A 53,536-nucleotide genomic window follows, 5' to 3' on the forward strand; every position below is an offset into this window, starting at 1 on the left:
AGCTGGCATACACGTCCCACACGCCGAGACCGCGGTCGAGCAGCCACCTGCTACGCTTTTGATAGCTATCTTCGCCCACTGGCAGCGGGTTTCCGGGCCACAGCGCCTGCAAAATTCTCCAGAAATGATTCTGCGGGTGCGCATAATACTGCTGCTGCGCAATCGACCGGGCCCCAGGAAAGCTGCCGAGTATCAACAAGGCAGTGTTCTCGGAAACGATCGGCGCAAGCCCCGTGAGCACGGCCTTGACGTCGTCTGGGCGCGAAGCCGGCTTATTCATCACGAACGCTGCACGGCCTGCCGAAGCACCGGCACCCGCGAGGAGAAGAAATGAATTCGGAAGCGATCTGGATTTTCCTGACGACGCAAGGCGTGGATTTTGGCCTGAAAGTGATCGGCGCCCTGATTGCCTGGGGCGTCGGCCGCTGGTTGATCGGCCTGGCGCAGCGCCTGGTCGCCAAGGCCCTCGAGCGCGGCAAGCGCATGGACCCGACCCTGAGCCACTACCTGGTCTCGATCCTCGGCGTGCTGCTCAATATCGTCCTGATCCTTTCGATCCTCGACATGTTCGGGGTCCGCACGACCTCGTTCGCGGTGCTGCTGGCCGGCGCCGGCCTGGCGATCGGCACGGCATGGGGCGGCCTGCTGACGCACTTCGCCGCCGGGATCTTCCTGCAGGTACTGCGACCGTACCGGGTCGGCGACTACGTCACGGTGGGCGGCGGCATCAACGGCACCGTCAAGGAACTGGGCCTGTTCGGCACCACGCTGGTCACGCCCGACAATGTGGTCACCACGGTGGGCAACAACAAGGTGCTCTCGGATCCGATCCAGAACTTCAGCCAGTTGCCGTTCCGCCGGGTCGACGCCACGGCCAAGATCGCCAACGGGGTCGACGTGAACCAGGCGATCGCATTGCTCAAGGCCGCGGTCAGCCAGATCCCGAATGTCTCGACCGAGCAGCCGCCCGACGTCGAGATCCTGCAATTCACGCCCGAAGGACCGCTGCTCGCCGTGCGGCCCTACACCCACACCGACCACTACTGGCAGGTGTACTTCGACACTCACAAGGCGGTCGTCAAGACTTTCGGCGCCGCCGGCTACCCGACGCCCGAAACGCCTCTGGTGCATCGGAACATCCAGCCACCGGCCACTGCATGAAAAAACCCGCCGCGGCGGGTTTTCATTGGGGCTGCGAGAGCGCCGGTGCGCGCGCTCAGGGCTTCTTGGCGGCTTCGCCCTTGGCGGCTTCGTTCTGGACCGTGCCCGGGATCTTCTCGCCGATCTTGTCGCCCACCTTGCGGGTCCCAGAAGCGGCATCGGAAGCCACGTCGTCGATCGCCTTGCCGGTCGCCTTGGCCCCCTTCTCGGTCGCATTCACGGCCTTCTTGGTGCCGCTCTTGGTGGCATCCCAGGCCTTCTCGGTGCCTTCCTTGGTCTTGTCCCAGGCCTTCTCGCCTGCGTTTTCCGCCTTCTGGGTGGTGCTCGGGGCCGTGGTTTGCGCAATCGCCGACGCGCCGACGCAGGCGAGGGCCAGCGCCAGGGCGGCCGGCAGGGTGCGAACGATGGATGAGTTCATGGAAAAGCTCCTTGTTGAGTTGGCGTGACTGGCTTGCCACTGGAATGCAACGACTGCACGAACCCGAAGGATGACACCAAAGACCCGTGCCGCGCCCCTGCGGGCCCAAGTCGGGGCATTCGCCTACGCCGCGCCCGGGCGTTCGGCCGACAGGCCCATCAGCGAAACGAGACGCGGCAGCGCGGCAGCCGCGTTGCGGGTGGTCGCTTCGGCCAGCGCCGATGCCTCGATGCCGCGCAGGCCTGCCACCACTTCGGCGATGCGCGGCAGCTCGCCGGGCTCGTTGCGCCCCTGCGACTCGCCCGCGACCCGCTGCGCCTGCGTCCGGTAGAGCCAGTGCGGCGGGATGTCGGGTGCGTCGGTCTCCATCACGATCGCCTCCAGCGGCAGCGTGGCGGCAAGCCGACGCAACTGCAAGGCGCGCTCGAAGGTCACGGCCCCGCCGAAGCCGAGCTTCAGGCCGAGTTGGACACAGGCCAGCGCCTGCTGCTCGCTGCCATTGAACGCATGCGCGATCCCCTGCCAGCGCTGGCCGGGCGCCACCCGGCGCAGGTGCTTCAGCACCTTGTCCACCGATCGGCGGACATGGATGATGACCGGCAGCCCGTGCTTGCGCGCCAACTGCAACTGAGTGTGAAAAAAGCGCTCCTGCTTGTCGGCGTCCAGGCCCGGGTCGAAGTAGTCGAGGCCGATCTCGCCGACCGCCACCAGGCGCGGGTCGTCGCGTCGGCGGACGAGTTCCTCGTCGAGCAGCGCGAGGTCCTCGTCGCGCGCAGCGCCGGTGCACAGCGGATGGATGCCGAGCGCGTAGGCATCGCCCTGCCGATGCGCAAGCTCGCGCACCGTCCCGAAGTTGAAGGCGGCGACCGCGGGGATGACGCAGAGCGCGACGCCGGCACGCTGCGCACGGGCCCGGACCTGGGGCATTTCCGATCCGAATTCGGGCGCATCGAGGTGGCAATGGGTGTCGACGAAGATGGCCATCGCGCGATGATGCCCGAAGGGATGCAAGGCGGCGGAAAGCGTGCTACCGTGATTCCTACAGCGACTCTCTTTTGCACGGAGGTGCCCGATGCGCAGGCCTGCTTTCTACAGCCGCTCGCCCCGAGGGCCGCAGGATGCGGCCGAGCCCGGCACGCCCACCGACGCCACCGAGGTCCAGGCCACCGCCCGGCCTCCTGCGGCAGCCTGGCAGCCCGGCCGCCGCAGCTTCGGGCTGCTGCTGGCACTGGTCGTCGGCATGGGCGCCACCGGCGCCTACATGTGGCCGCGACAAGGAACGCAGGCGCTCACTCAGAAGGACATCGACGCGGCGGTCCTGCGCACCCTGCAGACGCAAGCCCTGCCCTCGGCCGCCGCCCGCGCCGCCGAGATCATCCGCCCCTCGGTGGTGCGCGTGGTGGGTTACGGCACCGAAAAGAACACGCTCGAGGCCAAGACCGAGAAGCGCGGCCGCAACATGGCCAAGGGCAAGCCGCCCGAGGCCACCGACGAAGTGGCCGGCAAGCAAGTGGAACGCGGCGTCGGCACCGGCGTCGTGATCGTCGACAAGGGCGTGATCCTGACCAATCTGCACGTGGTCGCAGGCGCCGAGACCATCAAGGTCACCTTCGCCGACGGCCTCGAGGCGCCGGCCATCATCACCGCCCTGCAGCCCGAGAACGACCTGGCCGTGCTGCAGGCACAGAAGCTGCCCGACGACCTGATCCCGGCCACCATGCGTTCGACCGCCGACCTGATGCCCGGCGACGAAGTGGTGGCGGTCGGCTTCCCCTTCGGCATCGGTCCCTCGGTGTCGGCGGGCGTGGTGTCCGGCCTCAACCGCTCTTTCCGCTCGCCCGAGGGCAAGCAGGAGCTCGGCAACCTGATCCAGTTCGATGCGGCCGCCAATCCCGGCAACTCGGGCGGCCCGCTGATCAACATGAGCGGCGAGGTGCTCGGCATCGTGACCGCCATCCTCAATCCGACCCAGCAGCGCACCTTCATCGGCATCGGCTTCGCCGTGCCGATCGAGAACGCCGCCTCCGCCGCCGGCTCGCCGCCCTTCTGACCCACCGACGAAAGCAATCCCCATGAGCACAGAGTTCGAATCGCCCTCCCCGGTCACGGCCGAGCTGATGGAGCAGATCCTCTATCAGGTGAAGCGCGTGGTGGTCGGCCAGGACCGATTTCTCGAACGGGTCATGGTGGCGATGCTGGCCGGGGGCCACCTGCTGGTCGAAGGGGTGCCGGGGCTGGCCAAGACGCTCACCGTCAAGACGCTGGCCGACACCGTGCGCGGCCGGTTCAAGCGGATCCAGTTCACGCCCGACCTGGTGCCGGCCGACCTGGTCGGGACCCGCATCTACAACCAGAAGACCGGCGACTTCAGCACCTCGCTCGGCCCGGTCTTCGCCAACCTGCTGCTGGCCGACGAAATCAACCGGGCGCCGGCCAAGGTGCAGAGTGCGCTGCTCGAGGTGATGCAGGAGCGCCAGGTGACCATCGCCGGCGAGACGCACAAGGTGCCGCGCCCCTTCCTCGTGATGGCGACGCAGAACCCGATCGAGACCGAAGGCACCTATCCCCTGCCCGAGGCCCAGGTCGACCGCTTCATGATGAAGGTGCTGGTCGACTACCCGAGCGACGAGGACGAGTTCGTCATCGTCGAGCGCGTGATCGGCCCGCCGGTCGAGGCCATGCCGGTTGCCACCACCGACCAGCTCGCCGTCCTGCAGGCCGAGGCCCAGCGCGTCTATGTCGACCCCTCGCTGATCCAGTACGCGGTCAAGCTGGTGTCGGCCACGCGCACGCCCGAGAAGCACGGCCTGAAGGACATGCGGCGCTTCATCACCTTCGGCGCCAGCCCGCGCGCCAGCATCAACCTGACCCAGGGCGCACGCGCGCTGGCCCTGCTGCGCGGACGCAGCTATGCGCTGCCCGAGGACATGATCGCACTGGTGCCAGACGTGCTGCGCCACCGGGTCACGCTGTCCTACGAGGGCCTGTCCGAGGGCCTCACGCCCGACAGCCTGGTCGACCGCATCATGCGGGCCGTGCCCGCGCCTGCCAAGCCGCTCGAGCATGAAAAGCTGGTGGCCTAAGCGCGCGAAAGCCGCGAACGACGAGCAGCTCGCGGCCGCCGACGCCGCGGCCAGCGGCGTCGAGCGCGCGCTGCGCCGGCTCGAGTGGACCGTGATCCGCCGGCTCGACGGCCTGCTGCAGGGGGACTACCGCACCCTGATGCGCGGCACCGGCCTCGACCTGGCCGACCTGCGCGAATACCAGCACCATGACGACGTGCGCCACATCGACTGGAACGTCACGGCACGGCTGCAGACGCCGCACGTGCGCGTCTTCACCGAAGACCGCGAGATGGCTGCCTGGTTCGTGCTCGACCTGAGCCGCTCGGTCGACTTCGGCTCCGGCATCAAGGCCAAGCGCGAGATCTCGGCCGGCTTCGTCGGCGTCATCGCCCGCCTGCTGACGCGACACGGCAATCGCGTCGGCGCCATGGTCTACGGCAACGACATCGAAGCCGTGATCCCGCCGCGCACCGGCCGGCGCCACGTGCTGCACCTGCTGCACGCGATGGAGCGCCGCTCGGCCGAGCGCACGCCCGACCAGAAGGGCATGACCCGGCTGGCCGACCTGCTCCAATCCGCCGCGGTGCTGATGCCGCGCCGCTCGACCGTGTTCGTGGTCTCCGACTTCGTTTCCGAGCCTGGCTGGGAACGACYGATGTCGCACCTGGTGCAGCGCCACGACGTCGTGGCGGTGCGCCTGTTCGATCCGCTCGAGCTCGAGCTGCCCGACCTCGGCCTGGTGCCGCTGCGCGATGCCGAGACCGGCGAGCAGCTCTGGGTCGACACTCACGACGCCGGCTTCCGCAAGCGCTTCGCGCGCATCGCCGCCGATCGGGAGGCCCACCTGCGCGAGTCACTGGCGAAGATCGGCGTCGATGCCCTCGAGCTCTCGACCGCCGACGACCTGGTCGAAGCCATCGTGCGCTTCGCCGACATGCGCAAGCGCCGCGTGCGTCGTGGACAATCGAACTCCAGTACGGTGGCCGCATGAACTTCCTCTGGCCTCAATTCCTCTGGCTGCTGCTGGCGGTGCCGCTGCTGGTGCTGCTGTACCTCTGGCTCATCCGGCGCAAGAAAAAGCTGGCGCTGCGCTATGCCAGCCTGTCGATCGTGCGCGAGGCCATGAGCGCAGGTCAGAGCGTGCGGCGCCACATCCCGCCGCTGCTGTTCCTGCTGGCGCTGACCGCGATGCTGATCGCTGCCGCGCGGCCGATGGCGGTGGTGGTGCTGCCGTCGAACCAGCAGACCATCATCCTCGCGATGGACGTCTCGGGCAGCATGCGCGCAGCCGACGTGCAGCCGAACCGGCTGGTCGCCGCGCAGGAGGCAGCCAAGAGCTTTCTGAAGGAGCTGCCACGCACCGTCAAGGTCGGCATCGTCGCCTTCGCGGGGAGCGCGCAGGTGGCGCAGCTGCCGACCACCAACCGCGAAGACCTGGTCACGGCGATCGACTCCTTCCAGCTGCAGCGGGCGACCGCCACGGGCAACGCGATCGTGGTCTCGCTGGCGACGCTGTTCCCGGACGCCGGCATCGACATCTCCGATTTCGCCCCCAAGAGCCGCCAGACCGGCGTCGCCATCGAGCGCGCCGGCAAGCCGCCGCCGAAGGAGTTCACGCCGGTCGCGCCCGGCTCCTACACCTCGGCCGCGATCATCATGCTGACCGACGGCCAGCGTACCACCGGCGTCGATCCGCTCGATGCGGCCAAGGTGGCGGCCGACCACGGTGTCCGTGTCTACACGGTCGGCATCGGCACGGTGGACGGCGAAACCATCGGCTTCGAGGGCTGGTCGATGCGGGTGCGGCTCGACGAGGAAACACTCAAGGCGATCGCCAACAAGACCCAGGCCGAGTACTTCTATGCGGGCACCGCGAACGACCTCAAGAAGGTCTACAACACGCTGAGTTCGCGGCTCACGGTCGAGAAGAAGGAGACCGAGATCTCGGCCCTCTTCGCGATGGGCGCCGCGGCGCTCGCGCTGCTGTCGGCCGGCCTTTCGCTGCTCTGGTTCAACCGCATTCTCTGAATCCGCCCGTGCGGGGCGTTGTCGTGCAGCTGAGCCGCGCGATGGCGACGTCCTGGGCCGCCGACGGTCTGCGCCTCAGCCCATCTGCAGCAGGATGTCGCGGACGCGGTCCAGCGACGGGTCGATGTCCTCGGTGGCAATCACGCCAAAGCCGAGCATCAACCCCTGCCGTGGCTCGGTGAAGCCGTAGAACGGGTCGAGCGGATAGAGGCCGACATCGACGCGCCGTGCCAGGCGCAGCAGCATGTCCATGTCGACCGGGTGCCTGCACAGGGCCGCCAGATGGATGCCGGCGGTGGCCGGCACCAGCTCGAACCAGGGCGCGAGGTCGCCTGCGAAGCGCCGCATGATGCGTTCGCGCCGCTCGGCATAGACCGCGTGGCAGCGCCGGATGTGCTTGTGCAGGTCGCCATCGGCGATGAACTTGGCGAGCGCGCACTGGGCCGGCGTCGCGGTGTGCCAGTCGCTCAGGTGCTTGGCCACGCCGACCGCCTCGAGGATCGCCTGCGGCGCGATCAGGTAGCCCAGCCGAAGCTCGGGCGACAGCGTCTTCGAGAAACTGCCGACGAAGGCCACGCAACCCTTCGTGTCCATGTTCTGCAGCGAGTCGGCGGGCCGGCCCTCGTAGCGGAACTCGCAGTCGTAGTCGTCCTCGATGACGATGGCGCCGATCGCGTGGGCGCGCGCCAGCAGCGCCTCGCGGCGGCGCGGACTCATCGGCATGCCGAGCGGGAACTGGTGCGCCGGCGTCACGTAGACCAGGCGCGTGCCTTCCGGGATCCGGTCGGCCTGCATGCCCTCGCCATCGACCGGGATGCCGACCACTTCGGCGCCCTGGGCTGCGAACAGCTGCCGGGCCGGTGGATAGCCCGGCTCCTCGACCGCCACGGTGCAGCCCGGGTCGACCAGCACGCGGGCCACCAGGTCGAGTGCCTGCTGGGCGCCCTGGGTGACGACGATGTCGTCGACACCGCAGCGCACGCCGCGCGAGAAGGCGGCGTGGCGCGCGATCGCGTCGCGCAGCACCGGCAGGCCCTCCGCCGGGCCATAAAGGCCTCGCGAGCGCGCACCTTCACGCAGCGCATGGAGCACACAGCGGCGCCAGTCGGCGTGCGGAAACAGGCTGCGCGCCGGGGCGCCGCCGATGTACTCGTAGCGCGAGTGGCCGGCCGGGGCCGGGTGGCGCAGCGGCGTGTCCATGCGGCGCCAGCGCTCGACGGTGGCCAGGCCCGCCAGGGCCGGGCTCGCGGCCGGGACGCCGGTCGGCCGCAGGTCCTCCGCCACGTAGGTGCCGCTGCCGACGCGGCCGACCAGCAGCTTGTCGAAGCTCAGTCGGGCATAGGCCTCGGCCACCGTCTTGCGCGACAGTCCGAGCTGTTCCGCGAGCAGGCGCGACGGCGGCAGCTTCTCGCCCGCAGCGAGCCGGCCGGCGCGGATCGCATCCCTCAGTTGCCGGACCAGCTGTCCGGTCAGGTCCTTGTCACCGTCGATGACGACGTGCAGTTCCATGCGATTGGTCTCCTGCAAATGGCTCGGATTGGACGCCACGGAAGTGGGCGGCGCTTTTTAGCATGGAGCCATCGCCAACCCACGGAGCACCACCATGGAACAAAGACTCGATTTCTACAAGGCCTCCCCCGACGCCATGAAGGCACTGATCGCACTCGAGGTGGCGGTCGGCAAGCTGGGCCTCGAGCCGACCCTGCTCGACCTCGTCAAGCTGCGCGCCTCGCAGATCAACGGCTGCGCCTTCTGCGTCGACCTGCATGCCAGCGACCTGCGCAAGAAGGGCGAGACCGAGCGCCGGCTCTATGCAGTGCCGGTTTGGCGCGAAACGCCCTTCTTCACGCCGCGCGAACGCGCGGCGCTGGCCTGGACCGAGGCCATCACGCAGGTGGCCGAGAGCCGGGCGCCGGACGCCGACTACGAGGCCCTGAGCGCCGAGTTCAGCGAAAGCGAGCGGGTGAACCTGACGCTCGCGATCGGCGTGATCAACAGCTGGAACCGGTTGTCGATCGGGTTCCGGAAGACCCTCTCGGTCTGAGCCAGCAACTGACGCAGGAGGCCACCTTGATGGCCGCGCTCGACCACTTCCACATCGTGACGCTGGTCGCCGCAGGGTGCCCTGGCGGTGGTGATGGTCGAGCGGCTGCCGCGGCCTTCATGGAACTCGCTCGCGCACGCGGACTCGAAGAGCCGATGACCCCCTCGCCCCTCCCCCGCGGCCTGCCCCGGCGCACGATCGCTGCGGCAGCGATTGCGCTGCCGGCATTCTGGGTGGGCGCGCGCGCGCAGCCCGCCGCCCCTCGGCGCCCGACACCGTCGCAGACCGAAGGGCCGTTCTACCCCGTGGCCCTGCCGGCCGACTCCGACGGCGACCTGCTGCGCAACGGCACACTGAGCTACGCCGCCACCCAGCCGGCCTGGGTCGACGGCACGGTCACCGACCTCGACGGCCGGCCGCTGCGCGGCGCGCAGGTCGAAATCTGGCAATGCGACGAGGCCGGCCACTACCACCACCCGGGCGACGGCGACCGCGCCGACCGCGCCTTCCAGGGCTTCGGCAGGGTGACGGTGGATGCCGATGGCCGCTACCGCTTTCGCACCATCCGGCCGGTGCCCTACACCGGCCGCACGCCGCACATCCACGTCAAGGTCAAGCTGGACCGCCGCGAACTGCTGACCACCCAGCTCTATGTGGAAGGTGCGCCGGGCAACGCGCGCGACGGCCTCTGGCGCAGCCTGCCGCAGGAGGCACGGGCCGCGCTCACCGTGCCCTTCGAGCGCGCCTCGGACGGCTGGAAGGCCAGCTTCCCGATCGTGGTCAGGGCCTGAGGCCCCCACGCTCCCTCACTTCGTGTGGTCGCTGCCTCCCGAGGGGGCCGCAGGCCGGCTTGGGGCGGCCCGGCACCGGCCTGAGCGTCAATCCGCCAGCCGCCCGGCGGTGAGCCTCAGCACGCGATCGCAGCGCGCCGCCAGGCTTTCGTCGTGCGTCACCATCACGAAGGCCGTGCCCTGATCGCGCGCCAACTGCAGCATCAGCGCGAAGACGCCGTCGGCGGTCGCGCGATCGAGGTTGCCGGTGGGCTCGTCGGCCAGCACGCAATCGGGCTGGGTCACCAAAGCGCGCGCGATCGCCACGCGCTGGCGCTCGCCGCCCGACAGTTCCGCCGGCCGGTGCTGCACCCGTTCGCCGAGGCCCACGGCACTCAACATTGCGACCGCCGCCGCGCCGGCCTGGGCCGGCGGCGTGCGCCGGATCTTGAGCGGCATCGCAACGTTGTCGAGCGCGCTGAACTCCGGCAGCAAATGATGAAACTGGTAGACGAAGCCGAGGTGCCGATTGCGCAGCCGGCCCTGCTCGGCGGCGTCGACATGGGCGATGTTCTCGCCGTGCAGCTCGACGCTGCCCGCGGTCGGCGCATCGAGGCCGCCCATCAGGTGCAGCAGCGTGCTCTTGCCGGAGCCCGAGGCGCCGACGATGGCCAGCGTCTCGCCGGCATGCACGTCGAGGTCGACGCCGTGCAGCACCGTGAGGTCGATGCGGCCTTCATGGAAGCGCTTGGTCAGGCCTCTTACCTTCAACACCACCTCACTCATAGCGCAGCGCCTCCGCCGGGTTGACGCGGCTGGCGCGCCAGCTCGGGTAGAGCGTGGCCACGAAGGCCAGCACCAGCGAGATGAGGGTGATCGGCAGGATGTCGCCGCGCTGCGGATCACTCGGCATCTTGCTGATCAGGTAGATGTCCTTGGGCAGGAAGCTGGCATGGAACAGCCGCTCGAGCGCCGGCACGATGACGTCGATGTTGTAAGCGATGCCCAGTCCCAGCAGCAGGCCACCCAGGGTGCCGATGACGCCGACCATGGCCCCCTGCACCACGAAGATGCCCATGATGCTTTTCGGACTCGAGCCGAGCGTGCGCAGGATCGCGATGTCGGCACGCTTGTCGGTCACGGTCATCACCAGGGTCGAGACCAGGTTGAAGGCCGCCACCGCCACGATCAGCGTGAGGATGATGAACATCATGCGTTTCTCGACCTGCACCGCCGCGAACCAGGTCTTGTTGGCGCGGGTCCAGTCGCGGATCAGGAACTGGCCCGGCAGCGTGGCCGCCAGCTGGTCGGCCACCTCGCGCGCCTGGTGCAGGTCCTTGAGCTTGAGCCGCACGCCGGTCGGGCCCTCGAGGCGGAACACGCGGGCGGCGTCCTCGGCATGGATCATCGCCAGCGCCGAATCGTATTCGTAGTGGCCCGAATCGAAGGTGCCGACCACCGTGAAGGGCTTGAAGCGCGGCATCACGCCGGCCGGCGTGACCTGGCCGCCGGGGGCCACCAGCGTCACCTGGTCGCCGACCCGCACGAACATCGAGCGTGCCAGCTCGATGCCCAGCACGATGCCGAACTCGCCCGGCACCAGCTTGTCGAGCGCGCCCTGCTGGGCGGTGGTCGAGATGTCGGTGACCTGCGGCTCGAGCTTCGGGTCGATGCCGCGGATCAGCGCGCCCTTCATGTCCTCGCCGCGCGCCAGCAGCGCCTGCGCCGCGACGAAGGGCGCGACGCCGATCACCTCGGGGTTCTTGCGGGCGTCCTCCATGATGGCGTCGATGTCGGCCAGCGCCTGGCCATCGCGCGAAAAGATCTCGATGTGCGAGATCACGCCGAGCATGCGGTCGGTGACTTCCTTCTGGAAGCCGTTCATCACGCTCAGCACGATGATCAGCGCCGCCACGCCGAGCGCGATGCCGAACATCGAGACGCCGGAGATGAAGGAGATGAAGCCGTTGCGCCGCGTGGCCCGGCCGGCTCGGGTGTAACGCCAGCCGAGTTGCAGTTCGTAGGGGAGTCGCATTCAGGCCTCCCGCCGGGCCGCCCCAAGGGAGGCCGGCACCCCCTCGGGGGGCAGCGATGACACGAAGTGCGGAGCGTGGGGGCAGTTCATCTGTTTGATTGTGGCATCCCGGACAATAGGCCCCATGTCCGTACCGCCCCACGCCCGCCACCTGCTCATTCCCTTCGCCGGCCGCAGCTCCCCGGCCTGCCGCGAGGCACTGGCCGGGCTGCGGCTGCCGAAGCTCGAAGCCCTGCTGGCGCGGCTCACGCGGGTGCACGAGGATTCGCAGGACGACAGCAGCCGTTCGCCGCCGCACGAGCGTGCGCTGGCCGAGGCCCTGGGCATCGCGGCCGCCGACGGCTGCATTCCCTGGGCCGCACTGGAAGCCAGGCAGGCCGGCCTGGGCCCGACCGACGGCGGCCAGGCCTGGGGCATCGCCACGCTGTGCCATTGGCAGGTCGGCATCGACGACGTGATGCTGGGCGACCCGGCCGCGATCGAGATCGATCCGGCCGAATCCGAAGCGCTGATGGCCGCGGCGCGCCCCTTCTTCGAGGAGGACGGCATCGCGCTGCATGCCTCGGCGACGCCGGGCCGCTGGCTGGCCCAGGGCCCGATCTTCGACGGCCTGGCGACGGCGTCGATCGACCGTGCGGTCGGCTTCCCGATCTCGCAATGGTCGCCGCTGTCCGACGCTGGACGCCCGCTGCGCCGCCTGCAGAACGAGATGCAGATGCTGCTCTATACCGAGCGCGTGAACGACGCCCGCACCGCGCGCGGCGTGCCGCCGATCAATTCCTTCTGGCTCAGCGGCACCGGCAACCTGCCCGCCGCATTCGCCCCGAAGGCCAGCGCCCCCACTGTGGCCGATGCGCTGCGCCTCCCCGCCCTGCGCGATGACGGCGCCGCCTGGGCCTCGGCCTGGCAAGCGCTCGATGCCGGCCCGGTGGCCGATTTGCTGGCGGCCAGCGCTCGCGGCGAAGCCGTCACGCTGACGCTCTGCGGCGACCGCAGCGCCCAGCGCTTCGCGCTGCAGCCGCGCGGCTTCGCGGACTGGGCCAAGGGGCTGTTCGGCCGCCCTTCGGCAGCCTCCTTCCTCGAGGCGCTGTGACGATGAAGATCCAGGCCAGGGACATCCCGCCGCGCAGCGCCTGGGCGCTCGAGCAAGCCGGCGTGCATCCGCTGCTGGCGCGGCTCTACGCCGCGCGCGGCGTGCGCGCCAAAGAAGAACTCGACGACGGCCTGGCGCTGCTGCTGCCGCCGAACACGCTGCGCGGCACCCGCGAGTCCGCCGTGCTGCTGGCCGATGCCATTCGCGACGACAAGCGCCTGTGCATCGTCGCCGACTACGACTGCGACGGTGCCACCGCCTGTGCCGTGGCGGTGCGCGGCCTGCGACTGCTGGGCGCGCGCCATGTCGCCTACCTGGTACCCGACCGCGTGGTCGATGGCTACGGCCTGACGCCGCCGATCGCCGAGCGCGTGGCGGCGAGCGGTGCCGACCTGCTGATCACGGTCGACAACGGCGTCGCGAGCGTCGACGGCGTGGCCGCCGCCAAGGCGCGCGGCCTGGCGGTGCTGGTGACCGACCACCACCTGCCGGGCCCGGTGCTGCCCGCTGCCGACGTGCTGGTGAATCCGAACCAGCCCGGCTGCGAATTCGACAGCAAGAGCATCGCCGGCGTCGGCGTGATGTTCTACGTGCTGCTGGCGTTGCGCAGCGAGCTGCGCGCGCGCGGCGTGTTCGACCTCGGCAATCAGCCCAAGCTCGATGCACTGCTGCCGCTGGTCGCGCTCGGCACCGTCGCCGACGTGGTCCGGCTCGATGCCAACAACCGGCGCCTGGTGGCGCAGGGCCTGCGCCGCATCCGCGCCGGCGTCATGCAAGCCGGCATCGCCGCGCTGTTCAAGGCCGCGGGCCGCAATGCGGCCGCGGCCACCACCTTCGATTTCGGCTTCGCGCTCGGGCCCCGCATCAACGCCGCCGGCCGCCTGGCCGACATGACACTCGGCATCGAGTGCCTGCTGACCGACGACGCCGGCCGCGCCGACGAACTCGCGCGCATGCTCGACGGCATCAACCGCGAGCGGCGCGACATCGAGGGCGGCATGCGCGACAAGGCGCTGGCGCTGGCCGAGACGCTGTTCGACGACAGCCAGGCACCGCCGGCGGCGATCAGCGTCTTCGGCGCCGACTTCCACGAAGGCGTGGTCGGCATCGTGGCCTCGCGGATCAAGGACCGCTTCCACCGGCCGACCTTCGTCTTCGCGGCCAGCGGCGCCGACGGCAAGGCGCACGAACTGAAGGGCTCCGGCCGCTCGATCCCCGGCTTCCACTTGCGCGATGCACTCGACCTGGTGGCCAAGCGCCATCCCGACGTGCTGCTGCGCTTCGGCGGCCATGCCATGGCGGCCGGCTGCACCGTGGCGCGCGAGCAGTTCCCGATCTTCGAGCAGGCGCTGGCGCAGGTCGCGCAGGAGTGGCTCGACGCCGCCACGCTGACGCGCCGGCTCGACACCGACGGGCCGCTGGCGCCCGAATACCTGCGCGTCGACATGGTCGACACGCTGCACCGCGAGGTCTGGGGCCAGGGCTTCGCGCCGCCGACCTTCAGCGAGGAGGTCGAGGTGGTCTCGCAGCGCCTGGTCGGCGAGAAGCACCTGGCGCTCAAGCTCAAGCACCGCGGCAAGCCGGTGGACGGCATCTGGTTCGGCCACACCGAGCCGCTGCCGACCCGCGTGGTGCTGGCCTGGCGGCTCGATGCCGACGAATGGCAGGGCGTGCGGCGTGTCAGGTTCCTGGTCGAAGGCGCCGAGATCTAGGGCGTGTTCCCACTATTTCCAGGGTCGCGAAGGCATGCCAAGGCGGGCCAATCAAGGCGCGTGACGCCGCATGTGCGTTGRCACATGCAAGGAGTGCAACGCGGAGTGGCACGCCTTGGCATGCCTTCCCTTCGGGTTGCCCGACCAAGGGGCCGTCTGCGGCGTTGCCCGCGCTTGCAAGGCGTCAGCCTTGCTGCGCGCGGGCGCCTTGCATCCAGCCCCTTGGCCGGGCAACGCGATCCCTGGAAATAGTGGGAACACGCCCTGGATTGTTTCCAGGCCGTTAACGCCGCGGTTCCTTTTGCGGCGGTTGTGCGAAGGGCTTTGGCACCAAACTTCCTCTCACCGACAAACCCTCGTGAAGGAACCGAAATGAATGCCTCGAAAGTCATCGCCGCCGCTGCACTGTCCCTGCTCGCCGCTGCCGGCGCCCACGCCGAAACCTATGACGGCGTGCACTCGCTGACCTCATCCGCCAGCCGCACCGAAGTCGCCGGCCAGGCCGTGGTCGCCGCGCGTGCAGGCAACGCCTATGGCGAAGGCGCCAGCGCCGGCGCGCAGCCTTTCACCTCCACCGCCAGCCGCTCGGCCGTGCATGCCGAAGCGGTCGCCAAGGCGCACGACCCGTTTGCCAGCCTCGACCGCCGCGCGTTCTACCGCGACCAGGTGCCGAGCGCCTACAGCAAGCCGAAGGTCTCGTTCACGCGCCAGGCTGCGCTGTAAGGCGGATCAGCGCGAGAAGACCTGGTTGAGCCCGATCGCGTAGCCCCGGACACCGTCCGGGCCGCTGCGCGCGGCGCTCAGGTCGACGCTGATCGTCGGCGTCAGATTGAAGCGCACGCCGGCGCGCGAAGTCCAGACATCGAAGGCGCGAAAGCGCTCGAAGACCAGCCACAGCTTGTCGTTGAAGGCCCATGCACCCTGCAGTCCGCCACGCCCGGTTCGCTCGCCGCTGCCGGGCGTCCAGTCGTAGCCGAGATTGAAGTTGACATACAGGCTGTCGAGCGGATGCCAGGTCACGGGCACCACGAACTGGCCGCCGGCACGACCGCCGTGCGTGGCATCCCACACCGCGCTGAAGAACAATGCCGCGCTCAGTCGCGAATCCTCCTGCTCTCCCATGAAGGTCCACTTGAGCTGCGGCCCCGCGCCGTAGGCCTTGTCGCCGGGCACCGACGCACGGTCGATGTTGAAACCGAGCTCGACCGGTCCGACCCGGCAGGCGGGCCCGAAGTGGTAGTCGGTGACAGGCTCGGTGCCGAAGCGCCCGCCCCAGACCTCGTACTGGCACTGGCCCGGGTCGAGCGTGCCGGCGTCGTCGATGTCGAAATGGCCGGCGGCTTGGACCTGCATCGCGAGGACGCAAAGGAGCAGGGGAAGAATACGTCGGGCCATGGCCGCGCATTCTAGGAGCCGCCCGTGACAAGGGCCTGTTCACGCTATTTCCGGGGTCGCGAAGGCATGCCAGGATGGGCCAATCAAGACGCGCGACGCGGCATGTGCGTTGGCACATGCGAGGAGCGCAACGCCGAGTGGCTCATCCTGGCATGCCTTCCCTTCGGGTTGCCGAGCCAAGGGGCCGTCTGCGGCGTTGCCCGCGCTTGCAAGGCGAAAGCCTTGCTGCGCACGTGCGCCTTGCATCCAGCCCCTTGGCTCGACAACGCGACCCCGGAAATAGCGTGAACAGGCCCTACATCTCGAATTGCGGCTGCAGCTCGCGAATGCGTTTCATTGCCACGCCGGCGGCGGCCGTGCGGGTCTCGACGCCCAGCTTGACATAGACCCGTTCCAGGTGCTTCTTGGCGGTCGCGGGGCTGCTGCCGAGGATCTCGCCGATGTCCTTGTTGGTCTTGCCCTTGACCACCCAGTACAGCACCTCGGCTTCGCGCGCCGTCAGCTTGAGGCTCAGGCTCATGGCCTCGATCACGGCGGTGTCCGACACCTCGCGCATGATGATCAGCCAGTCGTCGCCCTCGTCGTCGTGGCCGGTCTGCTGGTGCAGGCGCAGGCTGAGGCTGGTCGCACCCTGCGCAACCGACAGCGCCGGCGGCTCGATCTGCCGCTGCTGCGCATCGGGCAGGTGCCGCCGCAGCCATTCGAGCACCGCGGGCGGCGTCACCGGCGCACTGGTGCCGCAATAACGCAGCAGCATGTCGCGCGCCAGCGCGGTCTGCCAGATCAGCTTGCCCTCGGGCATCCGCACCGTGATGCTGGCGTAGCCGAAGGCATCGAGCGCATTGCGCGCCTGGCCGGCCTGCTGCGCTTCCTGCCGGGCGCGCCGCGCCCCCTGCAGATGAACGTTCATGCGCGCCAGCACCTCCTTGGGCTTGATCGGCTTGGTCACGTAGTCGACGCCGCCGGCCTCCAGCGCGGCGACCAGGTGCTCGGTCTCGGTCAGCCCGGTCATGAAGACGATCGGGATGTGGGCGGTCGCGGCATCGGCCTTGAGCCGGCGCGCCACCTCGAAGCCGTCGATGCCCGGCATCATCGCGTCGAGCAGCACGATGTCGGGCCGCGCCTGGGCCGCGCGCTGCAGCGCCTGCTCGCCGCTGGTGGCGACCAGCACGGTGTAGCCCGACTCGTCGAGCGCATCGTGCAGCACCGCGAGGTTGTCGGGCACGTCGTCGACGATCAGGACGAGGTCGCTGTTGCCGCCGCTGCCGCGCAGCGTTTGGACCAGCATCGATGGCTTGTTCGCGCCGCTCATGGGGCGCCCACCGCCGCGCCGAGGGCCCGGCTCATCGCCTCGAACTGGAACTGTCGCGCCAGGGCGCGCTGGGCGGCGGTCCAGGCGGCGCACTCGGGCTGGGCCGCGTCGATATCGTCGAGCTGATTCATGATGCCCCGAAAATAACCCAGGCCGACCGCTTCCTCGAGCGCACGCAGTCGTGCGGTCGAGGGCAGCACCACCGCGGCCTGCTCGGCGGCGGGCGGTGCGGCCGGGCTCTCGGTCCAGCGGATGCCGAGGCGGCGCTCGAGCCAGTCGAGCAGTTCGCTGTGACGCACCGGCTTGACGAAGAAATCATCGGGCGTGATGCCGACGTCGTTGTCCAGGCGCTTGTCGAAGGCGTTGGCCGAGACGATCGCCACCGCGGCGTCGGCCAGCCCGAGCGCGCGCGACCGGCGGATGGTCTCCCAGCCGTCGATGCCCGGCATCGCGAGGTCGACGAACATCGCATCGGGGTGCCAGCCGGCCGCGACCAGGTCCAGCGCATCGTGGCCGCTGGCGGCGGTGCGCAGCTCGAAGCCCAGCGGCGCGAGCACCTGTACCAAGAGCTCTCGATCGGCCTCCTCGTTGTCGACCACCAGCAAGCGACGGCGCCGGCCTTCGTAGCCGCGCCTCGGCCGTGCCGCCGGTGCCGGCAAGCGGCGTCCGATACCGGCGGGCAGCTCGTGCACGTGCGGCAGGAACAGCCTCACGCTGAACACCGAGCCGACGCCGGGCGTGCTCTGCACGCGCATCTCGCCGCCCATCAGGTCGATCAGCATCTTGGCGATCGTCAGCCCGAGGCCGGCTCCGGGCGCTGCCGGCCCGGCCGTGGCGCCGCGCGCGAAAGGCTCGAAGATGCGGCCGAGTTCTTCCGCCGACATGCCCGGCCCGGTGTCCTCGATCTCGATCGCAGCGAACTCGCGCGCATAGCGCAGCCGCAGCGTGACCTGGCCGGCGGCAGTGAACTTGATCGCGTTGCCGAGCAGGTTGATGAGGATCTGCCGCACGCGCTTCTCATCGGCCCGGACCAGCTCGGGCAGCGTGCCGCTGGGCTCGAAGCGGAAGGCCAGGCCCTTCTCGGCGGCCTCGAGCTCGAACATGTCGGCCAGCTCGCTCATCAGGTCCGCGAACGCCATCGGCCGGGCACTGAGCGTGAGCTTGCCGGCCTCGATGTGGGCGATGTCCAGCGTGCCCTCGATCAGCGACAGCAGGTGCTCGCCGCCGCGCCTGATCACCGCCACCGCCTGCCGGCGATGCGGCGGCACGGCGGCGTCCTCGCCCATCAACTGCGCATAGCCCAGGATGCTGTTGAGCGGCGTGCGCAGCTCGTGGCTGATGGCGCTGATGTAGCGGCTCTTGGCCTGGTTGGCCTGGTCGGCCGCGCGCTTGGCTTCCTCGGCGATGCTGCGCGCCTGGTCGGCGCTCTGCTTGGCCGCCTGCAGTGCCCGGTCGGTCTTGCGGTGCAGCTCGATCTCGCGCACCAGCAGGTGGGTCTGGCGGTTCGACTCCTCTTGCGCCACCTTGCGGCTCTGGTGCGCCAGCACCAGCCACCAGGCGACGATGCCGGCGATCACGAGCAGCGCCATGTAGGCCTTGAGGAAGCCCGAGCGCAGCGACGCCGGCTGCATGCCGGGCATCGCGAGCTCGCCCATCGCCGCGTCGCCGAGCGCGCGCAGCTCCTGCTGGTAGAGCACGCCGAAGACGCCGGCCAGCAAGGGTACGACGATCAGCATCAGCAGCAGGAAATGGCCGAGCCCGGTGTCGAGGTAGGGCCAGACGCGGCGCGGCAGCAGCCAGCGCAGCGCACCCGACCATTGCGCCGACAGGCTCGCCTGCGGCTTGCAGAGATCGCCGCAGCGCGCGTCCAGCGTGCAGCAGAGCGAGCAGATCGCGCCCTGGTAGGCCGGGCAATGCGCCATGTCCGGGCCTTCGTATTCGCGCTCGCAGATCACGCAGAACTGGGTGGAGGGTCCGCCGCCGGGCCGCCCCAAGGCGGACTGCGCCCCCCCCTCGGGGGGCAGCGACGACACGCAGTGCGGAGCGTGGGGGCTCAGAGTCCGGCGATAGCTGCCGGCGCCGGACTCGACCCGCGCCCAGCGAATCGCCGAGCGGCGCGTCGACGGCGCGAAGGGCGCGGCGCCATCCTCGTCCGAGACCCGCGCGATGTAGTACTTGCTGCGCGTGGCCCAGGCGATCAGCGGCGCCGTGACAAAGGCGGTGCCGAGCGCGATCAGCGCCGAGAAGGCCTGCGCCAGCGGTCCGAACACGCCCAGGTGCGCGGTGATCGACAGCCCCGAGGCCAGCGCCATCGCGCCGACGCCGACCGGGTTGATGTCCCACAGGTGCGCGCGCTTGAACTCGATGCCCGGCGGCGACAGCCCCAGCGGCTTGTTGATGACCAGGTCGGCCACCACCGCCATCATCCAGGCGATCGCGATGTTGGCGTAGAGGCCGAGCACGTCGCCCAGCGCCTCGAACACGTTCATCTCCATCAGCATGAAGGCGATCAGCGCATTGAAGACCACCCACACCACGCGGCCCGGGTGGCTGTGCGTGACGCGCGAGAAGAAGTTGCTCCAGGCCAGCGACCCGGCATAGGCGTTGGTGACGTTGATCTTGAGCTGCGAGATGACGACGAAGATCGCGGTCGCCGCCACGGCCCAGCCGAAGTTCGGGAACACGTACTCGTAGGCCGCCAGGTACATCTGGTTCGGGTCGACCGCGCGCTCCGGCGGCACCATGTGGCTGATCGCGAGGTAGGCCAGCAAGGCGCCGCCGAGCATCTTGAGCACGCCGAGCACCACCCAGCCGGGTCCGCCCGCCAGCACGCCGGCCCACCAGCGGCCGCGGTTGGCGACCGTGCGCGCCGGCATGAAGCGCAGGTAGTCGGCCTGCTCGCCCATCTGCGTGATCAGGGCGATGCCGACCGTCAGCGCAGCACCGAAGAGGTGCAGATCGAAACCATCCGCCTTCGATCTGACACCGATGTAGTGCGTCACGCCAGAGAACGCACCAGGATCGCGCGCCAGCACGTAACCGAAGGGCACCACCAGCATCAGCAGCCAGATCGGCTGGGTCCACACTTGCAGCCGGCTGATGGCCGAGATGCCGTGCGTGACCAGCGGGATCACCACCAGCGCGCAGACCAGGTAGCCCCAGACCGGCGGGACGCCCAGCGCCAGTTCGAGCGCATAGGCCATCACCGCGGCCTCGAGGGCGAAGAAGATGAAGGTGAAGGAGGCGTAGATCAGCGAGGTCAGGGTCGAGCCGATGTAGCCGAAGCCGGCGCCGCGCGTGAGCAGGTCCATGTCGACGCCATAGCGCGCCGCATAGACGCTGATCGGCAGGCCGGCCAGGAAGATGATCAGCCCGGTGACCAGGATCGCCCAGAAGGCATTGACGAAGCCGTACTGCACCAGCAGCGTGGCGCCGACCGCCTCCAGGATCAGGAAGGAGGCGGCGCCGCCGAAGGCGGTGCTCGCCACCCGCCACTCGGACATCCGGCGGAAGCGCTGCGGCGTGTAGCGCAGCGCGTAGTCCTCCAGCGTCTCGCGGGCGACCCAGCTGTTGTAGTCGCGCCGGACCTTGACGATGCGCTGCGGCGCTTCGTCGCTCGGAGCGGGGGGAACGGCGGTGGTGTCCACACCAGATCGGTGCAGGTTCCGTGCCCACCTGTGCTCACCCCAGGTTGGCTCACTTCGTGTAGCCGCCCACCCCCTCGCCGGGGGCAACACCAGCGGCCCGGCAAAGCCGGTTCCGCGGTGTTCCACCAACGGGCCTCGCTGCGCGGGCCGGCCGCTAAACGCGCGAGGCACGACTGTTGCAAAGGTTCACGACTGCCCAATAATGGCCTGCCTCAAGACGCCACCCCCGCACCCATGGAACTCACACCGCGCGAAAAAGACAAGCTGCTGATCTTCACCGCAGCCCTGCTGGCCGAACGACGCCGGGCCCGCGGGCTCAAGCTCAACTACCCCGAGGCCGTGGCCCTGATCTCGGCCGCCGTGATGGAAGGGGCGCGCGACGGCAAGAGCGTCGCCGCCCTGATGAGCGAGGGCCGCGCCGTGCTGACCCGGGCCGACGTCATGGACGGCATCGCCGAGATGATTCCGGACATCCAGGTCGAAGCGACGTTTCCGGACGGCACCAAGCTGGTGACCGTGCACCAGCCGATCGTCTGACGGCACCCTCTTCGCACAACAACAAGGACCTCATTCCATGCGCTTCACCCGTACCGCACCCGTCCTCGCGCTGCTGCTCGCCGCGCTGCCGCTGGCTGCCAGCGCCCACACCGGCGTCGACGGCGGCCTGCACCATGGCCTGGTCTCCGGCTTCCTGCACCCACTGACCGGTGCCGACCATCTGGCGGCGATGGTCGCGGTCGGCCTCTGGAGTGCGCTCACCGCGCGCCGGGCCTGGCCCGACCTGCTGTGGGCGCCACTGGGATTCGCCTCGATGCTGCTGGTCGGCGCGCTGGTCGGACTTGCGGGCGTGCAACTGCCCGCGGTCGAACCGATGATCGCGGCCTCGCTGCTGGTGCTGGGCCTGCTGGTCGTCACGCAAAGGCGCCTGCCGCCGCTCGCGGCCGCGGCACTGGTCGGTGTCTTCGCGGTTTTCCACGGCGTCGCGCACGGCCAGGAACTGCACGGCGAATCGGGTGCCGCGTCGACGCTGGCCGGCATGCTCGCCGCCACCGTGCTGTTGCACGCGGCCGGCATCGCGGCCGGCTGGTCGCTACGACACGGGCACAGCTGGCTGCCGCGCATCGCGGGCGCCGCGGTGGCGTTTTTCGGCGCTGCGCTGCTCGGCGGCGCGCTGGCCTGAGGCGACCTCGATGATTCCCGGCGAACTCATCACCGACGAGGGCGATCACGTCCTCAACCCCGGCCGACGCGCCATCACGCTGGTGGTCCAGAACACCGCCGACCGGCCGATCCAGGTCGGCTCGCACTACCACTTCGCCGAGACCAACGGCGCGCTCGGCTTCGACCGCGAGGCCGCGCGCGGCATGCGGCTGAACATCGCCTCGGGCACGGCGGTGCGCTTCGAACCGGGCCAGCAGCGCACGGTCGAGCTGGTCGATTTTTCGGGTGACCGCGTGATCTACGGCTTTCGCGGCCTCGTTCAAGGAAAGCTCTAGATGGCAACGATCGGGCGACGCGCCTACGCAGAAATATTCGGTCCCACCGTCGGCGACCGCGTGCGGCTGGCCGACACCGACCTGGTGATCGAGGTCGAGGAGGACTACACGCTGCACGCCGGCGGCTACGGCGAGGAAGTCAAGTTCGGCGGCGGCAAGACCATCCGCGACGGCATGGCGCAAGGCCAGCGCACCCGCGCCGAGGGCACGGTCGACACCGTGATGACCAACGCGCTGATCCTCGACCACTGGGGCATCGTGAAGGCCGACATCGGCTTGAAGGACGGCCGCATCGTCGCCATCGGCAAGGCCGGCAATCCCGATGTCCAGCCGGGTGTCGACATCGTGATCGGCGCCGGCACCGAGGTGATCAGCTGCGAGGGCAACATCGTCACGGCGGGCGGCATCGACAGCCACATCCACTTCATCTGCCCGCAGCAGATCGAGGAGGCGCTTGCGTCCGGCGTGACCACCATGCTGGGCGGCGGCACCGGCCCCGCGACCGGCACCTTCGCGACCACCGCGACGCCCGGCCCCTGGCACATCGAGCGCATGCTGCAGGCCGCCGACGCCTTCCCGATGAACCTCGGCTTCCTCGGCAAGGGCAACGCCAGCCTGCCGGCGGCGTTGCACGAGCAGATCGACGCCGGCGTGATCGGCCTCAAGCTGCACGAGGACTGGGGCACCACGCCGGCCGCGATCAGCAACTGCCTGGACGTGGCCGACGCCACCGACACGCAGGTGGCGATCCACAGCGACACCCTCAACGAGTCGGGCTTCGTCGAGAACACCATCGCGGCCGTGAAGGGCCGCGCCATCTGCGCCTTCCACACCGAGGGCGCGGGCGGCGGCCATGCGCCGGACATCCTGCGGGTGGTGGGCGAGGCCAACTTCCTGCCCTCGTCGACCAACCCGACGATGCCCTACACCGTGAACACGCTCGACGAGCACGTCGACATGCTGATGGTGTGCCACCACCTGGACGCCGGCATCCCCGAGGACCTGGCCTTCGCCGAGAGCCGCATCCGCAAGGAGACCATCGCGGCCGAGGACATCCTGCACGACCTCGGCGCGATCAGCATGTTCAGCTCCGACAGCCAGGCCATGGGCCGGGTCGGCGAGATCGTGATCCGCTGCTGGCAGACCGCGCACAAGATGAAGGGCCAGCGCGGCAAGCTGCCCGAGGACAACGCGCGCAACGACAACTTCCGCGCCAAGCGCTATGTCGCCAAGTACACGATCAACCCCGCGCTCGCGCACGGCATCGCGCACGAGGTCGGCAGCATCGAGGTCGGCAAGTGGGCCGACCTGGTGGTCTGGAAGCCGGCCTTCTTCGGCGTCAAGCCCTTCACGATCATCAAGGGCGGCACGATCGCGATGGCCGCGATGGGCGACCCCAACGCCTCGATCCCGACGCCGCAGCCGGTGCACTACCGGCCGATGTTCGGCGCCTATGGCGGCTCGCTCGCGAAGAGCTCGCTGACCTTCGTCTCGCAGGCCGGACTGTCGGCGGGCATCGGCGAGCGCTACGGCCTGGCCAAGACGCTGAGTGCGGTGAAGAACATCCGCGGCGTGCGCAAGCAGCACATGGTGCACAACGCCTACACGCCAACGATGGAGATCGACCACCAGACCTACGCGGTGCGTGCGGACGGGCAGCTGCTGGTGTGCGATCCGGCGGTGTCGCTGCCGATGACGCAGCGGTACTTTCTGTTCTAGTTCGATGCGCGGATCGACAATCCGCATTCATCGAACAACTTGCTTTTCCATGCTCACCGCCAACAAACTCATGCCCCAGGGCGGCGGCCTCGCGGCCGTTCTGCTCAAGCGCGCCGCCACCGTCGAACTCGACTGGGACGTGCGCCAGAAGAGCCGATTCGACACCACCGACTCGCAAGGCCGCCAGATCGGCGTGTTCCTGCCGCGCGGCACCGCCGTGCGCGGCGGCGACGTGCTGGTGGCCGAGGACGGCTCGCTGATCAAGGTCATCGCCGCGCCGCAGCCGGTGCTGGTCATCACGCACTGCAGCGAGCACGGCACGCCCTTCGACCTGACGCGCGCCGCCTACCACCTCGGCAACCGGCATGTGCCGATCGAACTCAAGCCCGACCACCTGAAGATCGAGCCCGACCACGTGCTGGCGGGCATGCTGCGCGCGATGCACCTGATCGTGCGCGAGGCCGAGGAAGCCTTCGAGCCCGAGGGCGGCGCCTACGGCGCGCACGGCGGCGGCCATGGTCACGGGTCTCATGCGCATGGCGCCGCCCCGGTCGGCCCGGTGCTGCATCCGGACGCCTATGCCGGCTCGCGTGCGCACGACGCGCACGGTCACGACCACGACCACTCCCACTGATGAACGACGCGCAGGCCGCCCTGCCCGCCAGCAGCCTGCTGCAGCTGATCTGGCTGGCCTCGCCGGCGCTGCCGGTGGGCGGCTTCTCGTACTCCGAAGGACTCGAGGCGGCGATCGACGGGGCCGGCATCGCGACGGAGCGGGCCGTCTCGGACTGGCTGGCCGACCAGCTGCACCTGGCGCTGGCCCGCGCCGATCTCGCCGTGGTGGCGCAGGCGGTGGCGGCCTGGCGGCAGGCGGACACAGCCCGCATCCGCGCGCTCAACGACTGGGTCTTCCAGACCCGCGAATCGGCCGAATTCCTGCTGCAGACCGAGCAGATGGGCCGCTCCTTCGTCGAATGGCTCAAGCTGCATCACCCTGACGTCGCGAACATTTTCGAAACGCTGCCTGCGAGCTATCCGATCGCCTTCGCCTTCGCCGCCAGCCGCACCGAGGCCCCCGCGCGCGATGCCTGCCTGGCCTTCGCCTTCGGCTGGGCCGAGAACATGATCGGCGCCGCGGTCAAGGCGGTGCCCCTCGGCCAGAGCGCCGGCCAGCGCATTCTCGGCCGCCTCGCCGCGGAAATTCCCACTGCCGTCGACCATGCGATCACACTGGCGGATGATGAGCGGCAGGCCTTCTCACCGATGCTTGCCGTGCTGTCGTCCCGCCACGAAACCCAGTACTCGCGCCTCTTCCGAAGCTAAGACCATGAACCCCCACGCGCCTCGCGAGGCATAACCCATGTCCTCCGCCCTCCACCACATCCCCCATCGCACCAAGAAGCTGCCGCCGCTGCGCGTGGGCATCGGCGGCCCGGTCGGCTCCGGCAAGACCACGCTGCTCGAGATGCTCTGCAAGGCGATGCGCGACAAGTACGACCTGATCGCGATCACCAACGACATCTACACCAAGGAAGACCAGCGCCTGCTGACGGTCGCCGGCGCGCTGCCGGCCGAGCGCATCATGGGCGTGGAAACCGGCGGCTGCCCGCACACCGCGATCCGCGAGGACGCCTCGATCAACCTCGAGGCCATCGACCGCATGCTGGCCCAGTTCCCCGACGCCGACGTGGTCTTCGTCGAATCCGGCGGCGACAACCTGGCGGCCACCTTCAGCCCCGAGCTGTCCGACCTGACGATCTACGTGATCGACGTCGCGGCCGGCGAGAAGATCCCGCGCAAGGGCGGCCCCGGCATCACCAAGAGCGACCTGTTCGTGATCAACAAGACCGACCTCGCGCCCTATGTCGGTGCGGATCTGGCCGTCATGGAGGCCGACACGAAGCGCATGCGCAAGCAGCGGCCCTTCGTGATGACCAACCTCAAGACCCGCACCGGCCTGGCCGAGGTGGTGTCGTTCATCGAAGATCGCGGCATGCTCGTCGAAGCCTGAGCTTCGCGCTTCAGCAAGGGGCATGGAGGGAATCGCAAGGCAAAAAGGCGGCGTGACCCTCGGCCGGCCGGGAAGTTCAGGAGGCGGCCAGGCAAGCTCCCGGCTTCAAATTGTGACAGCGCCGTGAAATCGGTCCGCATCTTGCTACGGGCGTAGGCCATCAGGCTTGTATCGCGCTGTCATATTGAGCGGCGATACTGCCACAATCAGTTACAGGCGGTCCGCTCATCATGGCTTCAGAAGCGATCTTCCATCCGGCGACCGGCAGCGTGCAGTTCGCCATCTACCCCGACGGCTACGACGGTGCCCGCATCATCGCGCGCATCGACGAAGAGGCGTTGCATGCCCGCTTCCACGCGCCCGAGGGTCGGGACGCGGATCTGGTGCAGGCCTACGCACGCAACGCCGACTCGATCGACGCCCTGGCCACCGCACGCTACCGCGAGAACCCGACCCGCGCGGTCTGTCTGGGCCGCGAGGATTTCTAGGCCGGGCCGGCATCGGGCGCGGCAACAAAGAAAAACGGCCCCGAGGGGCCGTTTTTTCTGAGGGCGGCAAGATTACTTGCGTGCCTTCTTGGCGGGTGCAGCGGCCTTCTTGGCCGGTGCAGCCTTCTTGGCCACCGGCTTCGCGGCGGCCTTGTCGGCCTTGCGCTTGGCGGCCTTGGGGTCGACGGCGGCCTTGAACGCTGCGCCCGGCACGAACTTCGGCACCTTCTGGGCGGCGATCTTGATCGCTGCGCCAGCTTGCGGGTTGAAGCCGGTGCGGGCAGCGCGTGCCACTTGCTTGAAGGTCCCGAAGCCGATCAGCTGGACGGGGTCGCCCTTCTTCACTGCAGCGACGATGGAGCCGGTGACGGTTTCCAGGATGCGTGCGGCTTCGGCCTTGCTGACGTTGTGCGTGGTGGCGATCTTCTCGACCAGTTCGATACGGTTCACTTCAAATTTCCTATGGATGGTTTTTTCGCCATGTTGCCGATGGCGGCGCAGCCTGCGACGCAAGCTGCAAGCGGCGCGGAGTGTAACGTAGCTGTGACCGACGCCTTCCCGGGCGGCCTCGGCGAGACGCACTCGGTCTCATGCATTCCGCGTTGCCGAATTTCGCTGATCCAGCGCAAGAAGCGTCTCGTCGAGCGCTCGCATCGCCCTGCCCGGCAGGCAGGCACCGAACGGCGGGCTATCCTCGCGGCACGCCGCTGTCCGGCGCAAGAAAAGGATGAACATGACGGCCCCCACGCTCTGGTGGTTGATGACCTTCGCACTGGTCGCGCTCGAACTGGTGACCGGCACCATCTATGCCTTGCTGGTTGCGATCGGCTTCGCGGTCGGCGCGCTGGCCGCGCACCTCGGCGCCGCCATGCCGGCGCAGATCGCCTGCGCCGCCGTGGCCTGCGTGGCCTTCGTCGGCGGCTGGTACCTGCGCTCTTCGCGCCAACCGAAGACGCACCTGTCCGACATGCAGATCGACGTCGGCGAACACGTCACCGTCCCCGCCTGGGGACCGGGCCGCACGGCCGAGGTCCGCTATCGCGGCGCCACCTGGCAGGTGAAGCCGGCGACCGACGGCCCGACGGCGCCCGGCCTGCATCGCATCGTCGACATCCAGGGCAACTTCCTCATCGTCGAACCCATCGGCTGATGCGCCGCCCGGACGCCACTCCCTACTGAAAGCTGAAAGCACTCATGGAAATCTCGCTCGTTCTCCTCGTCGTCGCGATCCTGTTCGTGGCGCGCGCCGTCAAGTTCGTCCCCCAGCAGCACGCGTGGGTGGTCGAGCGCATGGGCAAGTACCACGCCACGCTGCTGCCGGGTGCCAACTTCCTGGTGCCCTTCATCGACCGCGTCGCCTATCGCCACAGCTTGAAGGAAGTGCCGCTCGACGTCCCGAGCCAGGTCTGCATCACGCGCGACAACACGCAGCTCACGGTCGACGGCATCCTCTACTTCCAGGTCACCGACCCGATGCGCGCCAGCTATGGCTCGTCGAACTACATCGTGGCCGTCACGCAGCTGGCCCAGACCTCGCTGCGCAGCGTGATCGGCAAGCTCGAACTCGACAAGACCTTCGAGGAGCGCGACATCATCAACGCCCAGGTGGTGGCCGCGATCGACGAGGCCGCGCTCAACTGGGGCGTGAAGGTGCTGCGCTACGAGATCAAGGACCTGACGCCGCCGAAGGAGATCCTGCACGCGATGCAGTCGCAGATCACCGCCGAGCGCGAGAAGCGCGCGCTCATCGCCGCCTCCGAGGGGCGCCGCCAGGAACAGATCAACATCGCGACCGGCGAGCGCGAAGCCGCCATCGCGCGCTCCGAGGGCGAGAAGCAGGCGGTCGTGAACAAGGCGCAGGGCGAGGCGGCGGCGATCAGCGCCGTGGCCGAAGCCACGGCCGGCGCCATCTCCCGCATCGCCGAAGCCATCGAGAAGCCCGGCGGCGCGTCGGCGGTGCAGCTCAAGGTGGCCGAGGAGGCGCTTCAGGCCTATGGCAAGGTGGCCGAGAAATCGAAGACCACGCTGATCGTGCCGAGCAACATGACCGAAGTGTCGACGCTGATCAGCTCGGCGATGGCGATGGTCAAGGGCCCCGCCAGCTGAGGACACTGCCATGCTTGCCGCCGAACGCGACCAGACGGTCGCCGAAGAAATCATGAACGCGCTGAGCCACGGCCTGGGCCTGCTGCTCGCCATCGCCTCGCTGCCGATCCTGGTGTACAGCGCCTCGCAGCAGCGCAGCGCCGCCGCGGTGGTCGGCGCCAGCCTGTTCGCCGGGACGATGATCCTGCTGTACCTGGTGTCGACCCTGTACCACGCGCTGCCGCTCGGCCGGGCCAAGGCCTTGTTCAACCGGCTGGACCATGCGGCCATCTACCTGTTTATCGCCGGCAGCTACATGCCCTTCCTGCTCGGCGTGCTGCGGGGGCCGGCCGGCTGGGCGCTGTTCGGCGCCGTCTGGTGCGCCGCGGTGCTGGGCGTCGGCGCGAAGCTCTTCAACCGCCTGCGGCACCCCTGGTGGTCGACCGGCCTGTACGTCGCGATGGGCTGGATGGCGGTGGCGGCCGCAGTGCCCCTGTACGAGCGCATGTCGGCGGCCGGCCTCGGCTGGCTGGTGGCCGGAGGCCTCGCCTACACGGCCGGCGCCGTGGTCTTCCTGTTCGACGACAAGGTGCGCTTCGCGCACTTCGTCTGGCACCTGTTCGTGCTGGCGGGGAGTGCCTGCCACTTCTTTGCGGCACTGTGGCACGCGCACGGATAGGGCCGGCCGCCTCGACTCAAAGCCAGTCGAGTTCTCCGGTCGTCCACGCCGACGCATCCGCGCCGAGTACCACAGCCAGCGATTGCGTCTCGGGCAGCAACCGCCCGAAATAGAAGCGCGCAGTCGCCAGCTTGGCGCGGTAGATCGGATCGCCGCCCGGCGTCTGGCGCGCCAGCGCGACGGCCGCCATGCGCGCCCACATCCAGGCCAGTGCCACGTGGCCCATCAGGCGCAGGAAAGGCACGGCCGCGGCGCCGGCCGCGTGGGCGTCCGTGGCCGCCCGCTCGACCTGATCGCGCGCCGCGCGCCGCGCCAGTGCCACCACCTCGCTCAAGGGCTCGGCGAACTCGCCGAGGCCATCGTCCTGCGCCTGCGCGAACTGCTCGACCGCGTCGAGGAACAGGCCGAGCCCCGCACCCCCATCGGCCAGCACCTTGCGTCCCAGCAGATCCATCGCCTGGATGCCGTTGGCGCCTTCGTACAGCGGGATGATCCGGGCATCGCGCAGGTGCTGCTCGACGCCGTTGTCGGTGATGAAGCCATGGCCGCCGAAGACCTGCATCGCCATGCTGGTGCATTCCACCGCGAGCTCGCTCGAGAAGGCCTTGACGATCGGTGTCGCCAGCGCCAGCAGCTTCGCCGCCCGCTCGCGCTGCTCCGGGTCCGCGCCGCGATGCTGGACATCGGCCAGCTGCGAGGCCCACAGCGCGAAGGCGCGGGTGCCCTCGACATACGCCTTCTGGGTCAGCAGCATGCGGCGGACGTCGGCGTGCGCGAGGATGGGGTCGGCCGGGCCGCGGCGCGCGGCCATCGCGGGCGCCCTGCCCTGCGTCCGGTCCCTGGCGTAGGCCAGCGCCTTCTGGTACGCCGCTTCCATCAGCCCGATCGCGTTGACGCCCACCACGATGCGCGCGTGGTTCATCATCACGAACATCGCCGCCAGGCCGCGGTTGGCCTCGCCGAGCAGCCAGCCGGTGGCGGCGTCGAAGTTCATGGTGCAGGTGGCATTGCCGTGGATGCCCATCTTGTGCTCGATCGAGCCGCAGGCCAGCGCATTGCGCTCGCCGACGCCGCCCGCCGCCGTCGGCAGGAACTTGGGCACGATGAACAGCGAAATGCCCTTCACGCCCGGTGGCGCATCGGGCAGCCGCGCCAGCACCAGGTGCACGATGTTGTCGGTCAAGTCCTGCTCGCCGCCCGAGATGAAGATCTTGCTGCCGGTGACGGCGTAGCTGCCGTCCGCCCGCGGCTGGGCGCGGGTGCGCAGCAGGCCCAGGTCGGTGCCCGCGTGGGGCTCGGTCAGGCACATGGTGCCGGCCCATTCGCCCGAGGCGAGGCGCGGCAGGTACAGCGCCTGCTGCGCCGCATCGCCGTTGGTCGCCAGGCAGGTGTACGCGGCGTGCGACATGCCGGGATAGGCCGCCCAGCCCATGTTGGCGCCGCAGAAGATCTCGTAGATCGCGTTGTCGAGCACCGAGGGCATGCCCTGCCCGCCGTGTGCCGGATCGCAGGCCAGCGCAGTCCAGCCGCCGGCGCAGAAGCGGTCGTAGGCCTCGCGGAATCCCGCCGGCGTGCGGACGACGCCCGGGGCCGGCATGCGGCAGCCCTCGCGGTCGCCGCTGCCGTTGAGCGGCGCGATGACCTCGGCGGCGAAAGTGCCGGCGGCTTCGAGGATCTGGTCGAGCGTGTCGCGGTCGAGCGCCTCGTCGCCGGCGCCGGGCACGGTGGCGCAGACGTCGAGCAACTCGTGCAGCACGAAGCGCAGATCGCGCAGCGGGGCGGTGTAGCCGTATCCGCTCATGACGGGCGCAGCTCGCGACGCAGGATCTTGCCGACCGTCGATTTCGGCAGCGCCTGCAGGAAGCTGATCTGCCGCGGGACCTTGTAGCCGGCCAGGTTGGCGCGGCAATGCGCCTCGATCTCCTCGGCGCTCAGCGCGTCGTTGCGCCGCACCACGAAGAGATGCGGCGCCTCGCCCGAGCGCGCGTCGGGCTGGCCGATGCAGGCGCATTCGAGCACGCCGTCGTGCAGAGCGACCACCGCCTCGATCTCGTTCGGGTAGACGTTGAAGCCCGACACCAGGATCATGTCCTTCTTGCGGTCGACGATGGTCATGGCGCCGCTGGCGTCGGCCACCACCACGTCGCCGGTGCGGAAGAAGCCGTCCTCGGTCAGCGCCTTGCGGCTGTCTTCCTCGCGCTTCCAGTAGCCGGCGAACAGCTGCGGCCCCTTCAGCAGCAGTTCGCCCGGCGTGCCGTCGGCCACCGGCCGGCCGTCGTCGTCGACCACCCGCGCATCGGTCGACGGCACCGGGATGCCGATCGAGCCGTTGCGCCCGGGCGGATTGAAGGTCGCCGAGGGCGAGGTCTCGGTGAGTCCGTAGGCTTCGGTGATCGGCGGACCGCCGGCCGCGTGCCAGCGTTGCGACACCGCCTGCTGGATCGACGCGCCGGCGCCGATCACCAGGCCGGTGCCGCTGAAGTCGACACTGGGCAGCTCGGGCGCATTCACCAGCGCGTTGAACAGCGTGTTGACGCCGATGAAGACCAGGAACGGGGCGCGCTTCATCTCCGCGATCACCGCGCCCGGATCGCGCGGATTCGCGACCAGCCGCATCACGCCGCCGAGTTGGAAGGTGATCAGCGACACCTGCAGCGGATAGATGTGATAGAGCGGCAGCGGCGCCACCACCGACCATTCGCGGGTGTCGACCGCGAGCCGCATCCAGCTGAGCGACTGCAGCACGCCGGCACCGACGCTGCGATGCGTCAGCACCGCGCCCTTCGACAGGCCGGTGGTGCCGCCGGTGTACTGCAGGAAGGCCGGGTCGGCCGGTGCGATCTGCACGGACGGCAGCGGCAGCCCGCCGGACCGGGCCATGGCCTCGGCGATCGGCATGACCTGCTGCCGTTCGCCCACGGCGTCCGGCTGCGCCGCGATCGCGGCCAGCAAACCCGCGACCGGCGCGGTGAGGATCTGCTCGACGCCGGCTTCGAGGATCACGCCTTCGAGCGCTTCGCGCAGCGGCTCGGCGAGCACGATGCAGCGCACCCCCGCATCGGCCAGCTGGTGGGCCAGCTCGCGCGGCGTGTAGAGCGGATTCACGGGCACGCCCACCATGCCGCTGCGCAGGATTGCGGTCATGGCGATCGGAAAGGCCAGGCCGTTGGGCATCATCAGCGCCACGCGGTCGCCCTGGCGCAAGCCGGCCGCATGAAAGTGCGCCGCGAGCCGGTGCGCCAGGCGGCCGAGCTGCGCATAGCTCAGCGATTCGGTGCCCGCCGTCACCGCGGTGCGATCGGCAAACGCGTCGATCGAGCGGTCGAGCATCGCCGCCAGGGTCTCGCCCGGCGGCAGCTCGATGTCGGTGCCCATCCCGGGCGGGTAGGCCGCGTGCCAGCGTCTGGTTTCCATGTCGTCTCCTTGGGTTCGTGGTGGGTGGGGCTCAGCGCGCGAGCTCTTCGCGGATCATGTCCATGCGGTCCTGGCCGAAGAACATCTCGTCGCCGACGAAGGTGGTCGGCGCGCCGAACACGCCGCGCGCCACCGCTTCGTCGGTGGTGGCCTTGAGGGCCGCCTTGACCTCGGGGTCGGCGGCCAGCGCCTGGATCGCCTCCGGCGCGAAGCCGGCGTCCTGCAGCGTCTTGGCGGTCAGCGCCGGCTGGTTGAGGTCGAGCGCATCGATCCACATCGCCTTGAAAACAGCGGCCAGCAGAGCCTGCAGGCGTTCCGGCTCGCGCAGCTGGACGCCGGTCACGGCACGCATCAGGAACAGCGTGATGATCGGAAAGTACGGATTGTTGACAAAGGGCACGCCGTACTTGCGCGCATGCCGCTCGTAGTCGCGCACCGTGTAGCGGCCCTTGGCCGGAATGGCACCGGGCGACGCGTTGCCGGTCGCCTGGTAGACGCCGCCCAGCAGCATCGGCTTGTAGACCAGCTCGGCGCCGGCCGCTTCGCACAGGGGCGGCAGCTGCGTCCATGCCAGGTACGAAGCCGGACTGCCCACATCGAAATAAAACGCCACGGTCTTGCCCATCGTCGGTCCTTTAATAAACGTTCGTTAATTGAACGGAAGTTATGTTATTGTTTTTTGATTGTCAACAAGGGTTACCCCCCGAGGCCTCCGATGCGCTACTCCAGCACCCACAAGCAAGAAGTCCGCGACAAGCTGATGGCCAGCAGCCGGGCGATCGCCAAGCGCGGCGGCTTCGAAGCCACCGGCGTCGATGCGCTGATGGGCGCGATCGGCATGACGGGCGGCGCCTTCTACAGCCACTTCCCCTCCAAGCAGGCGCTGTTCGAGGCGCTGATCAGCGAAGAGGTGGACAACAGCGCCGACATGCTCGCCGGCAACGAGGATTCACCGGCCGACCACGTGGCGCGCTGCCTGCGCGGCTACCTCAGCAGCTTCCATGTCGACAACCCCGACAAGGGCTGCGCGCTGACCGCGCTGGGCCCCGAGATCGCGCGCGCCGGCCCCGAGGTGCGCCGCGCGGTCGAGGCCAGCCTCAAGCGCACGCAGAAGAACTGGAGCGATCGCATCGGCGACTCCGACGGCGCCTGGGCCCTGATCGCCCAGTGCGTCGGCGCCGTGGTGCTGGCGCGCTCGGTCGAGAGCGAAAAGACGCGCAAGGAACTGCTGGCCGCGAGCCGCCGCTTCATCGACAAGGCCTACGCGCTCGAGCACCCGTGCGCGACCTCGCCGGGCCACAAGAAAGCCTGAGGCGCATCGTCGAGGCGCAAGCGCGCGCTTGACACCGCTCGTCCCTTTGGCTAACGTTCGTTTAGTTAAACGACCATTCATCAAAGGAGACAGTCATGGCGGAGTCGCAAGGTCAGGGAAAAGTCGCGCTGGTGATCGGCGCCGGCGATGCAACGGGCGGCGCCATCGCGGCCCGCTTCGCGAAAGAGGGCTACATCGCCTGCCTCACGCGGCGCTCGGCCGACAAGCTGCAGCCCACCGTCGAAGCGATTCGCGCCGCCGGCGGCCAGGCCTTCGGCTACAGCAGCGACGCCCGCAAGGAAGAGGACGTGATCGCGCTGGTCGAGCAGGTCGAGCGCGAGCACGGGCCGATCGAGGTGATGGTGTTCAACATCGGCGCCAACGTGCCCTGCAGCATCCTCGAGGAAACGGCGCGCAAGTACTTCAAGATCTGGGAGATGGCCTGTTTCGGCGGCTTCCTCAACGGCCGCGAAGTGGCCAAGCGCATGGTGACGCGCGGGCGCGGCACGATCCTCTTCACGGGCGCCACGGCCGGCCTGCGCGGCGCCGCCAACTTCGCGGCCTTCGCCGGCGCCAAGCATGCGCTGCGCGCGCTGGCGCAAAGCATGGCGCGCGAGCTCGGGCCGAAGAACATCCACGTGGCGCACGTCGTGGTCGACGGCGCCATCGACACCGAATTCATCCGCACCAGCTTCCCCGAGCGCTACGCGCTGAAGGAGCAGGACGGCATCCTCAAGCCCGAGCACATCGCCGACAACTACTGGCACCTGCACACGCAGCCGCGCGACGCCTGGACCTTCGAGCTCGACCTGCGGCCCTACATGGAGCGCTGGTAGGCCGCCGCCCTTCCCAGCCGACTCTGCTTCTCTCGACCTTCCTTCTCATTCTTCCTTCAGAACCATGAAGACACGCATCACCGAGCTTTTCAACATCCAGCATCCCATCATCCAGGGCGGCATGCACTACGTCGGCTTCGCCGAACTGGCCGCAGCGGTATCGAACGCCGGCGGGCTCGGCCTCATCACCGGGCTGACGCAGAAGACGCCCGAGCTGCTGGCCAAGGAGATCGCCCGCTGCCACGAGATGACCGACAAGCCCTTCGGCGTCAACCTGACCTTCCTGCCGACCTTCTCGGCACCGCCCTACCCCGAGTACATCGCCGCGATCGCCGAAGGCGGCATCCGCGTGGTCGAGACCGCGGGCCGCAGCCCCGAGGCCTACATGCCGGCGCTCAAGGCGGCCGGCATCAAGGTGATCCACAAGTGCACCTCGGTGCGGCATGCGCTCAAGGCCGAGGCGATCGGCTGCGACGCGGTCAGCGTCGACGGCTTCGAGTGCGGCGGCCATCCGGGCGAAGACGACCTGCCCAACATGGTCCTGCTGCCGCGCGCCGCCGAAGAACTGCGCATCCCCTTCGTCGCCTCGGGCGGCATGGCCGATGGCCGCAGCCTGGTGGCGGCATTGGCGCTCGGCGCCGACGGCATGAACATGGGCACGCGCTTCATCGCGACCCAGGAAGCACCGGTGCACGACAACGTCAAGCAGGCGATCGTGAAGGCCAGCGAGCTCGACACGCGGCTGATCATGCGTCCGCTGCGCAACTCCGAGCGGGTGCTGAACAACGCCGGCGTCGAGCGCATCCTCGAGATCGAGCGCGAAAAGGGCGCGGCGCTGCAGATCGGCGACGTCTACGACCAGGTGGCAGGTGTCTACCCGCGCGTGATGATCGAAGGCGAGATGGACGCCGGTGCCTGGAGCTGCGGCATGGTCGCCGGGCTGATCCACGACGTGCCGACGGTCAGGCAGCTGATCGACCGCATCATGGACCAGGCGCACGGCCTGATCACGGCGCGGCTGGCCGGCATGCTGGAAGCGCAGCCGGCCTGATTCGCGCGCACATGGCCCAAGGCCCGGACCGCTCGCAAGCGGGATCCGGGCCTCTTTCCGTCAGGCGCTGTAAAGCGCCTCGATCTGCTCGGAGAAGCTGCGCTCGGCCATGCGGCGCTGGATGCGCAGCGCCGGCGTCATCTCCTCGTCGTGGGCCGACAGCGCGCGCGGCAGCAGGCCGAAGCCCCGGATCCGATGGCCTTCGGCGAGCGAGGCATTGAGGCGGTCGTGGCACGGTCGGTCCGGAAACAGCCCAGGCGAATGTGCGATTTGCACGATCCGGCGCCCGCATTTGCTTCGACGCGGTATTCCTTCATCAAGCCGACACCGTTGTTGATCATGATGATCAAGGCCCACCCAAGGAGGCAACCATGAACAGCCGCATCCGCTCGATCCGCGCCGCCCGCACAACGCCCAAGCCCCCGGCGCGGCGCCCCATTGCCGAGGCGCTCTCGCGCAAGCTGGGCAGGCTGGTCGGCACCGATCGGCGCCGGCAGCTGCAGGCCCGCGAGCGCCTCGATCGGCTGGAGCCCGACCAGCGCCTGCGCGAAGTGGGCGAGTGGTAGCCGGTCCGGGCTGAGCCTCGCTCGCGAGGCCCCGCGGGACTGGTTTCCGCCATCTTCAGCGAGTCATTCGCTACCATCGACGGACAACACACCGTCCGTCGCATGCCCCCGCCCCCCCTTCCCCAACGCCAGCCGCTCGGCGCCCTGCTGCGATCGGTCGCCGGCCCGCTCGAGCGGCCCTTGAGCTTCCTGGGCGAGGTGCTGCTGTCGGCCGCCGCCGCACTGGGCGGCCGCTGGACCTTCCGCCGCGAAGACCTCGGCCGCGTCCTGGCCGACTGCAGCGCGCGGGCGGTGACCATCGTGGGGGTCGTGAACCTGCTGGTCGGCGCGATCCTGGCGTTCGTCGGCGCGGTGCAACTGGCCAAGTTCGGCGCCGGCATCTTCGTCGCCGACCTGGTGGCCATCGCGGTGGCGCGCGAGATGGCGGCCATCATCACGGCGGTGGTCATCGCCGGGCGCACCGGCGCCGCCTTCGCGGCCGAGATCGCGACCATGCAGGCCAACGAGGAGGTCGATGCGCTCGAGGTGCTGGGCCTGACCGCCATCGACTTCCTGGTCTTGCCGCGGGTGGCCTCGCTGCTGTTGATGATGCCGCTGCTCTACATCTTCGCCTGCGTGGCCGGCCTGCTGGGCGGCATGATCGTGTCGGCCGCCATGCTCGACGTCTCGGCCACCGCCTACATGCAGCGCACCGCCGAGTCCCTCACCTGGACCCACCTGGGCCTGGGCATCGGCAAGTCGCTGACTTTCGGCGCCCTGGTCGGCATGGTCGGCTGCTACTACGGCCTCCATGCCAAGCGCAACGCGGCCGGCGTCGGCGTCGCGACCACCGGCGCCGTGGTGACCAGCATCGTCGGCATCATCGTGCTCGACGCCATCTTCGCCCTGTGCGCCAACGCGCTGGATATATGAAGCACCCCCGATGCACCTGCGGCGCCTCCCCCTCCAGGGGGCGATACCAGCGGCCCGGCAAAGCCGGTTCCGCGGTATCCCTGGTATCGGACTGCGCCGGATTCATGCGACGCGGGTCACCCGGCAGCGCGGTGGAAAATTGAAATGAGCCTGCTCGCGGTAGATCAGCTCGTGATGCGCTTCGGCGATCGACTGATCCAGAAGGACGTGTCGCTGAAGGTCGACAAGGGCTGCATCTTCGCCGTCATGGGCGGCAGCGGCTGCGGCAAGAGCACGCTGCTCAAGCACCTGGTGGGCCTGCTGCCGCCGGCGGGCGGCACCGTGACCTACGACGGCATCGATTTCTGGGCCAGCGACGACGCGCAGCGCAGCGCGCTGCGTTCGCGCTTCGGCATGCTGTTCCAGAGCGCTGCGCTGTGGTCGTCGATGACCGTGCTCGAGAACGTCTGCCTGCCGCTCAAGCGCCAGACCCGGCTCAACGCGAAGCAGCGCGACGCCAAGGCCCGCGAAGTGCTCGAATGGGTCGAGCTGGGCGAGTTCGCGGACTTCTATCCGTCGTCGCTGAGCGGCGGCATGAAGAAGCGCGCCGGCCTGGCCCGCGCCATCGCCGCCGAGCCGCCGCTGCTGTTCCTCGACGAGCCCTCGGCCGGCCTCGACCCGATCAGCTCGCGCCGGCTCGACGACCTGATCCTCGACATCCGGCATCGCACCGGCGCGGCGGTGGTCTTCGTCAGCCACGAGCTGCCGAGCCTGTTCGCGATCGCCGACGACGGCCTCTTCCTCGACGCCGACAGCAAGCGGCCGATCGCCCATGGCTGCCCGCGCGAGCTCGCCCAGCAGCACGTGCACCCGACGGTGCATGCCTTTCTCCATCGGGAGGTGCCGCCCGCGATCGCACCTGCCGCCACTGCCGAGGCCTCCCCATGAAACGCAACGCCCTGCTGATCGGCGGCTTCGTCGTCGCCGCCTTCGCCATCGCCATCGCGGCCATCCTCTGGCTCGGCGGCAACGACCTGTTCACCAAGCATCAGAAGGCCCGCGTGTTCTATGAAGGCAATGTGAGCGGCCTGTCGGTCGGCGCGCCCGTGACCTTCCGCGGCGTCACGGTCGGGCAGGTGACCGAGATCGGCATCCAGATGGATGCTCGCTCGCTCAAGACCACGATCCCGGTCACGCTGCGGCTGCAACCCTCGTCGCTGCGTGTCACCGCGGGCCCCGGCGACCCAATCCCCGACTTGCCGGACCTCGTGCGGCGGGGGCTGCGTGCGCGCCTGGCCATGCAGAGCGTGGTGACCGGGCAGAAGCTGATCGAGCTCGACTTCCTGCCGAACACGCCGGACATCCTTGTCGGCGGTCCGGGCGCGCCCGAGATCCCGGCCGTGGCCGACCGCTTCGAAGCCCTGATCGACCAGGTGGCCAACCTGCCGCTGCGCGACACGGTGGCCGACATGCGGGAGGCCATCAAGGATCTGCGCACCACGATGGAGTCGGTACAGAAGACGCTGGACGGCGCCCAGGGCGTGCTCGTCGGTGCCGGCAAGGAGCTGCAGCTCACCGGTGCCGAGTCGCGCAAGACGCTGGTGGCCGCGACCGAAGCCATCCGGCAGGTGCAGGGCAGCGCCGACGCGACGCTGCGATCGATCACGCAGCTGGCCGACAGCTCGCGCCAGACGGTGCTCGCGGCCCAGCCCGAGCTGGAACGCACCCTGGTGGGCGCCCGCCAGGCCTCGGAGACCGCCAAGCTGGCGATGGAACGGCTGGCCGACCTGGCCTCGCCCGGCGCGCCGCTGCGCGGCGACCTCGAGGCCGCGATCAAGGATCTTTCACAGGCGGCGCGCAGCCTGCGCTCCTTGAGCGAGCAGCTCGAGGAACGGCCCAACGCCATCTTCTTCGGGAACTCACGTTGATGACGACTGCACTGAACCGATGGGCGGCCTGGCCGCTGCGCGCCGCGCTGGCCGCGATGCTGACGGCCTGCGCCTCGGGGCCGGCGCCCGTGCTGCTGACACTGCCGCCGGCCGTCGCGGCACCGTCCGCCCCGCTGTCCGCGCCACCGGCCAGCGTCCGCGTGCTGGCGCTGAGCCGGCCCGAGATACCGGAATACCTGGTCGCGCGCCGCGTGCGCTACCGGGCCGAAGCCAGCACGCTGGGCGAATGGCCCGACACCTTCTGGGCCGAACGCATCGAGATCGGCGTGGCGCGAGAGTTCACGGCCGCGCTGCGCGAGCGCCTGCCCGGCTGGCGCCTCTGCGAGGCCAACTGCGCGGAGCAGTCGCCGGCCGCTTCGCTGCAGGTGACACTGAGCCGGATGGACTACGTGCGCAGCGAGCGGCGCTTGCAGGCCACCGTGCGCATCACGCTGTGGAGCACCGAACGCGTTCCAAGGCTGCTGAACGGCGCGGAGTTCAGCGTCGACATCGCGGGCGATGCCGACACGCCGCAGTCGCAGGCCAAGACATTGACGCAGCTGCTGCGCCGCATCGCCGCCGAGGCCGCGACGGCAGTCGCGGCCCTGCCCTGACCGCGGGGCGAATTCAGGGCCCCGCTTCAGCGGCTACTTCAGCGCATGGCGTTCGCTCGACCGGCTGGCCGGTATGAAGTCGTACTGCCCGCTGCCCTCCCGCGTGCGCGGGCCCTGCATCTGCGGCGCGGCGAGCCGGTCGGCGGCGCTGCCCAGCGTGTTCGACTGCAGCGGCTGACCCGAGAATGCCGAGCCGCACGGCCGGTCGGACAGCACCGTCTGGCCACGCTCATCCTTGCAGCGATGGATTTCAGCAGCAGCCATGGCGCTGACAGCGCAGAGGCTCAACACGGCGATCGTTTGGGACAGGCGCAAGACCGGGAGTTGCATGGGTTGCTTTCGATGGATGCGCCGATCGTAGGCGCCGTCCAAGCACTCGTGAAGCAACTCGTCACAAGTTGGGCGGCGGATTGTGAAAAAAATCCCACAGCGCACAGGGCCGACAAAACGCTAGCGAAGATTCGCGGCGGCGTCTTACACTCGACCCTGATTCGATGTACGACAAATGGCCTCCCTGCTGAGTCCAGAAGACATGAACCCCTTCCGTACGCGCGCGATCCTCGAGACGGCCTGCTGGCCGGCCCCCCAGGCCGACGCCTTCGTGCAGGTGGGAGACGTCGTGGAGATGCTGATTCGAAGCAAGAAGGCCCAGTTCGCAACCTGCGAGTTCTGCCAGAGCGTGAACCACCTGAGCGATGCGCGTTGCCGGACTTGTGGCGGCGCACTGCCTCCGAGCGACGAGGCCGAGGCCGCCCCCGCGACACCCGAGGCGGCCGCGCCGACCGAAGCGGCCGAGGCGGCCGCGCCGGCCGGCATCGAACCCGGATTCTCCGAGGCACGCTCTCTGCGCAACGTCATGCAGTTGGCGCTGCTGCCGCCGCTGCTGCTGTTTTCCGCCTTTGCGGCCTGGACCGCATGGCGAACGCCGCCCGCCCGGCAGCCCGCCGCGCTGGTCGCCCTGCCTGCTTCGCAGGCGCCCATGCCGCGGCCGGCGCCGCGCGTGGCGATCCCGGCGCGCATCGCGCCCGCCGAACTCGGCCTAGGGCCGAGCGAGGTGTTCGTTTCGTCGACACGCGCGGCGGCTTCACCGGCCGAGAAGGACGACCATGCCGAGACCTTCACACCCGGGCCTGCGCCTGCCGAGGGCCCTGCCGCGTCGAGACCGAGGAAGGCCGCGACACAGTCGGCGACGCGCCTGGAACCCAATCCGCTGGCGGCCTGCAGCAACAGCAACTTCTTTGCCCGTGCGATCTGCATCAACAGCCGGTGCGCAGATCCGAAGGTCGCGCAGTTCGGGCAATGCCGCGAGGCCATCCGCCAGCGTCGGATCGACGAGGCGCGCCGCAATCCGAGCCTGATGGGCTGAGGGCAGGCGCGACCGGTCTAAGATGCGCTCCCCACTCCCGAGGAAGGCCTCGTCATGAGCAAGCTCGCGCCCCTCTCCGCCGCCTGGATCCTCGCCGTCCTGTCGGGCCTCGCCTCGGCGCAGGGCGATGGCGGCAGCCAGACGCCCTGCGAACTCCAGTACAGCACCTGCAAGCAGACGGCCAGGGCCGACTACCAGTTCTGCAAGAACGCCTCCGAGAAGAACTGCCGCCCGCGCCTGAACAAGGCACTGCAAAGCTGCAGCACCAGCCAGAACAGGTGCCAGAACTCGACGCAGGGCATCCAGTTCAGCAGTTGATCCCGGCCGGCGGCACCGGCACGATCCGTGCAGCGACACGGCGCACGCGCTCGCCCCCGGCCTCCCGACCCGTCTACCACGAGGCGAAACACCCCTCAAGTAGACTTACGCGCGTCAAAAACGACTGCCCGCGGCCCTGCCCGCCGCGGGCAACCCGCACATCCGCCAAGCACCAGAGGTCACACAATGGCTAACGCTCAATCCAAGATCATCTACACCCTCACCGACGAGGCGCCGCTGCTGGCCACGGCTTCGCTGCTGCCCGTCATTCAGGCGTTCGCCGCGCCGGCGGGGATCGACGTCGCCACCAGCGACATCTCGGTGGCAGCCCGTGTCCTGGCCGAGTTCTCCGAGTTCCTGACCCCCGAGCAGCAGGTGCCCGACAACCTGGCCGAACTCGGCCGCCTGACCCAGCTGGCCGAAACCAACATCATCAAGCTGCCCAACATCAGTGCCTCGGTGCCCCAATTGGTGGCGGCCATCAAGGAGCTGCAGGCGCGCGGCTACAAGATCCCGGACTACCCCGAAGACCCCAGGACCGACGAACAGAAGGCGCTGCTCGCGCGCTACTCCAAGGCGCTGGGCAGCGCGGTCAACCCGGTGCTGCGCGAAGGCAACTCGGACCGCCGCGCACCGGCCGCCGTCAAGCGCAATGCACGCAAGAACCCGCATTCGATGAACAAGTGGAGCCCGGCCTCGCGCACCCACGTCTCGCACATGCACGGCGGCGACTTCTATGCCGGCGAGAAGAGCATGACGCTCACCAAGGCCCGCGACGTGCAGATGGACCTGGTCACCAAGAGCGGCCAGACGATCGTGCTGAAGAAGAAGGTCGCGCTGCTCGAGGGCGAGATCATCGACAGCATGTTCATGAGCAAGAAGGCGCTTCTCAAGTTCTACGAGGACGAGATGGAAGACGCGCGCGAGACCGGCGTGATGTTCTCGCTGCACGTCAAGGCGACCATGATGAAGGTCTCGCACCCGATCGTCTTCGGCCACGCCGTGAAGGTCTTCTACAAGGACGCCTTCGCCAAGCACGGCAAGCTGTTCGACGAACTGGGCGTCAACGTCAACAACGGCCTGTCGAGCGTCTACGACAAGATCGCCGACCTGCCGACCTCGCAGCGCGACCAGATCATCAAGGACCTGCACGCCTGCCACGAGCACCGCCCCGAGCTCGCCATGGTCGACTCGGCCAAGGGCATCACCAACCTGCATGCGCCCAACGACGTGATCGTCGACGCCTCGATGCCCGCGATGATCCGCCTGGGCGGCAAGATGTGGGGCCCGGACGGCCGTCCGAAGGACACCAAGGCCGTGATGCCCGAGAGCACCTTCGCCCGCATCTACCAGGAGATGATCAACTTCTGCAAGACCAACGGCGCCTTCGACCCCGTGACCATGGGCACCGTGCCCAACGTCGGCCTGATGGCGCAGAAGGCCGAGGAATACGGCTCGCACGACAAGACCTTCGAGGTCCCCGAAGACGGCGTGGCCCGCATCGTCGACATCGCGACCGGCGAGGTGCTGCTCGAGCAGAACGTCGAGACCGGCGACATCTGGCGCATGTGCCAGGTCAAGGACGCGCCGATCCGCGACTGGGTCAAGCTGGCCGTGAACCGCGCGCGCCTGTCGGGCATGCCGGCCGTGTTCTGGCTCGACGAGTACCGCCCGCACGAGGCCGAGCTGATCAAGAAGGTCCACACCTACTTGAAGGACTACGACACCGAGGGCCTCGACATCCAGATCATGTCGCAGGTGCGCGCCATGCGCTACACGCTCGAGCGCGTGATCCGCGGCAAGGACACCATCTCGGTCACCGGCAACATCCTGCGCGACTACCTGACCGACCTGTTCCCGATCATGGAACTCGGCACCAGCGCCAAGATGCTGTCGATCGTGCCGCTGATGGCCGGCGGCGCGATGTTCGAGACCGGCGCCGGCGGCTCGGCACCGAAGCACGTCAAGCAGCTGGTCGAGGAGAACCACCTGCGCTGGGATTCGCTCGGCGAATTCCTGGCGCTGGCCGTGTCGCTCGAGGACCTGGGCCAGAAGACCGGCAGCAAGAAGGCCAAGATCCTGGCCGAGACGCTCGACACCGCCACCGGCATGCTGCTCGACAACAACAAGGGCCCGTCGACCAAGACCGGCGAACTCGACAACCGCGGCAGCCACTTCTACCTGGCGCTGTACTGGGCCCAGGCACTGGCTGCGCAGACCGAGGACAAGGCGCTGCAAGCGCACTTCGCGCCGCTGGCCAAGTCGCTGTCGGAGAACGAGCAGAAGATCGTGCAGGAACTCAAGGCGGTGCAGGGCCATCCGGCCGACATCGGCGGCTACTACATGCCCGATCCGAAGAAGACCGCGGCCGTGATGCGGCCGAGCGCCACCTTCAATGCGGCGCTGGACGCAGTGGGCGCCTGAGCATCCCCTGGCCCGCTGCCGGCGACCTCGAGGGTCGTCGGCGGCCCGCATCCGGGCCCGCTTCGGCGGGCCTTTTGCATGGCGCTGCGGTGCTACTTCGAGAACAAGGGTGGACGGGGCGCGACGACCGGCATCTCGAGCCCCAGCGCACGCCCCATGCGCTGCAACTCTCCGGACAGCCGCCGGACCTCGGCCAGCGCGGCCGTGTCGCCGGCCTGAAAGCGGTTGAACTCCCTGACAAAGGCATCGGTGACCTCGGTCCACCGTTGAAACGCTGCGTTGTCTGCGGGGAGTGGAGAGTCCATTGGGTTGCTCTAAGCCGGCAATTGCCTCATGGACCGCAATAGTGAACGAAATCAAAACTTAAGTACACAACAATCTGCAAATTGTTGTGTGCATCCCCAAAATGGGCGATGTCCGGCCTGCAACGCAGCGCTACGGTGCAAGCGCTGTCACCTCATCGCGGCGCGGTCGCTCGGCGCCCCCGCCCGCGCTCCCCCGCAGGCGACCCAGAATACCGGGCGCCTGCGGCGGTGCTTGATCAGGCCGCGCCGATGCCCGCCACCAGGTGCTCGACCGGCCGCCCGCCCCTGAGCGCTGCCGTGAAGGCCAGCATGCGGTCGATCGGCACGCGCGCGCGGCGCCCGAGCGCCGGCTCGACGTGCACCTCGCCCGCGCCCGTCTCCAGCACCTGCGCAAGGCCGGCCAGGCCGTTCATCGCCATCCACGGGCAGTGCGCGCAACTCTTGCACGTCGCCGCGTTGCCGGCGGTGGGCGCCTCGATGAAGGTCTTGCCCGGATTCAGCGCGCGCAGCTTGTGCAGCATGCCGCTGTCGGTGGCGACGATGAACTCGCGCGCCTCCATGCGCTGCGCCGCGCTCAGGATGGCCGAGGTCGAACCGACCGCATCGGCCAGCGCGACGACGTCGGCCGGGGCCTCGGGATGCACCAGCACGCGGGCCGCCGGATGCGCCTTCTTCAGCAGCTCGAGCTCGAGCGCCTTGAACTCGTCGTGCACGATGCAGGCGCCGCCCCAGCTCACCATGTCGGCACCGGTCTCGCGACGGATGTAGTCGCCCAGGTGCCGGTCGGGCGCCCACAGGATCTTCTTGCCCTGCGCGGTCAGCGCCCGCACCACGTCCAGCGCGCAGCTCGAGGTGACCAGCCAGTCGGCCCGCGCCTTCACGGCGGCGCTGGTGTTGGCATACACCACGACCGTGCGGTCGGGGTGCTGGGCGCAGAAGCGCTCGAATTCGTCCGCCGGACAGCCGAGGTCGAGCGAACAGGTGGCGTCGAGGTCGGGCATCAGCACCCGCTTCTCGGGCGACAGGATCTTGGCGGTCTCGCCCATGAAGCGCACGCCCGAGACGACCAGCGTGCGCGCCGCATGGTCGCGGCCGAAGCGCGCCATCTCGAGCGAATCGCTGACCATGCCGCCGGTCTCCTCGGCCAGGTCCTGCAGGTCGGGATGCACGTAGTAGTGCGACACCATCACCGCGTCGCGTTCGCGCAGCAGGCGGCGGATGCGCGCCTTCAGCGCCTCGCGCTCCGCCGGGCCCGGCTCGGCAGGCACACGGGCCCAGGCATGGCGGGTGTCGCAGGCCGTGCTGCCGTCTGCGGCGGCGAGCGGCTGCTCGTAGTCGACATCGATCACCGGAAGCGTCATGGCCAGAGTCATGGTTCAGGCCTCCTGGAACCGCATCGAGAAATCGATCGCCTTGACGTCCTTGGTCAGGGCGCCGATGGAGATGCGGTCGACCCCGGTCTCGGCCAGCGCGCGCAAGGCATCGAGCGTCACGCCGCCCGAGATCTCCAGCATGGCGCGCGCTGCGCCGGCCGCGTCGTTGCGGCGCACCGCCTCGCGCAGCGTCGGCAGGTCCATGTTGTCCAGCAGCAGCATGCGGGCGCCGTTGGCCAGCGCCTCGTCGAGCTGTGCCAGGGTCTCGACCTCGATCTGCACGAACTTCGCCCGGCTCGCGACCTCGGCCGCGGCGCGCAAGGCCGCGCTGACGCCACCGGCGGCGACGATGTGGTTCTCCTTGATCAGCACCGCGTCGTAGAGGCCGATGCGGTGGTTGACGCCGCCGCCGATGCGCACCGCGTACTTCTGGGCCAGGCGCAGGCCGGGCAGGGTCTTGCGGGTGTCGACGATCTGCGCCCGCGTGCCGCGCACGGCATCGACGTGGGCCGCGGTCTTGGTCGCCACCGCGCTCAGCAGTTGCAGGAAGTTGAGCGCGGTGCGCTCGGCCGTGAGCAGCGCCCGGGCAGCGCCGGATATCTCGAGCACGGTCTGATCGGCCGCGCAGCGGGCGCCTTCCGCGACATGCCACACGATCCGTGCGTCGGGATCCAGGTGGCGGACGACCGCCTCGACCCAGGGCCCGCCGCACAGCACGGCGGGCTCGCGGGCGAGGACCCGCGCCGAGGCGCGGCGATCGGAGGCAATCAGCGAGGCGGTGAGATCGCCGCCGCCAACATCTTCATCGAGGGCCCGCAGCGCATCAGCGCGCACCACGGCGGCCCATTCGGCGGAGGAAAAATCGAGGGTACTGTCCATCATCATCGGTCGCGAGGCCACGCACATGCAGCGAATGGGCGCGATCGTAGCAGCGATGCCACAGCGATGCCGGTGCAGGGTCGGCTCGCAAAATGCACGCAGGCGTAGCGCAAGAGTCGGTTATGGTTCGCCCCGTTTGTGATCCGAACCAAGAGCGACAACCTGTGATTTCTCATGAATTCGACGTGCTCATCGTCGGCAGCGGCCTGGCCGGATTGAGCACCGCATTGCACCTGGCGCCCACGCATCGCGTGGCCATCATCACCAAGCGCGCCCTGCTCGACGGTGCCAGCCAGTGGGCGCAGGGCGGCATCGCCGCGGTGCTCGCCGAAGGCGACAGCGTGCAGTCGCACGTCGACGACACGCTGGTCGCCGGCGCCGGGCTCTGCGACCTGGCCGCCACGCGCTTCGTGGTCGAGCATGCACCCGAAGCCATCGCCTGGCTGCGCGATCTCGGCGTGCCCTTCTCGCTCGAGGACGGCGCGCTGCACCTGACGCGCGAAGGCGGCCACAGCCAGCGCCGCATCGTGCACGCGGCCGACGCCACCGGCGCCGCGGTCCAGCGCACGCTGATCGAGCAGGTGCGGCGCACGCCGAACATCACGCTGTTCGAGCAGCACACGCTGGTCGACCTGATCACCGGCCGCAAGCTCGGGCTGGCCGACAACGCCTGCCTCGGCCTCCATGCGCTCGACGAGGCCACCGACGAGGTGCTGACCTTTGGTGCGCCGCACACCGTGCTGGCCACCGGCGGCGCCGGCAAGGTCTACCTCTACACGAGCAACCCCGACACGGCCACCGGCGACGGCATCGCGGCGGCCTGGCGCGCGGGCTGCCGCGTGGCGAACATGGAGTTCATCCAGTTCCATCCGACCTGCCTGTACCACCCCGATGCCAAGTCCTTCCTGATCAGCGAGGCGGTGCGCGGCGAAGGCGGGCGGCTCTTGCTCCCGGACGGCACCCGTTTCATGCCCGGGCACGACGAGCGCGCCGAACTCGCGCCGCGCGACATCGTGGCGCGCGCCATCGACTTCGAGATGAAGAAGCACGGACTCGACTGCGTGCACCTCGACATCTCGCACCAGAGCCCGGCCTTCCTGCAGGAACACTTCCCGAACATCCTGGCGCGCTGCGCCGAGCTCGGCATCGACATCACGCGCGAGCCGATCCCGGTGGTGCCGGCCGCGCACTACACCTGCGGCGGCGTGCTCACCGACCTCGCGGGCCGCACCGACGTGCCCGGCCTCCACGCCATCGGCGAGACCGCCTGCACCGGGCTGCACGGCGCCAACCGGCTGGCCAGCAATTCTCTGGTCGAGTGCATGGTGTTCGCGCGCGCCGCCGCGCAGGCGATCGCCGAAGCGCCGCAACGCCCGCGCGCCGAGCTGCCCGCCTGGGACGACAGCCGCGTCACCGACGCCGACGAGACCGTGGTCATCTCGCACAACTGGGACGAGCTGCGGCGCTTCATGTGGGACTACGTGGGCATCGTGCGCACCAACAAGCGGCTCGAGCGGGCGGCGCACCGCATCGCGCTGCTGCAGGGCGAGGTGCAGGAGTTCTACGGCCACTTCCACGTCACCCGCGACCTGCTCGAGCTGCGCAACCTGGTGCAGGTGGCGGACCTGATCGTGCGCTCGGCGCAGGCCCGGCGCGAAAGCCGCGGGCTGCACTTCAGCCGCGACTATCCGGCGCTCGCCGCGCCCGCGGCACCGACCATCCTCGTGCCGCCGGCCGGCTGACACCTTCCCTTTTCTCGCACAAAGAAGGAGCTTTCACGCCATGTTCCGCACCCTGCTCAAGTCCAAGATCCACCGTGTCGCCGTCACCGACTGCGAGCTGCACTACGAAGGCTCCTGCGCCATCGACGAAGACCTGCTCGACGCTGCCGGCATGGCCGAGAACGAGCAGGTCCACATCTGGAACATCAACAACGGCGAGCGCTTCGTGACCTATGCAATCCGCGGCGAGCGCGGCACCGGCATCATCTCGGTCAACGGCTCGGCCGCGCGCCGTGCAGCGGTGGGCGACCTGATCATCATCGCGGCCTTCGGCCTGGTGCCCGAGGAGCAGGTGGCGGCGCATCGGCCGAAGCTGGTCTTCGTCGACGACGCCAACCGCATCAAGGAAGAGCGCGCCCACATCCCCGTGCAGGCCGCCTCGGGCGAAGCCGTCGCAGCCTGAGGTCGAGCGCGGAGAAGCTCGCCATGTCCTCGCTTTCCGCCGCCGATGCGGCCACCCCCTACGGCACCCTGCCCCCGGCCTCGCCGCCATCGACTCGCAAGCCGCTGAGCCTGCCGCGCCTGGCCGACATGCATGCGCGCGGCGAGAAGATCGTCATGCTGACCGCCTACGACGCCACCTTCGCGGCCGTGGCCGATGCCGCGGGCGTCGAATGCCTCTTGGTCGGCGACTCGCTGGGCATGGTCTGCCAGGGCTTGCACAGCACCGTGGGCGTGGCGCTGGAGACCATGCGCTATCACACGGAAAGCGTCTTTCGCGGACTGCACCGGGTGCAGGGCACCGCCTGGCTGATCGCCGACCTCCCCTTCGCCAGCTACCAGGAATCGCGCGAGCAGGCCCTGCGCAGCGCCGCGGTGCTGATGCAGGCCGGCGCGCACATGGTCAAGCTCGAAGGCGGCGGCTGGACCACCGAGACCGTGCGCTTCCTGGTCGAGCGCGGCATCCCGGTCTGCGCCCACCTGGGCCTGACGCCGCAAACCGTCCACGCGCTGGGCGGCTACCGCGTGCAGGGCAAGGGCAGAGAGGCCTCGGCGCTGCTCAAGCAGCAGGCGCATGCGCTGCAGGACGCGGGCGCCGCGATGCTGGTGCTCGAGATGGTGCCCGCCGCGCTGGCGACCGAACTCACGAACGAACTGCGCCATTGCGCCACCATCGGCATCGGTGCCGGCCGCGGCACCGCGGGCCAGGTGCTGGTGCTGCACGACATGCTGGGTGTCGGCCTCGGCAAGATGCCGAAGTTCGTGCGCAACTTCATGGCCGATGCGCCCGGCATCGCGCAAGCCATGCAGGCCTACGTGCGCGCCGTCAAGGACGGCAGCTTCCCCGACGATCAACTCCACGCCTGGTAGGCGCATCGACCATGCACATCGCCCGCACCCTCCCCGAACTGCGCGACCACCTGGGCCGCTTCCGGCGCCCCGCCTTCGTGCCCACGATGGGCAATCTGCACGACGGCCACCTGGCCCTGGTGCGACAGGCCAGGCCGCTCGGCGACGTCACCGTGGCCAGCATCTTCGTCAATCGGCTGCAGTTCCTGCCGCACGAGGATTTCGACACCTACCCGCGCACCTGGGACAGCGACTGCGAGAAGCTGCGCGCGGCCGGCTGCGATGTGCTGTTCGCGCCCGACGAGCGCGCGCTCTACCCGGAGCCCCAGACCTGCAAGGTGCATCCGGACGGCGCCCTGGCCGACATTCTCGAAGGCCACTTCAGGCCCGGCTTCTTCATCGGCGTCTGCACGGTCGTGATGAAGCTCTTCGCCTGCGTGCAGCCGAGCGTGGCCGTGTTCGGCAAGAAGGACTACCAGCAGTTGATGGTGATCCGCCACATGGTGCGGCAGTTCGCGCTGCCGATCGAGATCGTGGGCGGCGAGACCCGGCGCGCGGAAGATGGCCTGGCGCTGTCCTCGCGCAACGGCTACCTCAGCGAGACCGAGCGCGCGGAAGCCGTGCAGCTGTCGCGCGCGCTGCAGGCCATGGCCGCAGCGGTTCAGGAGGGCGAGCGCGACCTCGCCGCCATCGAGGCGCGCGCGATGCAATCGCTCAGCGCGCGCGGCTGGCAGCCCGACTACATGGTGCTGCGCCGGCGCGCCGACCTGAAGGAACCGACCGGGGGCGAGCCCCTGGTGGCCCTGGCGGCTGCGCGGCTGGGAAGCACGCGTCTGATCGACAACCTCGAGATCCCACGCGCAGTCTGATCTGAAATATCTGCAGATCCAAAGGGCGCTCTTCCTGCGATTTGCGGCGTGACGCGCTCGCGTGGGGATGTAGGACGTTCTTTCGAATGCCGGCCTGAGCTGGCAAGACAACGGCGACCTCGAAAGTGCGTACTTAAGCGTGTAATTGTTCCTTGGACGCAGAGGCCATGATCGACACAATCTCGTGCATGCCAAGTCCATCGACCGACATCCAAAGCGTCAGCAGCTTCGCGTCCTTGAATCGCGCCGATCAGATGCACCAGCGCGAAGCGCTGTGCCTGGCGAGGGAACGGATGACCGGGTTCGTGATAGCCGGCCTCATCGCGGTCCTGGCGATCAGCCTGGTCGTCGGAACCTGGTAGCGTCCCCTTCCCGGCTTCACCGCCGGCTGGCGCCCCCGTCGAGGCGCGCATTCCATCAAGCGCTGGGCTTCCCGACGGTGTGCTGACCCGCATTCGCTGGAGCGGGGAGGCCAGGCGAAAGGTTCCGCCGCGACCGGCTACCACCGAACTCCGAAAAACACACAGATCGCGACGACGGCGATCAAGCCGGCTATCACGAATCCGGTCATTCGTTCCCTCGGAGGGGGGCGGTCCTTGGGCTCGTGGGTCCTATCCGCGCGGTTCAATGACGCGAAGCTGCTGAAGCTCTGAGGGTCGGTCGAGTGATGTTTCATGTAAGCAATTGTGTCTAGTATCCCTCCGGATCCAAAGGAAAAAATGCACACCTAAGTACGCATTCTTGAGGTGCCATTGAAAGTGCCACGACTGAGAAATGGGCGTGATGATTCCAAAGATATGTGAACTTTTTCATCACTAAGCTCTGGATCGATTGCTTTCCTGTAGTCATAATTGGTTACATGATGGAAAGCAACACAACCCGCGGATGGTGGAACAACGACGTCGACCCGACCGAGCGAATGGCCCTGGCCCAGGCGCATCGGGAACGCCAGCGAGCGCAGCATGCCGCCGGTTGGCGACGCAACATCGTGCTCGGCGCCCTGATCGTGGCCGTGCCGTTTCTGATTCGCGTATTGAGCTCCGGATGACGGCTGATTTCTATCCAGCGCCGGTGCCCCTGGGCATCGCCCAGCTGCGCGAAATTGCCCTGGAGTTCCGTCTGCGCGCGCTGCGCGGCCAACCGAACGCAGAGGCCATCGCCGACGCACTTGATTCCGTGATTCGGGCGCGGCATGCCGCACTCGCCCGGAAGATGCGCGAACCGGAGCGCAGAGGGCTCTTTTCGATCCGATGACGAGGCGGCGCCGGTCCGGCGGAACCCAGCCGCGAACATGGCCTCGGACCGGAACGCGCACCTGGCGGTGACCGCTATGTGCGGCGTCCCGCCTGATCGCCGAGCATGTCGCCGAGCAGGCGCTTCACAGCCGTTGCCTCAGCCGCGGTGTCGAAAAGGGATTCGCGCCCGGCACACTGCCCCTGCAGACGCGATACGAATGAGGGATCCTCGTGCGCGCGCCGCATCAGCGCCGCCAGGGCAGAAGCATTGCCCATCTCGAAGTAGCCGTCGTAGCCACGCCCCAGCAAGCCGACGTTGCCGTCGATTCGGCTCGCCAGAACCGGGACCTGCGCCCGCACCGCCTCGATGACCACATTGGCGCCGCCCTCGAGCCGGCTCATATGCACCAGCGCCCGTGCGCATGCCATCCATTGCCGGGCCACGGATTGCGGCAGGCCGCCAAGCCAACGGTAGTCCGGGCAGTCCTCCATCGTCTGTCGCGCTTGCGCACCCAGCGCCGCATCCAGTGCGTTGCCGATGTGAATGATTCGAATGCCCGTGCCCTGGAGATGTCGCGCTGCCAGCATCAGAGTCAGCGGGTCCTTTTCGCTTCGCAAGTGCCCCACGGCAACGAAGTCGCAAGGGTATGCAGCCGGCTCGACGCACGACACGCGAGGCGCAGATTGGACAATGACACGCGCCCTGGCCTGGTTGGCCGGCGACAGCATGTAGATAGCCTCTTGCTGCAGAACCACGATGTGACTGGCACACTGCAGCGAATGCTGCGCTGCTGCATCCGAGGCCAGGTTTCCGTACAGGTCCGTGCCGGTCAGCACGAGCGCCAGGGGGCGGGTCGGATGCGCTTTGCGGAATCGAGCAATGGAGTCGGCGGAACGACGCGCGTGCAGCGCCACCATGGCCATTGCGTCTTCGCCGTCCCATTGCTGCAAGATGGTGGTCGGTGCCCGTGCCGACAGGAACTCCCGCCATCGCGCGGCCGTATGCCAGTTTCCGTTGTTGCTTGATTCGAGCGCGGGCGACACGATGACAACAGGAGGCTCGTTCATGCCGGACATGGTGCCACGACCCGCAATGGAAGCGAAGGATGCTCGCCGATTGGGCGGCGAGGCGCTGGCCGAAGCCATGCGGGACAGTCGCCGCCGCGCGCTCTCGCTCGTCGACGACCTGTCCGATGCGCAGTGGCAGTTTCCCCATAGGGACGGCGTCAACCCTATCGCCTGGGAGTTGGCCCACTTGGCCTGGTTCGGCGAGTTTTGGATTCTTCGAGGCCCTCACCACGTCGGCGATGATGGGTTGGTCCGGGCGGCGTTGCCGGCTGCAATCGCCGGGCCCGACGCCCTCTTCGACTCCGCCCGGCTCGCGCACGCCCTGCGCTGGAAAGCGCCGTTGCCCTCGCGGCACGAGGTGGCCGACATGCTGGCCGCTCAGCTCGAGGCTTGCGTTCAGGCTTTGCCGGACGGCGACAGCGATGACGCGCTGTATTTCCATCGCCTGGCCCTGTTCCATGAGGACATGCACGGCGAGGCCCTCGTCTGGATGCGCTCGGCGCTCTCCCATTCCGCACCTGCAGGCACCTTGCTGGCACCGATGCCGGATGGCAGCCGGATCGGATTCCCGGGCGGAAGCGTTCGCATCGGGTGGCCCGCAGACCGGCGCGGCTTTGCGTTCGACAACGAAGGACCGGGCCGTACCGTGCTGCTTGGCTCGCTGGATATCGACGCGCGGCCGGTGACGGCAGGCGAGTTCCTATGCTTCGTCGAGGCGGGCGGATACCACGAACCCATGTACTGGCCGGGTGAGGCGGGCAGATGGCGGTCCACGATCGCCCGGGGACACCCTGAACGTTGGCGGCTGCACGACACGGCCGCAGGCAAAGAGTGGCAGGTGCGCTGGTTCGACCGCTG

The 53,536-nt window shown here is 68.9% G+C and carries 59 protein-coding genes (2 of these 59 cut by a window edge); 40 read left to right on the top strand and 19 right to left on the bottom strand.

Annotation, left to right across the window (positions count from 1 at the left end; all coding sequences use genetic code 11):
• Window positions 1-280, bottom strand: the 5' portion of a protein-coding gene (locus tag AC1DYD_RS11490; protein ID WP_478172865.1) for a DNA-deoxyinosine glycosylase. The gene continues 254 nt to the left of window position 1, outside the view; only the first 280 of its 534 coding nucleotides appear in the window; the start codon lies at window positions 278-280; the stop codon falls past the left edge of the window.
• A 50-nt stretch (window positions 281-330) separates the two neighbouring features.
• On the opposite strand from AC1DYD_RS11490, the gene AC1DYD_RS11495 reads away from it, so the two are divergent.
• Window positions 331-1,161, top strand: a complete 831-nt coding sequence (locus AC1DYD_RS11495) for a mechanosensitive ion channel family protein (protein ID WP_478172866.1) — start codon at window positions 331-333, stop codon at window positions 1,159-1,161.
• Window positions 1,162-1,216: 55 nt separating this feature from the next.
• Here the strand turns inward: AC1DYD_RS11495 and AC1DYD_RS11500 are convergent, their stop codons facing one another.
• Window positions 1,217-1,579 (bottom strand): hypothetical protein, encoded by a 363-nt coding sequence (locus tag AC1DYD_RS11500; protein WP_478172867.1) that lies wholly within the window; start codon window positions 1,577-1,579, stop codon window positions 1,217-1,219.
• Window positions 1,580-1,702: 123 nt separating this feature from the next.
• Complete coding sequence (locus tag AC1DYD_RS11505; protein ID WP_478172868.1) at window positions 1,703-2,563, bottom strand: TatD family hydrolase; 861 nt, start codon at window positions 2,561-2,563, stop codon at window positions 1,703-1,705.
• Between the two features lie 88 nt (window positions 2,564-2,651).
• Here AC1DYD_RS11505 and AC1DYD_RS11510 point away from each other — a divergent pair, with 88 nt between their 5' ends.
• From AC1DYD_RS11510 to AC1DYD_RS11525, 4 genes are read left to right on the top strand one after another with little or no spacing between them, the layout of a single operon-like run.
• The gene (locus tag AC1DYD_RS11510) at window positions 2,652-3,629 is read left to right on the top strand and encodes a S1C family serine protease (RefSeq protein WP_478172869.1); all 978 of its coding nucleotides are present in this window, start codon (window positions 2,652-2,654) and stop codon (window positions 3,627-3,629) included.
• 22 nt (window positions 3,630-3,651) lie between these two features.
• Window positions 3,652-4,662, top strand: a complete 1,011-nt coding sequence (locus AC1DYD_RS11515; protein WP_478172870.1) for an AAA family ATPase — start codon at window positions 3,652-3,654, stop codon at window positions 4,660-4,662.
• A complete protein-coding gene (locus tag AC1DYD_RS11520; RefSeq protein WP_478172871.1) occupies window positions 4,643-5,635 on the top strand; it encodes a DUF58 domain-containing protein in 993 nt (330 codons plus the stop codon). Before AC1DYD_RS11515 ends, AC1DYD_RS11520 begins: the two co-directional genes overlap by 20 nt.
• Window positions 5,632-6,672, top strand: coding sequence for a VWA domain-containing protein (locus AC1DYD_RS11525; protein WP_478172872.1), 1,041 nt, complete (start codon window positions 5,632-5,634; stop codon window positions 6,670-6,672). The genes AC1DYD_RS11520 and AC1DYD_RS11525 overlap by 4 nt, the downstream gene beginning before the upstream one ends.
• A 75-nt stretch (window positions 6,673-6,747) precedes the next feature.
• On the opposite strand, the gene pdxR is transcribed toward AC1DYD_RS11525, so the two are convergent.
• Window positions 6,748-8,181 carry a MocR-like pyridoxine biosynthesis transcription factor PdxR gene (gene pdxR, locus AC1DYD_RS11530; protein ID WP_478172873.1) on the bottom strand — a complete coding sequence of 478 codons (1,434 nt, stop codon included), beginning with the start codon at window positions 8,179-8,181 and terminating at the stop codon, window positions 6,748-6,750.
• A gap of 94 nt (window positions 8,182-8,275) precedes the next feature.
• On the opposite strand from pdxR, the gene AC1DYD_RS11535 reads away from it, so the two are divergent.
• Together AC1DYD_RS11535 and AC1DYD_RS11540 are read left to right on the top strand one after the other, a co-directional pair.
• Complete coding sequence (locus tag AC1DYD_RS11535) at window positions 8,276-8,716, top strand: carboxymuconolactone decarboxylase family protein (protein WP_478172874.1); 441 nt, start codon at window positions 8,276-8,278, stop codon at window positions 8,714-8,716.
• Window positions 8,717-8,745: 29 nt separating this feature from the next.
• Window positions 8,746-9,507, top strand: a complete 762-nt coding sequence (locus AC1DYD_RS11540) for a dioxygenase family protein (protein ID WP_478172875.1) — start codon at window positions 8,746-8,748, stop codon at window positions 9,505-9,507.
• 87 nt (window positions 9,508-9,594) lie between these two features.
• On the opposite strand, the gene lolD is transcribed toward AC1DYD_RS11540, so the two are convergent.
• A complete protein-coding gene (lolD, locus tag AC1DYD_RS11545) occupies window positions 9,595-10,272 on the bottom strand; it encodes a lipoprotein-releasing ABC transporter ATP-binding protein LolD (protein WP_478172876.1) in 678 nt (225 codons plus the stop codon).
• The gene (locus AC1DYD_RS11550; protein ID WP_478172877.1) at window positions 10,265-11,521 is read right to left on the bottom strand and encodes a lipoprotein-releasing ABC transporter permease subunit; all 1,257 of its coding nucleotides are present in this window, start codon (window positions 11,519-11,521) and stop codon (window positions 10,265-10,267) included. The genes lolD and AC1DYD_RS11550 overlap by 8 nt, the downstream gene beginning before the upstream one ends.
• A 124-nt stretch (window positions 11,522-11,645) precedes the next feature.
• Here AC1DYD_RS11550 and AC1DYD_RS11555 point away from each other — a divergent pair, with 124 nt between their 5' ends.
• From AC1DYD_RS11555 to AC1DYD_RS11565, 3 genes are all read left to right on the top strand, one after another.
• On the top strand, window positions 11,646-12,614 hold the full coding sequence (locus tag AC1DYD_RS11555) for a hypothetical protein (RefSeq protein WP_478172878.1): 969 nt from the start codon (window positions 11,646-11,648) through the stop codon (window positions 12,612-12,614).
• A gap of 2 nt (window positions 12,615-12,616) precedes the next feature.
• Window positions 12,617-14,326, top strand: a complete 1,710-nt coding sequence (gene recJ, locus AC1DYD_RS11560) for a single-stranded-DNA-specific exonuclease RecJ (protein WP_478172879.1) — start codon at window positions 12,617-12,619, stop codon at window positions 14,324-14,326.
• Window positions 14,327-14,698: 372 nt separating this feature from the next.
• Window positions 14,699-15,049 (top strand): alpha/beta hydrolase, encoded by a 351-nt coding sequence (locus tag AC1DYD_RS11565; protein ID WP_478172880.1) that lies wholly within the window; start codon window positions 14,699-14,701, stop codon window positions 15,047-15,049.
• A 6-nt stretch (window positions 15,050-15,055) separates the two neighbouring features.
• On the opposite strand, the gene AC1DYD_RS11570 is transcribed toward AC1DYD_RS11565, so the two are convergent.
• The 3 genes from AC1DYD_RS11570 to AC1DYD_RS11580 all read right to left on the bottom strand — a co-directional run bounded on the left by AC1DYD_RS11570 (window position 15,056) and on the right by AC1DYD_RS11580 (window position 20,695).
• Window positions 15,056-15,721 carry a hypothetical protein gene (locus AC1DYD_RS11570; RefSeq protein WP_478172881.1) on the bottom strand — a complete coding sequence of 222 codons (666 nt, stop codon included), beginning with the start codon at window positions 15,719-15,721 and terminating at the stop codon, window positions 15,056-15,058.
• A gap of 295 nt (window positions 15,722-16,016) precedes the next feature.
• Entirely contained in the window at window positions 16,017-17,033 is a 1,017-nt protein-coding gene (locus tag AC1DYD_RS11575) for a response regulator (RefSeq protein WP_478172882.1), read from the bottom strand.
• Window positions 17,030-20,695: a hybrid sensor histidine kinase/response regulator gene (locus AC1DYD_RS11580; protein ID WP_478172957.1), complete on the bottom strand. Its 3,666-nt coding sequence runs from the start codon at window positions 20,693-20,695 to the stop codon at window positions 17,030-17,032. Before AC1DYD_RS11580 ends, AC1DYD_RS11575 begins: the two co-directional genes overlap by 4 nt.
• Before the next feature lie 219 nt (window positions 20,696-20,914).
• On the opposite strand from AC1DYD_RS11580, the gene AC1DYD_RS11585 reads away from it, so the two are divergent.
• The 8 genes from AC1DYD_RS11585 (at window position 20,915) to AC1DYD_RS11620 (ending at window position 26,394) form a co-directional block, all read left to right on the top strand.
• Complete coding sequence (locus AC1DYD_RS11585) at window positions 20,915-21,217, top strand: urease subunit gamma (protein ID WP_286369833.1); 303 nt, start codon at window positions 20,915-20,917, stop codon at window positions 21,215-21,217.
• A 37-nt stretch (window positions 21,218-21,254) separates the two neighbouring features.
• Window positions 21,255-21,860, top strand: a complete 606-nt coding sequence (locus AC1DYD_RS11590; protein WP_478172883.1) for a HupE/UreJ family protein — start codon at window positions 21,255-21,257, stop codon at window positions 21,858-21,860.
• A 10-nt stretch (window positions 21,861-21,870) separates the two neighbouring features.
• Entirely contained in the window at window positions 21,871-22,176 is a 306-nt protein-coding gene (locus AC1DYD_RS11595; protein WP_478172884.1) for an urease subunit beta, read from the top strand.
• Complete coding sequence (gene ureC / locus AC1DYD_RS11600) at window positions 22,177-23,895, top strand: urease subunit alpha (RefSeq protein WP_478172885.1); 1,719 nt, start codon at window positions 22,177-22,179, stop codon at window positions 23,893-23,895.
• A gap of 49 nt (window positions 23,896-23,944) precedes the next feature.
• Window positions 23,945-24,529, top strand: coding sequence for an urease accessory protein UreE (ureE, locus tag AC1DYD_RS11605; protein ID WP_478172886.1), 585 nt, complete (start codon window positions 23,945-23,947; stop codon window positions 24,527-24,529).
• Window positions 24,529-25,218 carry an urease accessory protein UreF gene (locus AC1DYD_RS11610; RefSeq protein ID WP_478172887.1) on the top strand — a complete coding sequence of 230 codons (690 nt, stop codon included), beginning with the start codon at window positions 24,529-24,531 and terminating at the stop codon, window positions 25,216-25,218. The genes ureE and AC1DYD_RS11610 overlap by 1 nt, the downstream gene beginning before the upstream one ends.
• A 37-nt stretch (window positions 25,219-25,255) precedes the next feature.
• Window positions 25,256-25,906, top strand: coding sequence for an urease accessory protein UreG (ureG, locus tag AC1DYD_RS11615; RefSeq protein WP_478172888.1), 651 nt, complete (start codon window positions 25,256-25,258; stop codon window positions 25,904-25,906).
• A gap of 230 nt (window positions 25,907-26,136) precedes the next feature.
• The gene (locus AC1DYD_RS11620) at window positions 26,137-26,394 is read left to right on the top strand and encodes a hypothetical protein (protein ID WP_478172889.1); all 258 of its coding nucleotides are present in this window, start codon (window positions 26,137-26,139) and stop codon (window positions 26,392-26,394) included.
• Window positions 26,395-26,466: 72 nt separating this feature from the next.
• Here the strand turns inward: AC1DYD_RS11620 and AC1DYD_RS11625 are convergent, their stop codons facing one another.
• A complete protein-coding gene (locus AC1DYD_RS11625; protein WP_478172958.1) occupies window positions 26,467-26,862 on the bottom strand; it encodes an HU family DNA-binding protein in 396 nt (131 codons plus the stop codon).
• A 265-nt stretch (window positions 26,863-27,127) separates the two neighbouring features.
• Between AC1DYD_RS11625 and AC1DYD_RS11630 the strand changes: the two genes are divergently transcribed.
• Genes AC1DYD_RS11630 through trhA form a run of 3 tightly spaced genes read left to right on the top strand, consistent with a single transcriptional unit; the run spans window position 27,128 to window position 29,158 of the window.
• The gene (locus AC1DYD_RS11630) at window positions 27,128-27,544 is read left to right on the top strand and encodes an NfeD family protein (RefSeq protein WP_478172890.1); all 417 of its coding nucleotides are present in this window, start codon (window positions 27,128-27,130) and stop codon (window positions 27,542-27,544) included.
• Between the two features lie 44 nt (window positions 27,545-27,588).
• Window positions 27,589-28,500, top strand: a complete 912-nt coding sequence (locus AC1DYD_RS11635; protein ID WP_478172891.1) for an SPFH domain-containing protein — start codon at window positions 27,589-27,591, stop codon at window positions 28,498-28,500.
• A gap of 10 nt (window positions 28,501-28,510) precedes the next feature.
• Window positions 28,511-29,158, top strand: a complete 648-nt coding sequence (gene trhA, locus AC1DYD_RS11640) for a PAQR family membrane homeostasis protein TrhA (RefSeq protein WP_478172892.1) — start codon at window positions 28,511-28,513, stop codon at window positions 29,156-29,158.
• A gap of 16 nt (window positions 29,159-29,174) precedes the next feature.
• Here trhA and AC1DYD_RS11645 read toward each other — a convergent pair whose 3' ends face one another.
• Genes AC1DYD_RS11645 through AC1DYD_RS11655 form a run of 3 tightly spaced genes read right to left on the bottom strand, consistent with a single transcriptional unit; the run spans window position 29,175 to window position 33,197 of the window.
• Window positions 29,175-30,959: an acyl-CoA dehydrogenase C-terminal domain-containing protein gene (locus AC1DYD_RS11645; RefSeq protein ID WP_478172893.1), complete on the bottom strand. Its 1,785-nt coding sequence runs from the start codon at window positions 30,957-30,959 to the stop codon at window positions 29,175-29,177.
• Window positions 30,956-32,572, bottom strand: coding sequence for an AMP-binding protein (locus tag AC1DYD_RS11650; RefSeq protein ID WP_478172894.1), 1,617 nt, complete (start codon window positions 32,570-32,572; stop codon window positions 30,956-30,958). The genes AC1DYD_RS11645 and AC1DYD_RS11650 overlap by 4 nt, the downstream gene beginning before the upstream one ends.
• 31 nt (window positions 32,573-32,603) lie before the next feature.
• Window positions 32,604-33,197, bottom strand: coding sequence for a 2-hydroxychromene-2-carboxylate isomerase (locus AC1DYD_RS11655; RefSeq protein WP_478172895.1), 594 nt, complete (start codon window positions 33,195-33,197; stop codon window positions 32,604-32,606).
• 90 nt (window positions 33,198-33,287) lie between these two features.
• Between AC1DYD_RS11655 and AC1DYD_RS11660 the strand changes: the two genes are divergently transcribed.
• The 3 genes from AC1DYD_RS11660 (at window position 33,288) to AC1DYD_RS11670 (ending at window position 35,771) form a co-directional block, all read left to right on the top strand.
• Window positions 33,288-33,884, top strand: coding sequence for a TetR/AcrR family transcriptional regulator (locus AC1DYD_RS11660; protein ID WP_478172896.1), 597 nt, complete (start codon window positions 33,288-33,290; stop codon window positions 33,882-33,884).
• 95 nt (window positions 33,885-33,979) lie between these two features.
• Window positions 33,980-34,720, top strand: coding sequence for an SDR family oxidoreductase (locus AC1DYD_RS11665; RefSeq protein ID WP_478172897.1), 741 nt, complete (start codon window positions 33,980-33,982; stop codon window positions 34,718-34,720).
• A 64-nt stretch (window positions 34,721-34,784) separates the two neighbouring features.
• Window positions 34,785-35,771, top strand: a complete 987-nt coding sequence (locus AC1DYD_RS11670) for an NAD(P)H-dependent flavin oxidoreductase (protein ID WP_478172898.1) — start codon at window positions 34,785-34,787, stop codon at window positions 35,769-35,771.
• 60 nt (window positions 35,772-35,831) lie between these two features.
• Here the strand turns inward: AC1DYD_RS11670 and AC1DYD_RS11675 are convergent, their stop codons facing one another.
• Entirely contained in the window at window positions 35,832-36,047 is a 216-nt protein-coding gene (locus AC1DYD_RS11675) for a hypothetical protein (protein WP_478172899.1), read from the bottom strand.
• 95 nt (window positions 36,048-36,142) lie between these two features.
• On the opposite strand from AC1DYD_RS11675, the gene AC1DYD_RS11680 reads away from it, so the two are divergent.
• From AC1DYD_RS11680 to AC1DYD_RS11700, 5 genes are all read left to right on the top strand, one after another.
• Window positions 36,143-36,337, top strand: coding sequence for a short-chain dehydrogenase (locus tag AC1DYD_RS11680; RefSeq protein ID WP_478172900.1), 195 nt, complete (start codon window positions 36,143-36,145; stop codon window positions 36,335-36,337).
• A 102-nt stretch (window positions 36,338-36,439) separates the two neighbouring features.
• Window positions 36,440-37,249, top strand: coding sequence for an MlaE family ABC transporter permease (locus tag AC1DYD_RS11685; protein WP_478172901.1), 810 nt, complete (start codon window positions 36,440-36,442; stop codon window positions 37,247-37,249).
• 144 nt (window positions 37,250-37,393) lie between these two features.
• Window positions 37,394-38,176 (top strand): ABC transporter ATP-binding protein, encoded by a 783-nt coding sequence (locus AC1DYD_RS11690; protein ID WP_478172902.1) that lies wholly within the window; start codon window positions 37,394-37,396, stop codon window positions 38,174-38,176.
• Entirely contained in the window at window positions 38,173-39,156 is a 984-nt protein-coding gene (locus tag AC1DYD_RS11695) for an MlaD family protein (protein WP_478172903.1), read from the top strand. The genes AC1DYD_RS11690 and AC1DYD_RS11695 overlap by 4 nt, the downstream gene beginning before the upstream one ends.
• Window positions 39,156-39,770, top strand: a complete 615-nt coding sequence (locus AC1DYD_RS11700) for a PqiC family protein (protein ID WP_478172904.1) — start codon at window positions 39,156-39,158, stop codon at window positions 39,768-39,770. Before AC1DYD_RS11695 ends, AC1DYD_RS11700 begins: the two co-directional genes overlap by 1 nt.
• 33 nt (window positions 39,771-39,803) lie before the next feature.
• Here AC1DYD_RS11700 and AC1DYD_RS11705 read toward each other — a convergent pair whose 3' ends face one another.
• Window positions 39,804-40,100: a DUF4124 domain-containing protein gene (locus AC1DYD_RS11705; protein WP_478172905.1), complete on the bottom strand. Its 297-nt coding sequence runs from the start codon at window positions 40,098-40,100 to the stop codon at window positions 39,804-39,806.
• Window positions 40,101-40,302: 202 nt separating this feature from the next.
• On the opposite strand from AC1DYD_RS11705, the gene AC1DYD_RS11710 reads away from it, so the two are divergent.
• The 3 genes from AC1DYD_RS11710 (at window position 40,303) to AC1DYD_RS11720 (ending at window position 43,878) form a co-directional block, all read left to right on the top strand.
• The gene (locus tag AC1DYD_RS11710) at window positions 40,303-41,136 is read left to right on the top strand and encodes a hypothetical protein (protein ID WP_478172906.1); all 834 of its coding nucleotides are present in this window, start codon (window positions 40,303-40,305) and stop codon (window positions 41,134-41,136) included.
• Window positions 41,137-41,190: 54 nt separating this feature from the next.
• Window positions 41,191-41,454, top strand: a complete 264-nt coding sequence (locus tag AC1DYD_RS11715; RefSeq protein WP_478172907.1) for a hypothetical protein — start codon at window positions 41,191-41,193, stop codon at window positions 41,452-41,454.
• A gap of 186 nt (window positions 41,455-41,640) precedes the next feature.
• Window positions 41,641-43,878: an NADP-dependent isocitrate dehydrogenase gene (locus AC1DYD_RS11720; protein WP_478172908.1), complete on the top strand. Its 2,238-nt coding sequence runs from the start codon at window positions 41,641-41,643 to the stop codon at window positions 43,876-43,878.
• A 92-nt stretch (window positions 43,879-43,970) separates the two neighbouring features.
• On the opposite strand, the gene AC1DYD_RS11725 is transcribed toward AC1DYD_RS11720, so the two are convergent.
• From AC1DYD_RS11725 to nadC, 3 genes are all read right to left on the bottom strand, one after another.
• Window positions 43,971-44,183, bottom strand: coding sequence for a hypothetical protein (locus AC1DYD_RS11725; protein ID WP_478172909.1), 213 nt, complete (start codon window positions 44,181-44,183; stop codon window positions 43,971-43,973).
• 236 nt (window positions 44,184-44,419) lie between these two features.
• A complete protein-coding gene (gene nadA, locus AC1DYD_RS11730) occupies window positions 44,420-45,544 on the bottom strand; it encodes a quinolinate synthase NadA (protein ID WP_478172959.1) in 1,125 nt (374 codons plus the stop codon).
• Between the two features lie 15 nt (window positions 45,545-45,559).
• On the bottom strand, window positions 45,560-46,435 hold the full coding sequence (gene nadC, locus AC1DYD_RS11735) for a carboxylating nicotinate-nucleotide diphosphorylase (protein ID WP_478172960.1): 876 nt from the start codon (window positions 46,433-46,435) through the stop codon (window positions 45,560-45,562).
• Window positions 46,436-46,557: 122 nt separating this feature from the next.
• On the opposite strand from nadC, the gene nadB reads away from it, so the two are divergent.
• From nadB to AC1DYD_RS11770, 7 genes are all read left to right on the top strand, one after another.
• The gene (gene nadB / locus AC1DYD_RS11740) at window positions 46,558-48,177 is read left to right on the top strand and encodes an L-aspartate oxidase (RefSeq protein ID WP_478172910.1); all 1,620 of its coding nucleotides are present in this window, start codon (window positions 46,558-46,560) and stop codon (window positions 48,175-48,177) included.
• A gap of 40 nt (window positions 48,178-48,217) precedes the next feature.
• The gene (gene panD / locus AC1DYD_RS11745; protein ID WP_442285846.1) at window positions 48,218-48,619 is read left to right on the top strand and encodes an aspartate 1-decarboxylase; all 402 of its coding nucleotides are present in this window, start codon (window positions 48,218-48,220) and stop codon (window positions 48,617-48,619) included.
• Window positions 48,620-48,642: 23 nt separating this feature from the next.
• The gene (gene panB / locus AC1DYD_RS11750) at window positions 48,643-49,527 is read left to right on the top strand and encodes a 3-methyl-2-oxobutanoate hydroxymethyltransferase (protein ID WP_478172911.1); all 885 of its coding nucleotides are present in this window, start codon (window positions 48,643-48,645) and stop codon (window positions 49,525-49,527) included.
• Between the two features lie 11 nt (window positions 49,528-49,538).
• Complete coding sequence (gene panC, locus AC1DYD_RS11755; RefSeq protein WP_478172912.1) at window positions 49,539-50,375, top strand: pantoate--beta-alanine ligase; 837 nt, start codon at window positions 49,539-49,541, stop codon at window positions 50,373-50,375.
• A gap of 167 nt (window positions 50,376-50,542) precedes the next feature.
• Complete coding sequence (locus AC1DYD_RS11760) at window positions 50,543-50,737, top strand: hypothetical protein (protein WP_478172913.1); 195 nt, start codon at window positions 50,543-50,545, stop codon at window positions 50,735-50,737.
• Between the two features lie 437 nt (window positions 50,738-51,174).
• A complete protein-coding gene (locus tag AC1DYD_RS11765) occupies window positions 51,175-51,423 on the top strand; it encodes a hypothetical protein (protein WP_478172914.1) in 249 nt (82 codons plus the stop codon).
• The gene (locus tag AC1DYD_RS11770) at window positions 51,420-51,629 is read left to right on the top strand and encodes a hypothetical protein (protein ID WP_478172915.1); all 210 of its coding nucleotides are present in this window, start codon (window positions 51,420-51,422) and stop codon (window positions 51,627-51,629) included. Before AC1DYD_RS11765 ends, AC1DYD_RS11770 begins: the two co-directional genes overlap by 4 nt.
• A 74-nt stretch (window positions 51,630-51,703) precedes the next feature.
• Here the strand turns inward: AC1DYD_RS11770 and senB are convergent, their stop codons facing one another.
• A complete protein-coding gene (senB, locus tag AC1DYD_RS11775) occupies window positions 51,704-52,687 on the bottom strand; it encodes a selenoneine biosynthesis selenosugar synthase SenB (protein ID WP_478172916.1) in 984 nt (327 codons plus the stop codon).
• Between senB and senA the strand changes: the two genes are divergently transcribed.
• On the top strand, window positions 52,677-53,536 hold the 5' portion of the coding sequence (senA, locus tag AC1DYD_RS11780; RefSeq protein ID WP_478172917.1) for a selenoneine synthase SenA. Its footprint extends 367 nt past the window's final position; only the first 860 of its 1,227 coding nucleotides appear in the window; it begins with the start codon at window positions 52,677-52,679; its stop codon lies off the right edge, out of view. The two genes, senB and senA, sit on opposite strands and share 11 nt — an antisense overlap.

It is taken from the genome of Variovorax sp. P4_B11 (assembly GCF_056402355.1).

Excerpts from the sequence above, each read along its gene's own strand:
- AC1DYD_RS11495 (WP_478172866.1), top strand. The coding sequence starts at position 331 with ATGAATTCGGAAGCGATCTGGATTTTCCTGACGACGCAAGGCGTGGAT.
- AC1DYD_RS11500 (WP_478172867.1), bottom strand. The coding sequence starts at position 1,579 with ATGAACTCATCCATCGTTCGCACCCTGCCGGCCGCCCTGGCGCTGGCC.
- AC1DYD_RS11505 (WP_478172868.1), bottom strand. The coding sequence starts at position 2,563 with ATGGCCATCTTCGTCGACACCCATTGCCACCTCGATGCGCCCGAATTC.
- AC1DYD_RS11510 (WP_478172869.1), top strand. The coding sequence starts at position 2,652 with ATGCGCAGGCCTGCTTTCTACAGCCGCTCGCCCCGAGGGCCGCAGGAT.
- AC1DYD_RS11515 (WP_478172870.1), top strand. The coding sequence starts at position 3,652 with ATGAGCACAGAGTTCGAATCGCCCTCCCCGGTCACGGCCGAGCTGATG.
- AC1DYD_RS11525 (WP_478172872.1), top strand. The coding sequence starts at position 5,632 with ATGAACTTCCTCTGGCCTCAATTCCTCTGGCTGCTGCTGGCGGTGCCG.
- pdxR (WP_478172873.1), bottom strand. The coding sequence starts at position 8,181 with ATGGAACTGCACGTCGTCATCGACGGTGACAAGGACCTGACCGGACAG.
- AC1DYD_RS11535 (WP_478172874.1), top strand. The coding sequence starts at position 8,276 with ATGGAACAAAGACTCGATTTCTACAAGGCCTCCCCCGACGCCATGAAG.
- AC1DYD_RS11540 (WP_478172875.1), top strand. The coding sequence starts at position 8,746 with ATGGCCGCGCTCGACCACTTCCACATCGTGACGCTGGTCGCCGCAGGG.
- lolD (WP_478172876.1), bottom strand. The coding sequence starts at position 10,272 with ATGAGTGAGGTGGTGTTGAAGGTAAGAGGCCTGACCAAGCGCTTCCAT.
- AC1DYD_RS11550 (WP_478172877.1), bottom strand. The coding sequence starts at position 11,521 with ATGCGACTCCCCTACGAACTGCAACTCGGCTGGCGTTACACCCGAGCC.
- AC1DYD_RS11555 (WP_478172878.1), top strand. The coding sequence starts at position 11,646 with ATGTCCGTACCGCCCCACGCCCGCCACCTGCTCATTCCCTTCGCCGGC.
- recJ (WP_478172879.1), top strand. The coding sequence starts at position 12,617 with ATGAAGATCCAGGCCAGGGACATCCCGCCGCGCAGCGCCTGGGCGCTC.
- AC1DYD_RS11565 (WP_478172880.1), top strand. The coding sequence starts at position 14,699 with ATGAATGCCTCGAAAGTCATCGCCGCCGCTGCACTGTCCCTGCTCGCC.
- AC1DYD_RS11570 (WP_478172881.1), bottom strand. The coding sequence starts at position 15,721 with ATGGCCCGACGTATTCTTCCCCTGCTCCTTTGCGTCCTCGCGATGCAG.
- AC1DYD_RS11575 (WP_478172882.1), bottom strand. The coding sequence starts at position 17,033 with ATGAGCGGCGCGAACAAGCCATCGATGCTGGTCCAAACGCTGCGCGGC.
- AC1DYD_RS11585 (WP_286369833.1), top strand. The coding sequence starts at position 20,915 with ATGGAACTCACACCGCGCGAAAAAGACAAGCTGCTGATCTTCACCGCA.
- AC1DYD_RS11590 (WP_478172883.1), top strand. The coding sequence starts at position 21,255 with ATGCGCTTCACCCGTACCGCACCCGTCCTCGCGCTGCTGCTCGCCGCG.
- AC1DYD_RS11595 (WP_478172884.1), top strand. The coding sequence starts at position 21,871 with ATGATTCCCGGCGAACTCATCACCGACGAGGGCGATCACGTCCTCAAC.
- ureC (WP_478172885.1), top strand. The coding sequence starts at position 22,177 with ATGGCAACGATCGGGCGACGCGCCTACGCAGAAATATTCGGTCCCACC.
- ureE (WP_478172886.1), top strand. The coding sequence starts at position 23,945 with ATGCTCACCGCCAACAAACTCATGCCCCAGGGCGGCGGCCTCGCGGCC.
- AC1DYD_RS11610 (WP_478172887.1), top strand. The coding sequence starts at position 24,529 with ATGAACGACGCGCAGGCCGCCCTGCCCGCCAGCAGCCTGCTGCAGCTG.
- ureG (WP_478172888.1), top strand. The coding sequence starts at position 25,256 with ATGTCCTCCGCCCTCCACCACATCCCCCATCGCACCAAGAAGCTGCCG.
- AC1DYD_RS11620 (WP_478172889.1), top strand. The coding sequence starts at position 26,137 with ATGGCTTCAGAAGCGATCTTCCATCCGGCGACCGGCAGCGTGCAGTTC.
- AC1DYD_RS11630 (WP_478172890.1), top strand. The coding sequence starts at position 27,128 with ATGACGGCCCCCACGCTCTGGTGGTTGATGACCTTCGCACTGGTCGCG.
- AC1DYD_RS11635 (WP_478172891.1), top strand. The coding sequence starts at position 27,589 with ATGGAAATCTCGCTCGTTCTCCTCGTCGTCGCGATCCTGTTCGTGGCG.
- trhA (WP_478172892.1), top strand. The coding sequence starts at position 28,511 with ATGCTTGCCGCCGAACGCGACCAGACGGTCGCCGAAGAAATCATGAAC.
- AC1DYD_RS11645 (WP_478172893.1), bottom strand. The coding sequence starts at position 30,959 with ATGAGCGGATACGGCTACACCGCCCCGCTGCGCGATCTGCGCTTCGTG.
- AC1DYD_RS11650 (WP_478172894.1), bottom strand. The coding sequence starts at position 32,572 with ATGGAAACCAGACGCTGGCACGCGGCCTACCCGCCCGGGATGGGCACC.
- AC1DYD_RS11655 (WP_478172895.1), bottom strand. The coding sequence starts at position 33,197 with ATGGGCAAGACCGTGGCGTTTTATTTCGATGTGGGCAGTCCGGCTTCG.
- AC1DYD_RS11660 (WP_478172896.1), top strand. The coding sequence starts at position 33,288 with ATGCGCTACTCCAGCACCCACAAGCAAGAAGTCCGCGACAAGCTGATG.
- AC1DYD_RS11665 (WP_478172897.1), top strand. The coding sequence starts at position 33,980 with ATGGCGGAGTCGCAAGGTCAGGGAAAAGTCGCGCTGGTGATCGGCGCC.
- AC1DYD_RS11670 (WP_478172898.1), top strand. The coding sequence starts at position 34,785 with ATGAAGACACGCATCACCGAGCTTTTCAACATCCAGCATCCCATCATC.
- AC1DYD_RS11680 (WP_478172900.1), top strand. The coding sequence starts at position 36,143 with ATGAACAGCCGCATCCGCTCGATCCGCGCCGCCCGCACAACGCCCAAG.
- AC1DYD_RS11685 (WP_478172901.1), top strand. The coding sequence starts at position 36,440 with ATGCCCCCGCCCCCCCTTCCCCAACGCCAGCCGCTCGGCGCCCTGCTG.
- AC1DYD_RS11690 (WP_478172902.1), top strand. The coding sequence starts at position 37,394 with ATGAGCCTGCTCGCGGTAGATCAGCTCGTGATGCGCTTCGGCGATCGA.
- AC1DYD_RS11695 (WP_478172903.1), top strand. The coding sequence starts at position 38,173 with ATGAAACGCAACGCCCTGCTGATCGGCGGCTTCGTCGTCGCCGCCTTC.
- AC1DYD_RS11700 (WP_478172904.1), top strand. The coding sequence starts at position 39,156 with ATGACGACTGCACTGAACCGATGGGCGGCCTGGCCGCTGCGCGCCGCG.
- AC1DYD_RS11705 (WP_478172905.1), bottom strand. The coding sequence starts at position 40,100 with ATGCAACTCCCGGTCTTGCGCCTGTCCCAAACGATCGCCGTGTTGAGC.
- AC1DYD_RS11710 (WP_478172906.1), top strand. The coding sequence starts at position 40,303 with ATGAACCCCTTCCGTACGCGCGCGATCCTCGAGACGGCCTGCTGGCCG.
- AC1DYD_RS11715 (WP_478172907.1), top strand. The coding sequence starts at position 41,191 with ATGAGCAAGCTCGCGCCCCTCTCCGCCGCCTGGATCCTCGCCGTCCTG.
- AC1DYD_RS11720 (WP_478172908.1), top strand. The coding sequence starts at position 41,641 with ATGGCTAACGCTCAATCCAAGATCATCTACACCCTCACCGACGAGGCG.
- AC1DYD_RS11725 (WP_478172909.1), bottom strand. The coding sequence starts at position 44,183 with ATGGACTCTCCACTCCCCGCAGACAACGCAGCGTTTCAACGGTGGACC.
- nadA (WP_478172959.1), bottom strand. The coding sequence starts at position 45,544 with ATGACGCTTCCGGTGATCGATGTCGACTACGAGCAGCCGCTCGCCGCC.
- nadC (WP_478172960.1), bottom strand. The coding sequence starts at position 46,435 with ATGGACAGTACCCTCGATTTTTCCTCCGCCGAATGGGCCGCCGTGGTG.
- nadB (WP_478172910.1), top strand. The coding sequence starts at position 46,558 with ATGGTTCGCCCCGTTTGTGATCCGAACCAAGAGCGACAACCTGTGATT.
- panD (WP_442285846.1), top strand. The coding sequence starts at position 48,218 with ATGTTCCGCACCCTGCTCAAGTCCAAGATCCACCGTGTCGCCGTCACC.
- panB (WP_478172911.1), top strand. The coding sequence starts at position 48,643 with ATGTCCTCGCTTTCCGCCGCCGATGCGGCCACCCCCTACGGCACCCTG.
- panC (WP_478172912.1), top strand. The coding sequence starts at position 49,539 with ATGCACATCGCCCGCACCCTCCCCGAACTGCGCGACCACCTGGGCCGC.
- AC1DYD_RS11760 (WP_478172913.1), top strand. The coding sequence starts at position 50,543 with ATGATCGACACAATCTCGTGCATGCCAAGTCCATCGACCGACATCCAA.
- AC1DYD_RS11770 (WP_478172915.1), top strand. The coding sequence starts at position 51,420 with ATGACGGCTGATTTCTATCCAGCGCCGGTGCCCCTGGGCATCGCCCAG.
- senB (WP_478172916.1), bottom strand. The coding sequence starts at position 52,687 with ATGTCCGGCATGAACGAGCCTCCTGTTGTCATCGTGTCGCCCGCGCTC.